The 57,304-nt window shown below is 39.1% G+C and carries 55 protein-coding genes and 1 pseudogene (2 of these 56 only partly in view); 32 read left to right on the top strand and 24 right to left on the bottom strand.

The genetic code is table 11. The features are described from left to right. On the bottom strand, positions 1–259 hold the start of the coding sequence (locus EHQ52_RS17410; protein WP_135616445.1) for a tetratricopeptide repeat protein. The gene continues 290 nt to the left of window position 1, outside the view; the window shows 259 of its 549 coding nt (coding positions 1–259); it begins with the start codon at positions 257–259; its stop codon lies off the left edge, out of view. Positions 260–431: 172 nt separating this feature from the next. Here EHQ52_RS17410 and xerD point away from each other — a divergent pair, with 172 nt between their 5' ends. The 3 genes from xerD to EHQ52_RS17425 are packed head-to-tail and all read left to right on the top strand — an operon-like array spanning position 432 to position 2,235. After that, positions 432–1,328 (top strand): site-specific tyrosine recombinase XerD, encoded by an 897-nt coding sequence (gene xerD, locus EHQ52_RS17415; RefSeq protein ID WP_135616446.1) that lies wholly within the window; start codon positions 432–434, stop codon positions 1,326–1,328. Positions 1,329–1,345: 17 nt separating this feature from the next. Further along, entirely contained in the window at positions 1,346–1,771 is a 426-nt protein-coding gene (locus EHQ52_RS17420) for an ATP-binding protein (protein ID WP_135616447.1), read from the top strand. A gap of 59 nt (positions 1,772–1,830) precedes the next feature. Then, positions 1,831–2,235, top strand: coding sequence for an LA_2478/LA_2722/LA_4182 family protein (locus EHQ52_RS17425; protein WP_135616448.1), 405 nt, complete (start codon positions 1,831–1,833; stop codon positions 2,233–2,235). A gap of 69 nt (positions 2,236–2,304) precedes the next feature. Here EHQ52_RS17425 and EHQ52_RS17430 read toward each other — a convergent pair whose 3' ends face one another. Next, positions 2,305–4,026, bottom strand: a complete 1,722-nt coding sequence (locus tag EHQ52_RS17430) for a DUF342 domain-containing protein (protein ID WP_135616449.1) — start codon at positions 4,024–4,026, stop codon at positions 2,305–2,307. Positions 4,027–4,248: 222 nt separating this feature from the next. Here EHQ52_RS17430 and EHQ52_RS17435 point away from each other — a divergent pair, with 222 nt between their 5' ends. After that, positions 4,249–4,854: an LIC_11485 family protein gene (locus EHQ52_RS17435; RefSeq protein WP_135616450.1), complete on the top strand. Its 606-nt coding sequence runs from the start codon at positions 4,249–4,251 to the stop codon at positions 4,852–4,854. Position 4,855: 1 nt separating this feature from the next. Further along, positions 4,856–5,833, top strand: a complete 978-nt coding sequence (locus tag EHQ52_RS17440) for a tetratricopeptide repeat protein (RefSeq protein ID WP_135616451.1) — start codon at positions 4,856–4,858, stop codon at positions 5,831–5,833. On the opposite strand, the gene EHQ52_RS17445 is transcribed toward EHQ52_RS17440, so the two are convergent. Together EHQ52_RS17445 and EHQ52_RS17450 are read right to left on the bottom strand one after the other, a co-directional pair. Then, the gene (locus EHQ52_RS17445) at positions 5,830–6,294 is read right to left on the bottom strand and encodes a chemotaxis protein CheX (RefSeq protein WP_135616452.1); all 465 of its coding nucleotides are present in this window, start codon (positions 6,292–6,294) and stop codon (positions 5,830–5,832) included. The genes EHQ52_RS17440 and EHQ52_RS17445 overlap by 4 nt on opposite strands. Further along, the gene (locus EHQ52_RS17450; protein WP_167492233.1) at positions 6,294–7,511 is read right to left on the bottom strand and encodes a hypothetical protein; all 1,218 of its coding nucleotides are present in this window, start codon (positions 7,509–7,511) and stop codon (positions 6,294–6,296) included. The genes EHQ52_RS17445 and EHQ52_RS17450 overlap by 1 nt, the downstream gene beginning before the upstream one ends. 104 nt (positions 7,512–7,615) lie before the next feature. On the opposite strand from EHQ52_RS17450, the gene EHQ52_RS17455 reads away from it, so the two are divergent. Beyond that, positions 7,616–8,332 (top strand): LIC_11490 family protein, encoded by a 717-nt coding sequence (locus EHQ52_RS17455; RefSeq protein WP_135616453.1) that lies wholly within the window; start codon positions 7,616–7,618, stop codon positions 8,330–8,332. 21 nt (positions 8,333–8,353) lie between these two features. Here EHQ52_RS17455 and lmtA read toward each other — a convergent pair whose 3' ends face one another. The 7 genes from lmtA to EHQ52_RS17490 form a co-directional block, all read right to left on the bottom strand. Further along, positions 8,354–9,112 carry a lipid A Kdo2 1-phosphate O-methyltransferase gene (lmtA, locus tag EHQ52_RS17460; RefSeq protein WP_135616454.1) on the bottom strand — a complete coding sequence of 253 codons (759 nt, stop codon included), beginning with the start codon at positions 9,110–9,112 and terminating at the stop codon, positions 8,354–8,356. A gap of 78 nt (positions 9,113–9,190) precedes the next feature. Then, a complete protein-coding gene (locus tag EHQ52_RS17465; protein ID WP_135616455.1) occupies positions 9,191–10,192 on the bottom strand; it encodes a DUF4340 domain-containing protein in 1,002 nt (333 codons plus the stop codon). Continuing rightward, positions 10,192–11,862: a GldG family protein gene (locus tag EHQ52_RS17470; protein ID WP_135616456.1), complete on the bottom strand. Its 1,671-nt coding sequence runs from the start codon at positions 11,860–11,862 to the stop codon at positions 10,192–10,194. The genes EHQ52_RS17465 and EHQ52_RS17470 overlap by 1 nt, the downstream gene beginning before the upstream one ends. Next, entirely contained in the window at positions 11,859–12,605 is a 747-nt protein-coding gene (locus tag EHQ52_RS17475) for an ABC transporter permease subunit (RefSeq protein ID WP_135616457.1), read from the bottom strand. Before EHQ52_RS17475 ends, EHQ52_RS17470 begins: the two co-directional genes overlap by 4 nt. Positions 12,606–12,608: 3 nt before the next feature. Next, a complete protein-coding gene (locus tag EHQ52_RS17480; RefSeq protein ID WP_135616458.1) occupies positions 12,609–13,520 on the bottom strand; it encodes an ABC transporter ATP-binding protein in 912 nt (303 codons plus the stop codon). A 51-nt stretch (positions 13,521–13,571) separates the two neighbouring features. Then, positions 13,572–13,874 carry an STAS domain-containing protein gene (locus EHQ52_RS17485; RefSeq protein ID WP_100707228.1) on the bottom strand — a complete coding sequence of 101 codons (303 nt, stop codon included), beginning with the start codon at positions 13,872–13,874 and terminating at the stop codon, positions 13,572–13,574. Positions 13,875–13,970: 96 nt separating this feature from the next. Then, a complete protein-coding gene (locus tag EHQ52_RS17490) occupies positions 13,971–14,768 on the bottom strand; it encodes a class I SAM-dependent DNA methyltransferase (protein WP_244244944.1) in 798 nt (265 codons plus the stop codon). A 47-nt stretch (positions 14,769–14,815) separates the two neighbouring features. On the opposite strand from EHQ52_RS17490, the pseudogene EHQ52_RS20405 reads away from it, so the two are divergent. From EHQ52_RS20405 to EHQ52_RS17510, 5 genes and pseudogenes are all read left to right on the top strand, one after another. Continuing rightward, positions 14,816–16,054, top strand: a pseudogene (locus tag EHQ52_RS20405) (SpiroCoCo family coiled-coil protein); the annotation flags it as partial. Beyond that, a complete protein-coding gene (locus EHQ52_RS17495; RefSeq protein WP_425269408.1) occupies positions 16,031–18,397 on the top strand; it encodes a SpiroCoCo family coiled-coil protein in 2,367 nt (788 codons plus the stop codon). The pseudogene EHQ52_RS20405 and the gene EHQ52_RS17495, both read left to right, overlap by 24 nt. Positions 18,398–18,635: 238 nt before the next feature. Beyond that, a complete protein-coding gene (locus tag EHQ52_RS17500; protein ID WP_010515511.1) occupies positions 18,636–18,869 on the top strand; it encodes a hypothetical protein in 234 nt (77 codons plus the stop codon). 7 nt (positions 18,870–18,876) lie between these two features. Further along, positions 18,877–19,632 carry a type I methionyl aminopeptidase gene (map, locus tag EHQ52_RS17505; RefSeq protein ID WP_100709689.1) on the top strand — a complete coding sequence of 252 codons (756 nt, stop codon included), beginning with the start codon at positions 18,877–18,879 and terminating at the stop codon, positions 19,630–19,632. A 13-nt stretch (positions 19,633–19,645) separates the two neighbouring features. Next, positions 19,646–20,569: a DUF350 domain-containing protein gene (locus EHQ52_RS17510; protein WP_135616460.1), complete on the top strand. Its 924-nt coding sequence runs from the start codon at positions 19,646–19,648 to the stop codon at positions 20,567–20,569. Position 20,570: 1 nt separating this feature from the next. On the opposite strand, the gene EHQ52_RS17515 is transcribed toward EHQ52_RS17510, so the two are convergent. Next, the gene (locus EHQ52_RS17515) at positions 20,571–20,933 is read right to left on the bottom strand and encodes an LIC_11502 family protein (protein ID WP_135616461.1); all 363 of its coding nucleotides are present in this window, start codon (positions 20,931–20,933) and stop codon (positions 20,571–20,573) included. A 16-nt stretch (positions 20,934–20,949) separates the two neighbouring features. Here EHQ52_RS17515 and queG point away from each other — a divergent pair, with 16 nt between their 5' ends. Continuing rightward, the gene (gene queG, locus EHQ52_RS17520; protein WP_135616462.1) at positions 20,950–21,888 is read left to right on the top strand and encodes a tRNA epoxyqueuosine(34) reductase QueG; all 939 of its coding nucleotides are present in this window, start codon (positions 20,950–20,952) and stop codon (positions 21,886–21,888) included. Here the strand turns inward: queG and EHQ52_RS17525 are convergent. Together EHQ52_RS17525 and EHQ52_RS17530 are read right to left on the bottom strand one after the other, a co-directional pair. After that, on the bottom strand, positions 21,853–22,548 hold the full coding sequence (locus EHQ52_RS17525) for a Pr6Pr family membrane protein (RefSeq protein ID WP_135616463.1): 696 nt from the start codon (positions 22,546–22,548) through the stop codon (positions 21,853–21,855). The genes queG and EHQ52_RS17525 overlap by 36 nt on opposite strands. 51 nt (positions 22,549–22,599) lie before the next feature. After that, the gene (locus EHQ52_RS17530; RefSeq protein WP_135616464.1) at positions 22,600–23,487 is read right to left on the bottom strand and encodes an AraC family transcriptional regulator; all 888 of its coding nucleotides are present in this window, start codon (positions 23,485–23,487) and stop codon (positions 22,600–22,602) included. A 156-nt stretch (positions 23,488–23,643) separates the two neighbouring features. Here EHQ52_RS17530 and EHQ52_RS17535 point away from each other — a divergent pair, with 156 nt between their 5' ends. The 4 genes from EHQ52_RS17535 (at position 23,644) to rfaD (ending at position 28,669) form a co-directional block, all read left to right on the top strand. Then, the gene (locus EHQ52_RS17535) at positions 23,644–24,396 is read left to right on the top strand and encodes an SDR family NAD(P)-dependent oxidoreductase (RefSeq protein WP_135616465.1); all 753 of its coding nucleotides are present in this window, start codon (positions 23,644–23,646) and stop codon (positions 24,394–24,396) included. A gap of 386 nt (positions 24,397–24,782) precedes the next feature. Beyond that, positions 24,783–25,913 carry an A/G-specific adenine glycosylase gene (locus tag EHQ52_RS17540; RefSeq protein ID WP_135616466.1) on the top strand — a complete coding sequence of 377 codons (1,131 nt, stop codon included), beginning with the start codon at positions 24,783–24,785 and terminating at the stop codon, positions 25,911–25,913. Positions 25,914–25,933: 20 nt separating this feature from the next. Continuing rightward, positions 25,934–27,691 carry a UbiD family decarboxylase gene (locus tag EHQ52_RS17545; protein ID WP_135616467.1) on the top strand — a complete coding sequence of 586 codons (1,758 nt, stop codon included), beginning with the start codon at positions 25,934–25,936 and terminating at the stop codon, positions 27,689–27,691. 12 nt (positions 27,692–27,703) lie between these two features. Then, positions 27,704–28,669 carry an ADP-glyceromanno-heptose 6-epimerase gene (rfaD, locus tag EHQ52_RS17550; RefSeq protein WP_167492234.1) on the top strand — a complete coding sequence of 322 codons (966 nt, stop codon included), beginning with the start codon at positions 27,704–27,706 and terminating at the stop codon, positions 28,667–28,669. Between the two features lie 35 nt (positions 28,670–28,704). On the opposite strand, the gene EHQ52_RS17555 is transcribed toward rfaD, so the two are convergent. From EHQ52_RS17555 to EHQ52_RS17565, 3 genes are all read right to left on the bottom strand, one after another. After that, a complete protein-coding gene (locus tag EHQ52_RS17555; RefSeq protein ID WP_008592190.1) occupies positions 28,705–29,007 on the bottom strand; it encodes an ArsR/SmtB family transcription factor in 303 nt (100 codons plus the stop codon). Positions 29,008–29,461: 454 nt separating this feature from the next. Beyond that, positions 29,462–30,232: an SDR family NAD(P)-dependent oxidoreductase gene (locus EHQ52_RS17560; RefSeq protein WP_135616469.1), complete on the bottom strand. Its 771-nt coding sequence runs from the start codon at positions 30,230–30,232 to the stop codon at positions 29,462–29,464. Further along, entirely contained in the window at positions 30,216–30,920 is a 705-nt protein-coding gene (locus tag EHQ52_RS17565; RefSeq protein WP_135616470.1) for a histidine kinase, read from the bottom strand. The genes EHQ52_RS17560 and EHQ52_RS17565 overlap by 17 nt, the downstream gene beginning before the upstream one ends. Positions 30,921–31,639: 719 nt before the next feature. Between EHQ52_RS17565 and recN the strand changes: the two genes are divergently transcribed. The 8 genes from recN to EHQ52_RS17605 all read left to right on the top strand — a co-directional run bounded on the left by recN (position 31,640) and on the right by EHQ52_RS17605 (position 42,276). Beyond that, positions 31,640–33,346, top strand: a complete 1,707-nt coding sequence (gene recN, locus EHQ52_RS17570) for a DNA repair protein RecN (RefSeq protein WP_135616471.1) — start codon at positions 31,640–31,642, stop codon at positions 33,344–33,346. Between the two features lie 131 nt (positions 33,347–33,477). After that, positions 33,478–34,083 carry a MotA/TolQ/ExbB proton channel family protein gene (locus tag EHQ52_RS17575; RefSeq protein ID WP_135616473.1) on the top strand — a complete coding sequence of 202 codons (606 nt, stop codon included), beginning with the start codon at positions 33,478–33,480 and terminating at the stop codon, positions 34,081–34,083. A 1-nt stretch (position 34,084) separates the two neighbouring features. Beyond that, complete coding sequence (locus tag EHQ52_RS17580) at positions 34,085–34,552, top strand: ExbD/TolR family protein (protein WP_135616475.1); 468 nt, start codon at positions 34,085–34,087, stop codon at positions 34,550–34,552. 88 nt (positions 34,553–34,640) lie between these two features. Next, positions 34,641–37,538, top strand: coding sequence for a BamA/OMP85 family outer membrane protein (locus tag EHQ52_RS17585; RefSeq protein WP_135616477.1), 2,898 nt, complete (start codon positions 34,641–34,643; stop codon positions 37,536–37,538). Between the two features lie 12 nt (positions 37,539–37,550). After that, complete coding sequence (locus tag EHQ52_RS17590; RefSeq protein ID WP_135616479.1) at positions 37,551–39,752, top strand: ATP-dependent helicase; 2,202 nt, start codon at positions 37,551–37,553, stop codon at positions 39,750–39,752. A 60-nt stretch (positions 39,753–39,812) separates the two neighbouring features. Continuing rightward, a complete protein-coding gene (locus EHQ52_RS17595; protein WP_135616481.1) occupies positions 39,813–40,250 on the top strand; it encodes an LIC11625 family surface-exposed protein in 438 nt (145 codons plus the stop codon). A 9-nt stretch (positions 40,251–40,259) separates the two neighbouring features. Further along, on the top strand, positions 40,260–41,111 hold the full coding sequence (locus EHQ52_RS17600) for a 3'(2'),5'-bisphosphate nucleotidase CysQ (protein WP_135616483.1): 852 nt from the start codon (positions 40,260–40,262) through the stop codon (positions 41,109–41,111). 28 nt (positions 41,112–41,139) lie between these two features. Further along, on the top strand, positions 41,140–42,276 hold the full coding sequence (locus EHQ52_RS17605; RefSeq protein ID WP_135616484.1) for a glycosyltransferase family 4 protein: 1,137 nt from the start codon (positions 41,140–41,142) through the stop codon (positions 42,274–42,276). Here the strand turns inward: EHQ52_RS17605 and EHQ52_RS17610 are convergent. Further along, positions 42,253–42,672 (bottom strand): hypothetical protein, encoded by a 420-nt coding sequence (locus EHQ52_RS17610; RefSeq protein WP_135616486.1) that lies wholly within the window; start codon positions 42,670–42,672, stop codon positions 42,253–42,255. The two genes, EHQ52_RS17605 and EHQ52_RS17610, sit on opposite strands and share 24 nt — an antisense overlap. Positions 42,673–42,774: 102 nt before the next feature. Between EHQ52_RS17610 and EHQ52_RS17615 the strand changes: the two genes are divergently transcribed. From EHQ52_RS17615 to EHQ52_RS17625, 3 genes are all read left to right on the top strand, one after another. Beyond that, the gene (locus EHQ52_RS17615) at positions 42,775–43,281 is read left to right on the top strand and encodes a TlpA family protein disulfide reductase (RefSeq protein ID WP_135616488.1); all 507 of its coding nucleotides are present in this window, start codon (positions 42,775–42,777) and stop codon (positions 43,279–43,281) included. Positions 43,282–43,448: 167 nt separating this feature from the next. Next, positions 43,449–45,488 (top strand): AMP-dependent synthetase/ligase, encoded by a 2,040-nt coding sequence (locus EHQ52_RS17620; RefSeq protein WP_135616490.1) that lies wholly within the window; start codon positions 43,449–43,451, stop codon positions 45,486–45,488. A gap of 113 nt (positions 45,489–45,601) precedes the next feature. Next, positions 45,602–46,273 (top strand): LIC11631 family protein, encoded by a 672-nt coding sequence (locus tag EHQ52_RS17625; protein ID WP_135616492.1) that lies wholly within the window; start codon positions 45,602–45,604, stop codon positions 46,271–46,273. A gap of 65 nt (positions 46,274–46,338) precedes the next feature. Here EHQ52_RS17625 and ptsP read toward each other — a convergent pair whose 3' ends face one another. The 3 genes from ptsP to EHQ52_RS17640 all read right to left on the bottom strand — a co-directional run bounded on the left by ptsP (position 46,339) and on the right by EHQ52_RS17640 (position 50,017). Continuing rightward, complete coding sequence (gene ptsP, locus EHQ52_RS17630) at positions 46,339–48,081, bottom strand: phosphoenolpyruvate--protein phosphotransferase (RefSeq protein ID WP_135616494.1); 1,743 nt, start codon at positions 48,079–48,081, stop codon at positions 46,339–46,341. A 101-nt stretch (positions 48,082–48,182) separates the two neighbouring features. After that, on the bottom strand, positions 48,183–49,088 hold the full coding sequence (lpxC, locus tag EHQ52_RS17635) for a UDP-3-O-acyl-N-acetylglucosamine deacetylase (protein WP_135616597.1): 906 nt from the start codon (positions 49,086–49,088) through the stop codon (positions 48,183–48,185). 263 nt (positions 49,089–49,351) lie between these two features. Further along, positions 49,352–50,017 carry an SDR family oxidoreductase gene (locus EHQ52_RS17640; protein WP_208653533.1) on the bottom strand — a complete coding sequence of 222 codons (666 nt, stop codon included), beginning with the start codon at positions 50,015–50,017 and terminating at the stop codon, positions 49,352–49,354. Between the two features lie 88 nt (positions 50,018–50,105). Here EHQ52_RS17640 and EHQ52_RS17645 point away from each other — a divergent pair, with 88 nt between their 5' ends. Genes EHQ52_RS17645 through EHQ52_RS17655 form a run of 3 tightly spaced genes read left to right on the top strand, consistent with a single transcriptional unit; the run spans position 50,106 to position 52,151 of the window. Then, a complete protein-coding gene (locus EHQ52_RS17645; protein WP_135616599.1) occupies positions 50,106–50,771 on the top strand; it encodes a TIGR00266 family protein in 666 nt (221 codons plus the stop codon). 18 nt (positions 50,772–50,789) lie between these two features. Next, entirely contained in the window at positions 50,790–51,461 is a 672-nt protein-coding gene (locus EHQ52_RS17650; protein WP_135616498.1) for a TIGR00266 family protein, read from the top strand. A 3-nt stretch (positions 51,462–51,464) separates the two neighbouring features. Continuing rightward, positions 51,465–52,151, top strand: coding sequence for a TIGR00266 family protein (locus EHQ52_RS17655; RefSeq protein ID WP_135616500.1), 687 nt, complete (start codon positions 51,465–51,467; stop codon positions 52,149–52,151). Here EHQ52_RS17655 and EHQ52_RS17660 read toward each other — a convergent pair. Continuing rightward, the gene (locus EHQ52_RS17660) at positions 52,148–53,479 is read right to left on the bottom strand and encodes a radical SAM protein (RefSeq protein WP_135616502.1); all 1,332 of its coding nucleotides are present in this window, start codon (positions 53,477–53,479) and stop codon (positions 52,148–52,150) included. The genes EHQ52_RS17655 and EHQ52_RS17660 overlap by 4 nt on opposite strands. Positions 53,480–53,576: 97 nt before the next feature. Here EHQ52_RS17660 and EHQ52_RS17665 point away from each other — a divergent pair, with 97 nt between their 5' ends. Together EHQ52_RS17665 and EHQ52_RS17670 are read left to right on the top strand one after the other, a co-directional pair. Beyond that, positions 53,577–54,773, top strand: coding sequence for a PQQ-dependent sugar dehydrogenase (locus EHQ52_RS17665; protein ID WP_135616504.1), 1,197 nt, complete (start codon positions 53,577–53,579; stop codon positions 54,771–54,773). A 100-nt stretch (positions 54,774–54,873) separates the two neighbouring features. Next, complete coding sequence (locus EHQ52_RS17670; protein WP_135616506.1) at positions 54,874–56,055, top strand: lipoprotein LipL45; 1,182 nt, start codon at positions 54,874–54,876, stop codon at positions 56,053–56,055. 224 nt (positions 56,056–56,279) lie between these two features. Here the strand turns inward: EHQ52_RS17670 and EHQ52_RS17675 are convergent, their stop codons facing one another. Continuing rightward, on the bottom strand, positions 56,280–56,615 hold the full coding sequence (locus EHQ52_RS17675; protein ID WP_135616508.1) for a hypothetical protein: 336 nt from the start codon (positions 56,613–56,615) through the stop codon (positions 56,280–56,282). Then, positions 56,600–57,304, bottom strand: the 3' portion of a protein-coding gene (lipA, locus tag EHQ52_RS17680) for a lipoyl synthase (RefSeq protein ID WP_135616509.1). Its footprint extends 201 nt past the window's final position; the window shows 705 of its 906 coding nt (coding positions 202–906); its start codon lies off the right edge, out of view; its stop codon occupies positions 56,600–56,602. Before lipA ends, EHQ52_RS17675 begins: the two co-directional genes overlap by 16 nt.

Consider the following 57,304-nt stretch of genomic DNA (forward strand, 5'->3'; position numbering starts at 1 on the left):
GAGCTTTTTCTAGATAAAGGGCGGCGGATCCGGGTGCTTCTCCGCTTTCTGCTAGAAGAATTCCTAAATTTTTATTCGCTGTAAAATTTTCAGGATTTTCTCTAAGTGCTAAATCGTAATAATATAAAGCCTCTGCAGTGTTGCCTTGTGTTTCTTTTTCTCTAGCTCTGCTTGCTAACTCACCCGAGGAATCGCAATTCAAAGCGAATTGGGACATAAGCAAAATTATGGCGTATCGGATCTTCTGTCTCATTTCCATAGTTTTTTTTCCCTTAGGGGATAAGAAAAGGGCGGTTTTTTGTTATGTCAGCCCGTCGAATTTGTACAATTTACGGGCCTCCTCGTGTCGCAATCTTAAAAAAGTTTCAATCTCGAGGGAGAATTTGTCCGAAGGATTTAGTACTGTAATAATCGGAAGCGGGACTAAGAAAGTGACATCTTCTCATAAGAATCTACTCCAAAATTTTCAAGAATACCTCTCGGTTGAGAAGGGTCTGAGCGACAATTCCATTTACTCGTATGGGTACGACCTTAACAAGTTTAAGAACTTCCTCGAAAAAGAACATCTCGACTTCTTAGAAGTCCAAGCGAACGACATAGTTCGTTTCTTGAACGAAGAAAGGAATCGAAAAATTTCTGCAAAGACGATCGCTCGTGAAGTGGTTGCCATTCGCCAATTTTATAAATTTCTAAAAGACGAAAAGAAGCTGGATTCAAATCCAACGGAGAAGATTGAAACTCCTGAAGTGATGAGGTCCATCCCCGATTATCTAACTCAAGAAGAAATCGAGGAATTGTTCAATGTGATCAAAGAGGATAATCTCTACGAACTCAGAGACAAATGTATTTTTGAACTTTTATATTCTTCCGGACTTAGGATCTCTGAAGCATGTAATCTAAGACTGACTGATATGGATATGTCTGGAATGACCCTAACTGTAGAAGGAAAGGGTGGACGCCAAAGACTAGTTCCATTCGGTGAGAAGTCTTTGGACATTCTGAATCGTTACTTAAAACAAAGCAGACCTTATATTCTGAAAAACAGAAATTGTGATTATCTTTTTGTTTCTAAAAAAGGATCATTCATCAATAGAAAATCTGTTTGGAGACTTTTGAACCATTATATCAAAAGAACAAACATTAAGAAAAAAGTGACTCCACATACTCTGAGACACTCTTTCGCGACCCACTTGTTGGAAAACCACGCAGACCTAAAATCGGTCCAGGAACTTTTGGGGCATATCGATATTTCGACTACTCAAATCTACACTCATATGGCGAATAAAACTCTGAAGGAAGTTCATAAGAAATTCCATCCTAGAGGATAATTTCACCGGACCTAATTTTGGCCGAGATTAAAAAAACCGATTATTCGAATCAATTTCGGATACAAGTTCCTTCCCATCCGCGTTACGTAACTGTAGCGCGGAACTTCGTTTATAACCTAGCAAGAGAATCTGGATTTTCCCTTTATGATGCTGCCGATCTGAAATTGGCGGTGGGGGAATGTCTTCTGAACGTGATCAAACACGCTTATCTCGGAAAAACGAATTATCCAATTTTTATAGAAGTTACTCTACTTGAAAATCGTATGGAAGTCCGTATCAGAGATTTCGGAGTTCAAAAAAATATTTCCGAGATCAGAGGATACGATCCAGGAGATTATCGGGAAGAAGGGATCGGACTTTACTTGGTCCGAAAACTAACGGACCATTTTTATATAGACCAGTCCGGAAAAGGGAATCGTCTGATTCTCACAAAAATGAAATAATTAAAAAGAACGGCTTGCAGAATAAGGGAATTGTCCGTCTATTCTCTATAATCGAATTAATGTTTTTGATAAACCAAATGAAATTTATCTCCATACTAGTATTTTCCATACTTATCCTTTCTTGTAGAAAAGGACCTTCCTTATCCAAAGATGAAGTGAAGGATCTCAGCCAAAACTATATTAAAGAGTTATGTAAAAAGAATTTAGAATGTTCTGCTCAGTATTTGGAATCACTTCCTTCTGGCGAGCAGAGTGCAGCTAAGTCTGGATTTTCATCACTCGACCAATGTATGGCAGAACAGAGTAACCAGTCCATTCTTCCTGATGACTACGAAAAAGTAACAGATCAGCAGATCGGAAAAGTAAAACGTTGTATGGACGATCTTCTTAAAACTCCTTGTTCCGAAATGGAGCAGGCGGGTGGAATTCCATCTTGCAGGGAATTATTCCCAGACGGGACCTGAAAGAGATCTGGTTAAAAAACCGCGGAATTCGGAGTGTCAGCGAAGAGCCGCTTAAACAGTTAAATTTTTCTAATCCGCTGAAGATTCAGATTCTGAAGAAGATTCTTCCTGCAAAAGTCCAAGTCGTTTAGGTTTTACCTTAGAATGAGCGATCTGCCCATCTCCACCTAAATATAGGAAAGAAGGACCTGGGATTTCTTTTAGTTTTACGCTGAATTTTTTATTTCTTCCCAAGTTTGCTTCTACACCTGGAAAAATTTCTCTCTCTATTTCTATAAATGAATTTTTATCAGGATCGAAGGATAGTATTGCAGATTGTTCCTGAGCAAATAAGTTTTCCAGGATAGAACTGTACTTTTGACGGATTGCTTGTAGTTTAGGTAGGCTGTCTTTTTCTTCAGGACTTAAACTTCTTCTTTGGGAATCGTCGCTTAGTTTTTGGATACTCGTATCTACTTTTTTTAATATATCCTGATTTTTACGGATCTCTGATTTCAGATCTTCTAATTCGGAAAGAAGTTCAGGTGGCATTCCGCAACTAAGCACGGTTCGTGTCTCTACGATTGCACCGAGTTTAGTACAGGTAATCATTTTTCCTGCAACACATTGGCCTCCGATAATTTCTCCTCTTCCACCTCTGACTACCACGGATTCTCCTGCAATCAGTTCGGAATGCATCGCAGCTTCTTCGATGAAGATCGAATTTTTAGCGATCATCTTTCCTTGTTCTATAAATTTTGCATAGATATCGGAACCTGATTCTATCATTCCACCGTTTCTTCCCATAAATCCTCCGGAAAGAACGATATCTCCTTTTGCTTTTAGAAAAACTTTACCTACCGATTTTTTAACTATAATAGATCCATCTGTCTCAAGAGTAAAACCATCTGCGATCGATTCTTCTACAATGATTGTTCCTGGAAAGTTTATGTTTCCGGTAGAGAAGTCTACATTCTCCAGTAAACAAACCTCATCCACTCGAATGACTCCGAAACGATCTACCAAAGGTCGACCGTCTATAAGAGACTGCACTACATTTCCATCTTCTGAAATTTTAACGTTAGGACCTAATTTCCATTCCGCTAATTTACCTTCTTCGAATGCGAGAACTTCTCCTTTTACATTTTTACCTGGCTTGCCGGGAGAAGGAGAAACTTTTTCAGCAAGTTTCTGATTCTTTTTCACACTTTGGATGATCTGAATATTTTTGAAGTCTACTCTTCCGAATTCGTCTTCTTCTAAAGTTGGTGTGCCTGGATGTTGGAATAAGATTCTGATATCTCCGTCTTTTCCGGGAATAGGGGATTCACCTTGGGCGACTAGAGTTCTTTTTCCGTAATCTTCTGCCTGAGAAAGTTTGAGGATTGATTCTTCTATAATTCCAAAAACGATTCCATTAGACTGAAGTTGAGAAAGTACCTCATCCCTAGTTAATAATTTTCCGCCGAATTTTGGTGGATGAAGAATTCCATAGACTGTCATTTTATCTTCTGAAATTTTCAGATCGAGGCTGGAAGCTTCCGGTTTGCCTGGCCACTTTCCAATCAGATGTGGTTCGGAGTCTTTGGTCTTTAAGATACGTTTAACTTCTTCTTCAGAAATTCCTGAAATTTTAAATACTTCTAAACGTTTTAAAATTTCGCGATATTCTACTTCTTTTCCCTTTTTTCCTGCGGGGAAGAGAGTGAGGTATGCGAGGCCGTCCAGATTTTCTACCTTGAAAAATCCGTTTTCGTTCTCTTCTAGATCTTTTAATAGTGATTCTGTAAAATTGCGGATCGAGTCGCTCATCCTGGGGGGCCGTTGTTGGAGAGTAAGTCCCGTCCTATTTTTTACAATCGAAAACCTGCAAAAAGACTTAATGGGATGAGGAAGAAAAATCTCCGAAATCTGCTGATTTTCAGACTGGATTTAATCTGTCGAAGTTACTACAAGTCAGGATTTCCCTTCCTTTTTTCAAAAATTATGTCCTTGAAAAACCGGGGAAACGGCCGATGATCCTAGGGTAAACCTATGGCATTCAATCCATTCTCCATCCTAACCAATATCAGGGTATCGATAGACCAGGTTCTGGGAAATCTCCCTCCCAAAGTGGTAAAAACGATCGGTTCTGCAGCTCTTAGCTTAGCAGTCTTGGTTGCGGTTGTCCTAGGGTGGTTTAGCTTCCAAAAAGGTCTGGCTCTCGCGGGAGAAGAAGACCAGGCCAAAGAGCTGGATCGTAAGGCTCTATTTTTAGAAGATATCGAAAGAGAGTATAACCGGAAAAGAAAGGACGTTAGATGGAGCGATCCTTCTTATTCGAATTCCGGAAATTCTTCCTTGGATATTGAAAGATATTCTTTGGAAAAACCGAAGATGGCCCCTTCTTCTCCTAAACCAGAACTGGAAGAGTCGGACACAATTCGTAATTCTAAAATGAAGGACGGAGATTCCAGAGTTTTCTTTCCTACAGAAAATGAAAGACCTCCTCGCGAAGATTTAGTTCCGAGTGATAAGGGATCTGATTCTCCTCGTTTGCAACCTAGCACTAAGCAGCCCAATAGAGAACTTCCAGCAGAAAAGGAAGAATCCAGGTTGAGCCGTCCTCCTAGAAAAGAACAAAGACCTAGGGGAGAATGAGATGAAATATATTCTAATTTCTTTAAGTATTCTTCTTTTTTCGAATCAGATTGCGGCGGATTTTCCTCTGCCTATCCCGGAGCCAGGCGAGGGTAGTATTTCCTCCAGGGGAATATTTCCTGATGAACCTCTTCCTCCGATTGATGCGAGTTCAGTAGTCGTAGAACAAAAACCGGAACAAGCAGCAACAGAAACAACTTCTGAAAATGCAACCGGGACTGGCGAAGAACCAAAGATCTCAGAAACAAAACAAACTGTTTCAGAGCCTATAAAAGAGAAAAAAACAAAACTTCCAAATCTTGCAGAAAGAAAAGATAAAAAAGGCGGCAAGAAGAAAGAAGCAGCCGCAGATCCGAGTCGCGCGGCGTATGAAAGAGGACTTTTACGTCTTAGAAACGGACAAAAAGATGCAGCTAAAGAAGAATTTGGTAAAGCTGCTTCCACAGAAGGAGCTGCAAGTTCTCAGGCAAAATTAGAATTATCTAAATTAGAAAATGCAAAGGCTCCAGATTCAAGCGCAGAAGCTCCAGCAGAAGATGATTCCAGATGGAAAACTTCTTTGGAAACTGCAAGATCTCTTAGGGCCCAGGGCAAAAATTCAGAAGCAGAGTCCATTCTTCTTAGAACAGCAACTGAGGGAGAAGGAGAATATAAATCCAGAGCTTTATTACAATTAGGTGATATGCTTTTCAGAATGGGAAGATATTCTGACGCTCGAGGTTATCTAATGGATTTTTGGAATCGATTCGGTAAAACTTTTCCGAACGCAGATGATGCGAGTTCCAGAGAATTCAAAAGACAAAGAGAAGAAAAAGAACTAGGAGCTTATTTACTTTTTAAATCCAGCTATAAGGCAGGAGAAGGGGAATGGGCAAAAAGGTTCTTGAAAAAATATTTGGATAAATCTGTTTCCGAATCCCAAGGAGTGTATTCCCCCTTGAGAACGGAAATGGAATCTTTCGCGAAAAGCGATCTTTAAGTTAAGGCTACGTTTACTTCTAATTTTCCGAATTTGGAAAATAGACTGATCCCAAGAGCTTGTTTTTTAGGGATCTTGATTGTTTCGTTTTTTGCATCCACGATATTTGGAGCAGTGATCTCAATCGACTGACCTGCAGTTGCGAATATATTCATCGCGTTACCTGTAGTCATGTTTGCGATTTCACCTAAGATATCTTTATATTCATTCTTGATATCATCGTCGTTCATACCAGGCATCAGCTTTTTGGAAATTTTATAAGCCGCGTCGTAGTTCAAACCGTAGATCACTTCTCCATTAAACGTTCCCAGAACCCCGATGATAATCGCAAGTTCCAAAGTGGTTTCAGGAGTGTCTTTGATACCGATCTTTCCACGGATCAGGTCGGTCTGTAATATATCCCGGAATACAATTGTAGCTGCTTCCAGGAATGGGTTTACTAACTCGGCGCGGATTTGCATTATTCCTCCGAAACGGATCTAACGGATGCTCGTTCGACTTTGATACTTTCCTCTAGGGATTGTGGAATTTCCATGAGTATTGCAGTGAGTAAGGAGCCATTATCTCTGGTTCTCAAGAATGAAGGATCAGGATTTCCTAATTTGACTCCGGAGAAAGAAACAATCGCGTATTTTTCTCCTTCTCTATATGGTCCGATATTTTTCTTTTGGGTCAAACCTGGAAGGCTTAAATCCTGTAAGAACTTTTTGTCGGAGCTTAGAGAGAATACATCTTTACCTACACTGATCTTTTTCAGGTCGGAAAGAGATTTGCCTTTAAGAGAAACAGTTTGTCTTCCTAAAAGTGTAGCGATCTTTTGCAAACCATCTGGCTCATTTTGAAGAGCGACTAATTTTGCCTTTAAAGATTCTAAAGAGTTTTTACGTGCTTCTAATAAGAACTTACTTCTGAGGACAGTTTTTCTTTCTTCGAATGGAATTGCCTTACCGTCTTTACCTTTTAAGGTATTTGGATCTAAGGATTCTTTTTCGTACAATTCTTTTAATTGAGCGTCTGTCGGCTCCAGATTTCTTTCTGAGGCTTTGACTAGATCTTCTTCCGTATATAAAACTGCGTCCAGATCCACTCTTGCACCGGAAGCTTCGGAGAGTATATTTAGCTCTCCATCCGTGCGACGGATCTCAGTTGGAAGGAAGTTTTGGAAAAGGGCCTGGGACACTTTATAATCAATCCTAAAGCGAAGAGGTGCTTGCTGAAGGAATTGACGATAAATTTCTATAGGTTTTTTCAGATCTTCCTCAGAATATCCCGCTCCCTGGAGAGAATTTTTTGAAACTCTCTCAGCTTCCTGCATAAGAGCCTGTTTTTCTGATTCTTCGGTGATAGTAAAACCTACCGCATTTCCGATCTTGCGGAAGATATATTGGCCTTTTAAAGATTGGAATGCACAATCAGCCCAAAGTGCCTCGGAACCCTGTCCTTGGTACATCTGGATACAAAATCTTTTAGCAGCGTGAAAGGAATCGATCGGAACACTTTGGTCGTCGATGCTTCCCATGGTAATATTTCCTTTGCCGAAGAGCATATCTATACCAGCTTGCTCCACATCCGACTTTAGAAGCATAAATGCTAACATAACTACTAGGATTGTAAGAAAAGTCGCCGATCCGACTTTGAATAAAATATCTTTAACTGAAATTCCGTCTGGATTTGTCATAAAACTACGTTCACAAGGAAGACTGGCCCGCGCCTGGAATCTGTAAAGGAGAAAAACCGCCCGAAAAATGCTTCAGAAACGGCGAATTTGGATAGATACATATAATGATGCTCTATATTGCTTTAGCACTCATTTTAGTAGGAATCCTCTGCTTTATTTATGTTTCCTTCCAGCCAAATTCTAAAAAAGAATTTAGCGCCGGCTCATTTCCTAAAGGAAACCTTCCTAGTGCAAGAGAGAAAAAAATTTCTGACGGATCATTAGCTTCTCTTAAAAAACAGGGACGTTCAGAAACCTATTCTCATATGGATCAGGTATTTGCAGAAGAGAGAAAGATCCGTCCTCTTTCCGAAAGACAGAGAATGGAAACGAGGGAGGCGGAGCCTGAGGTTTCAGAGGAAGAATTTGGAACTGAGATTTGGGATGAAACAAAAAGGGGAGAAGTTTTAGAAATGGTAACAGAGCCCGAACGCACCCAACCTAGAATCCCTAAAGAAGAAGAATGGTCCATGGAAGGAGTATTATTCCTAGATCTTTCCGGAAGATTACCTTACGAGGCTCTTCAAGAAAAGATCCGTCCTGAAACTTTAAAAGGTTTTAGAAGAATGGGAAAGGGAAGTATTAGAGAGATCCCAGGTGGATTTACTTTCCAAGCAAGAAATTCAGAATTTAGTTATAAATTGAATGAAGTAGAGAAGATCGTTTTTTACGACCAAGGTTTTGCGCTTCTTCCATTAAAAAGAGAATACCCGACCCCGATCTTTTTGACCAAGGACGGGGAGAAGTTTAAATCTTATCTGGAATATACAGCAAGCGCTTAAAGATAAGAAGAAGGCAGTAAATTATCTGCCTTCTACCACTAACCACTTGGTGGTTTTTACTATAACTCTAACGATTGTATAGAACGCAGCTCCAATGCCAAAGGCCCAGATTTGCGGCTCAGTGATTACTGCCCAAGGTTCCATCCAATCTCCGAATCCTACCTTGAAACTTGCTGCATAATCAAATACTACAAAGATCACTAAGATCCCGAATAAGCTTGGATATTCTCTTTTTAGAATATTTCTGAAGGAGAAACCAAGTTTAGGTTTTACATAACCAGAAAATTTAGGAATGAATGCAGGGATCTTATCTGCCCAATTTAGATAGTCTTGACCGAACTTATCTCTTAGGAATTTTTCTTCTGCGAACATTATTCTTTCGTAATAGAATCCGAAAAATAAGGAAAATACTATAAGTAAAGGAACATCTCTGAAATAAAGAACTGGTCCTAAATACATTAGGAAATTTCCTAAATAAAGAGGGTGTCTCACAAGTGAATAAATCCCCTCTTGGTTGACCACATCAGCTACTTGTTCTTTTGTATTTCTACCAGAGGTGCGGGCAGGAGCATAACCGATTACAAAACAACGAACAGCTAAACCAAGTAAGCTAACTACAAAACAAGCAGCTGCATAGTATAAGTTGATCTCGTAAGAATCTTCTAAAAATTCGAACTTGCTTAAGGAGTATAGACAAAGAAGAAGAATAAATCCTGGTATATAAGATCTCCAGCGAAATAGAAAATTCCCCTGCTGATCCAATTCTTCAATTAACGCCATACGAATTCCTTGTAGGTTATAGTATTAAGGAAGGAAACTTTTATCCCCTCGGAGTGTCAACCATTGATTCTAAGCCGTTTAAGGAGAAAGAAACCTACTAGAAAAGTCTGCAAGATCCTTTTGTACAATCCTTTCCAAATTCCAAGGATCCAAGACCAATCTGTAATTTAAACCTTCTCTCTGAAAAACATAACTTCCGAGCTTAGTCATTCCAATTGGAGAAACTATATAATGATCCGTAATGGTAACGATCTCGATCTTAAAATTTCTGTCTTTCGGAACTGGAGTAAGCTCTTCTGATTTTCCTAAAAGAACTTCGTCTGCACTTAGTTTTTTGATCTCTTCTAAATAATTTTCTACTTCTTCAGAAGAGGCAACTATCTGACCGCCGGAAGTTTCTAAGATCCAATTTTCATTTTGTTTGCTTAAACTAAAATTTATGGAAGAAAGTCCTGAAATTGTTATCTTCGAAACTTTTTCTCTCACAGGGAAGGGCGGAACTAGAGATCTGCTTAGGAAAAAATCTAATTTTCCGCTGCCTGTAACTGATTTTAGATTTTCTTTAACTAACCAAATTTGGTTCTTTTCATCCAATATATAGGTTCCGGAACCTTTTCTAACGGGAGCTCCTATTAGAATTTTTCCTAGAGAATTTCCAGAAACATCTTTTAGTTCTAACAGAGGTTCATCTCCTCCTAATCCGAATTCTTCCTTAGAAATTGAATTTGATTCCGAGAGAAGAGTGAATTTACGTAAATGTAAACACGTTTGGATCAATTCTTCGATCCTCGCAGAATCCCCTGGCAATACTAATCCTGAAGGTAACTGGACTGTCCATCCATCTAACTCTCGATTTAAGATGCTTTCTTGTCCTTTGCGGCCACTGATAATTGTTTGTATTTCTTCTGATTTAATCTTGTAGAAGGCTTCTGAGTTTTGGTAATTCTTTTTGAACCAATCCCAAGGATCTTTCGCGATTAAAAGTAAAATAGCTAGTATTATATTCCCGAAAAATAATAGGATTTGCGGATTTTCTTTATAAGTGTGGCGGAGAAGGCTTGAATATTTGGAAAGGTCCATTATCCGTTCCTTCTCTTGAGTCTACGAAAAGCATAAAGAGCTAATAATCCAGGAACCAAAAATAAATGAAATATACTGATCGCAGTTTCTAAGTAGAATGGTAAAGGTTTCAGTTTTAAAACTGCAGATTGTTTGGAACGAACCTCTAAAAGATCTGTTTCTCCTTTGAGTATATCGATCGCATTTAATAAAAATGGAATATTAGAATTTTTCAGGATTTCTGAAAATTCTGGAAATGCTAAAAGATCAGAAACTATATAAGGAGAACCGAATGCTAAAATTCGTCCCGTTTTTGTGCGTTTATTTTCTATTTCCGCGTTGGAGGATTTAGGATTTTGTTTCAGATCCGGGAAATAAGAAGTAAATTTACCTTCTGCATAAACTCCTAAAAGAAAAGGTCCACCATTTGCTTGGATTGGAGTAGAAAGAATTTGTTTTTCTCCTAAGGAAATCGGTTCTGTTCTGGATTCAGCATCTGTTCCACTTTTTGCTAAAGAAGTAAATCGAACTTCTTTCTGTTTTTCAGGAAGAATGTTTAGGCTAGAAGACCAAGGAATCAAAAGACTTTCTTGGTTTTTAGTAAATGCGCTGTTTGCATCTAAGGTTTTTGATTTTTGATCCGGAACAATCCAAGGTGGGTAAGGATATTTCCCTAAAACTCCTGGTTCTATTTCAATCACGGAACCCATTGGTAAAGAATGATCTGGCTCTATAATGATATCGTAGTTAATTCGAATTCCATAATGTTCTAAAAATCGGACCATTTCTTCAGAGTCTGGATTTTTCCCCGCAAGTCCTGCCCCTAGATCGCCTGAAAGAAGACCAAAACTTCCTCTTTCGGAATTTGTTTTGAACTCCATTGTTTTGGCGAGGAGGATAAAATTTCCTCCTTCTATAATGAACTTATCTAATTTACGTTCTGTATTTTTAGAAAGAGGTCCTCCACCAATCCAAAGCACAATATCTGTTTCAGGAGGAAGATCCTCTGTTTCCAGATCCAATTCTAAAATCGGACCATATTCTCCTTTAAGAACTCTTCTTGCGAAAATTTCTATTCTGTCTTTGGGAGGACCTTGTTCTTGCAGGGACAAGGTTCCTGGAGATTTTAAGAGAACAATACCTGAGTCCTTGTCCTGTCTCTGCATTTTGCGAATAGAATTTAAGATCAAATATTCCAAATCTTCTGTAAAAAATGCAAAAGATAAAACTTCTGTTTTATGCCCTAAGGTTAGAACGATTCCCATAAACGCTTGTTTGACCGAAGCAGAATCTCTGGAAGTTTGTTGTAGGATTTGAGGTTCCAATCCGACTTCCATTGCTTTTCTTGCGTCTTCTTCCGAAGAAGAAGGATCATAAAAACGTAAGGAAACATTTTCTTTTCCGATCTTAGAGATCTCTTTTAAGAGTTCTTTGCTAAGCTCTGCTCTTGCTTTGTATTCTCCAGGGATCTCAGAAGAATAAAAAGCATCTATATAAAGAGGATCATCTAATTCCTTTAATACTTTTACAGTGCTTGTAGTGATCTGGAATCTTCCTGATCTGGAAAGATCTGCTTTGCAAGGGATTGCGGAGAAGATCCCATTCAGCAGAACAAAGAGTAAAATCCCGTTTGCGAGGCCAAACCAAGGAGATTTGGAAATTTCTAAAAGAGGACGGAATAATTCTCTCATGGATAATTTCTCCTGAGAAAGAAAACATTCCCTGCTAAGTTAGCAGAGATAAAACTAAAAAAGTAAAGTGTATCAGAAAGATCTAATATTCCTAAACGAAAAGATTCAAAATGAGAAGATAGGGCGAACAAATACGCAAATGCAGATGGCCCGCCTCCGAAAAATTTTAGAACAGGCTGAGTCCCTAGTAGAAAAAAGAAAAGGCAGACGAGAACTGTTAGAATATAAGAACTGATCTGGTCTCTTCCAAAAGAAGAAAGAAAGATCCCAATGCTGATATAAGCCCCACCGAGTAAAAAACAACCTAGGTATCCTGCAAATACGATCCCTAAATCCAAATCGCCAAAGGCCCAGATAAAAAATGGGATACTAAGACTTAAACAAACAGTGAATCCTAAAAATGCCCAGGCCGCCAGAAACTTTGCATTAACGATTTCCCATTTAGAAATTGGCAAAGTAAATAAGATCTCTAAGCTCCCTGATCTTTTTTCTTCTGACCAAAGCCTCATTGTGATCGCAGGAACAAATATAACAAATAAAAGGGGAGTCCAAACGAAGTATTCTTCCATACCAGCAACTTTTCTGTCCCAGAAGGAACCTTGTCCTAGACCATAAAAGAATAAGAAGGAAGATAAGAATAAGTAAAGGATAGAGAAAACATATCCAATCGGTGTATTAAAATAGCCTGCCCATTCTTTTTTAAAAACTGCAACAAGTCCTGGAGGTAAGGTGAGAAGTTTCATCGCTTAATCACCAACAAGATCCTGAAAGACTGATTCTAGAGACTTTTGAGACACCTTATATTCTAAAATTGCAAAAGATTCCTTCCGGACGATCTCGAAAATTTCCTCAGGTTTGAGAGAGGAAGATTCCAATCTAAATTTAGTATATTCTCTTTCTTTTTCTGCAGAAAGGATTTGTACATTCGTACCCTCTATAATTTTTCCCAAGGTTTCTTTATCTGTTTTGGCTATAAGAAGAACGGAATCTGATCTTTTGAATTCTGATACAGGAAGATCTGCAACTAAGTTCCCTTTATGTAAAACTAAGGCATGATCGCAGGTTTCCTCTACTTCTGAGAGTATATGAGTGGATAATAATACTATTTTATCTTTTCCTAAATTTCGGAGCACATCTCTGAAATGAGAAATTTGGATAGGATCCAAACCGGAACTTGGCTCATCTAAAACGATCCAATCTGGATCATGAAGTAATGCTCCTGCCAATGCCAATCTTTGTCTTGTACCTTTAGACAAAATTCCTGCTAAAGAAAATATTTGGGACCTTAGATCACAAAGTTCTAATACTTCTTTTTTTCTTTTTTTGAAAAAGGAAGTTTCCATTCCTCTTGCATTCCCAATAAAATCTAAATATTCTCCCACAGTCATATCCGGATAGATCGCGGAAGATTCTGGAAGATAACCTAATCTTTGTTTTATCTTTTGTGGATCTTTCTCTAAAGAGATGCCGTCGAGAGAAACGGAACCTTTATCCGGTTGTACAAAACCTGTAAGTATTCTGAGAGCAGTTGTTTTTCCTGCACCATTCGGTCCAAGTAAACCTGTGATCCTGTTTTTTGGAATGGAGAAATTTAGATTCGAAATCGCGACCTTCCCGAAATAGGATTTAGAAAGATCGGATACCTGGAGAGAGGCCACGAAAGTTATTCTTTCGGGCCTTAAAGCCTATGCAACTTTTTTTCCCGGGATTTATGCCTTGATGCGCAGCATTGTATCCACTTTGAATTTACGGAGTACATCCATTAAAGTAGGTTGAAGATTCACCACCTCTAATTTTACTCCGAAATGATCCAAAAGATTTCTGAGAGTCAGTAGTTTTGCAACACCGCTAGAAGTAATTTTTTTGGTCGGGGTCATATCTAAGGTTAGGTTTTGGATATGTGCCCTGGAAGCCTGTTCCGAAATCTCATCAAAGACTTTTTCGTATCCGTCCAGGAGTTGATTTTCGAACCGAACGATTCCGTGTTTATTTTGTATCGTTAATTTGGCCATAGGTAACAGCTTGTTTACTGAAATAGACTCCTAAAACTAGAGCATCCCAACAATAAAACGGCGAAGGACTCTAGTTCTACTAACCAAACAAACGGCTCAAATTTTTCGGCACATAAAATTCCAATAATTTGCCTTGGGAAAAATTTCCCAAGCCTCATAATCGGAGCCTATTCCTAGAATTTCAAGGCCTGAATTTTGTAGTATCTTCGACCAAGTTTCTATCGGATAAGCCCTGTGAAAATGTTCTTCTAACTCCGAAATCCCAGCTTCTGAAAATTCCAAACTGGTCTTCAAAACGGAAGTTTCCGGATCAAATTCATTCTTCCAGACCAGTTTTGTCTTCCCATGGGTCTCTTTCAGGACCTTGCCTTTAAAATTTTTTCGAAAATTTTCGGAGGTGCTTACATCGAAAAAGAAGACCCCATTCTTCTCCAAGACCCTTGAAACTTGGGCAAATACTCGGATGAGTTCTTCTTCCTTTTGGAAATAATTTAAAGTGTCATGAACTGAAAAAACCAGATCAAATGACCGACCCAATTTAGGGAAGGATAGAAGGTCCCCTAATTTTCGAACCCCTCTAATTGCTTGAGAATCGGCGATTTGAAGCATTTCAGGAGAATTATCGATTCCCCAAAGTTCTGTGGAAGGAGGTAGAAATTTCCAAATTTTGCAGGTTCCACAACCTAAATCTAATGCGATTTTTGGATGGATTTTTTGGGTTCCGATCTGGTAAGATTCCAAAATCATCTTAGCCCAGTCATGATAAGGTGCCCGTTTCATGACCCCGTCGTAAATGCCCGCAAATGCCGTATAAGGCCTTTTTTTGGGGATTGGAGAAATAATTCTTGATTTATTCCCCTGCTTGCGAGTATTCCTATCCATTTGATGAGACATAATTCTCAGGAGGGTTTCCTTCGGAGAATTTCTTTGAAACTCTAAGTATGGGCCTAGAACTTCTTTTACCCTTTTTAGCCAGTGTAGGCATTACTATCCTTCTTCGCAGGATGGACAAGTCGAATTATAAGCTCAGCCAGATCAAAAGATATACTGGCAAGCTCCAGGAAGAATTGCAAGAGATCGCCCTGGAAAAAATCCAATCTGTAAAAGATTCTGGAATTGAACTGGAGATCAGTTTAAAACAAACCCGAAAACTTGCGGAAGAGGTAAGAGGCCTTAATGAAGAATCTAGACAATTATTGGATACAATTCGTTCCAATAGAGATTTTTTAAACGCAGTTACATTAGATCTAAAGGAAGTAGTTCATCTTTCTTCTGATATTCGCCAGGAATCTCAGTCCATCCAAGACGGATTACAAAGACTAGAGATTGGCAAAAAAGAAGTACATGGGATTGGAAATCGTATCCAAGAACTTCGTTCCGAGGCAGAAGTTCTTCTGGAAGCATTCCAAGAAAAACTCAATTTCCGTTCAGATGATATTCTACAATCGCTCGCTTCTAAAATTGTAGAGTTAGAAGGATTATTAGAAGTTAAAGCGGATCGAATCGAATCCGGTTTAGAAGAATTGGGAGAAGCTTTCCGCCAAAGATTAGAAGCCCAAACAAAGTCATTATATCATGAAACCGTTGGCAAAGTAGATAATGCTCGTGAAGAAGTTCAGTCTCTTCTTGAATCAGTAAAAGTAAAAGAAGAAGATCTAGATGCCAGAACAGATCGTATGCAGACAGCTTTCTTATCTGTATCAGAAAAAATTGATCGTTTAGAAACCAGAGTAGATGAGAAGGCAGAACTTGCTGATCGTAAGTTAGAGGAAACCTTCTCCCGGAATGAATCGGTCATTCGCCAAAAATACGATCAAGTATTAGAACAAGTAGTTCATTCTAAAGAAGCATTCCTAAACGGAGTTCGTATAGAGATCGAGGCGATTCGTAAAGAAATAGAAGGAATGAGCCTCGAAACCTTAACTAGACGCGACGAGATCTTAAACGAGACTAGACGCCAAGCAGAAGGGATCAACGACTCTATCAATATCTTCCAAGAAAAATATCTGGAAGCAGAGAACAAATTACTCAAACAAGCAGATTCTCGCAAAGCGGATCTGATGCGCCAAATAGATTCTTTTGAAGACGAATTCAATCGTATTTCCAGCAGTTTAAGAATAGAAGCAGAAGATTTGCGAAAGGAAATCCTTTCCGGATTGAAAGAATTCCATTCTGCTTTAGAATCTTCTCGTTCAGAAGAAGAAAGAAAATCTAAAGTTAAACTAGACCAAATTAGAGAATCTTTAGAAGAAGAACTAAAAGTCCTTCAATCTTCTCAGGCGGAAAAATTCCGTGCGGACTGGGAAACTATTAAAGAAAACGTTAAGGACTATTCTTCTCAAATTTCTACTCGAATGAAAGAGATAGAAGGTTCTATGAAAGACCTGAAAGTTTCTTTAGAAGAAGAAGTTGGTGCATTACATGCTTCTCACTCTGATCGTTTCCGTTCTGAATGGGATTCTATCAGAGAAAATGTGAAAATTTTCGACGTCCAGGTTTCTACCCGGATGAAAGAAATGGATTCTTATGTAAAGGATATCCGAGAAGCCTTAGAAGGAACTGCTGGAGATATTCTTGCAGAAGCAGAATCTAAGGTAAGCGAGATAGGTCTTTCTATCGAAGACGAGTTCCGGAAAATGGACAGAAGATTCGAACACTTCTCTCGTTCCTGGGAAGAAGATGTACAATCCCAGAAAAACCATACCATGGATGCAATTCGTGGATTGGAAGAAAGACTGGGACAGATCCATTTCAAAGGCGCAGAATATTTGGAAGAATTCTCCAAATCTTATGCGGAACAAAAAGATAAGATCGAAGAATTTGTATCTAAATATAAGACTAACTTCCATAAAGAGGGAGACGAAGTCAGAGAGGATCTTGTATCTCGTTTCAAAGATCTAAAAGCAGAAGCAATTACGAGTGTAGAAAGCGTAAAAGTTGAATATTCTGCTGCGGGAGAAAGATTTGAAAATCTTCTGCGTAAGAATGAAAAACTTTTAGAAATGCAGGCGGAGAAGATCCGCACTTCTACCGAATCCCAACTGGAAAAGGCAGGAGAACAAGCAAGAGTTGTTCTAGACAAACTGAAAGAATCCGGCCAAGATTTCTTCGAAAGACAGGAAGAAAAAATAGATCGTCTGAACGATACTATCGATTCTAAGATCAACAGACAATTGTCTGCACTACTAGACAAAGGACAGATCCAATTAAGCCAATTGGAAGAAAGGATCGCAAAACATTTAGCGGATGTAAAACGACATCTGGAAGAAGCTTTAGATTCAGGGATCAAAGAAAGCGAAGGCCAGATGAAGGAATTCCAAAATCAGGTAAAATATTTGCTGAAAGAAACCGAAGAATCTTCGGAAGAATTCCTAAAAACTGGAAGAGAAGAATTCCAGAAGGCACAAAAAGAATATCGTGTTCTTCAAATCGATCTTCGCAAAGATCTATCAGAGATCCAAGATGCAAAACGTTCTCTATTCTCCGAACTGGAAGAAGAAGCAGAAAAGTTACGTTCTTCTGTGGATGATATCTCTGAAAGGATCCAAGATGCAGAAAAACGTTCTGCACTCTTCTTAGATGTAAAAGAAATTATAGAACGTTCCGAAGAGTTTGTCTCCGAGATGAAAGAAGCTCTGGAAGATGCAAATCATTCGGAAAAAACATACGAAGACCTGGACCAAAACTTAGTTCGTATCAAAAAAGTACAGGAAGATCTGGAGACTCGTATCTCTCAGGCAGAAGAAAGAAGTTCAGAAATTCTTTCTATAGAAGAGAAAGCAGAAGTTTTAAAAGAAGAATTCGAAAGGATCATGGAAGAATCTTCTCAGTGGAATGATACTCATCGCAAACTTGTAGAGGCAGGCGAGAGGGCATTCGAAATGGAATCTCGTTTCTTGGATCTGGAAGATCGCCTGGGTAGAGTTGTATCCGTTAGAGAAGAGATTAAATCATTAGACCAAGATAGCCAGGGTCATAAAGAGAATTCATTTAAGTTAGCTCAAAAAATACGTGAGATGGAAAAAGAGATCTCTGTAATCGAAGCAAGAGAAAGAGAAGTTGCGGAAACTCTTAAGAAAACCGACGACAGACTTGAGACTCTCGCAGGCAGAAAAGAAGAAATACTTTCTGTAGAAGCTAAGTTCGATAAGATAGAAGACCTAATGTCTGAGTTAGGAGAGCGCCATAAACAGATCAGCACTCTTCAACAAAGATTAGATGATATGAAAGTAGGTGCTTTATCTGTTAAGGATGACTTAGAAGGTCTACTTTCCGAAGCAGAAGATACCTTCGAAAAACTTTCTACATTCATGGATGTGGTGCAAACCAATATGTCTAAGACCGGAGGGGCAAAATCCGGTAAGACTCAAGGGCAAGATCCCTTAGTAGCTAGAAAGAAAGCAACAGTGTTGAATTTATTTCATAATTTCCATTGGCAACCAGAGACGATCGCTGAAAAATTAGGGCTCGAAACTTCTTTGGTCCAAACTATCATTCAAAATGAGACGGTGAAAAAGGGATGATTTTTTTCTTGACCCCAATCTTTTCACCCAATATGTCTCGTTCCCACTTGTATTATACGACATGCAAAAAATTTCATGGGGGAAACCTTTCGTTTTTAATAAAAAACTGAAATTGTATGGAAGCATTCCGAAAATGATTCCTTTTTTCGAGGCATCTGGAAACGTATCACAGTATATTTGACACGTTCCGGAAAAGTCTCGGGATGGAATAAGGAGATGCTCCCAAAAGCTCGTTCGTATGGTACAAAAAAAGAAAACTACTGTTAAGAGGAAGAATTCCATGGCTCAAAGCGCTGAAAAGGATACCCTCATCGTCGCAAGCAAGGTAAAAGCTTATATCAAATCTAAAGGCTTTATGACTTCCGGAGACGCGGTCGATGGCTTGAATGAAAAGTTATACGGACTGATCGACGATGCTTTAAAACGTACCGAGGCGAACAAACGCACTACGGTTAGACCAACCGACTTCTAATCCATTCTTGATCTACATCAAGAACAAGACTGAAATCGAGAAAATGAGGGCGGCGGGCAAATTAGCCGCCGCGCTTCTTGACTATATATCCGGATTCATTCAACCCGGTATAAGTACCCTTGCGATCAATGATCTCTGCGAAGAGTTCACTAAGAAGAATGGAGGCAAGTCGGCTCCGTTAGGTTATAAGGGTTTCCCGAAATCAGTGTGTACTTCTATCAATGAAGTTGTTTGCCATGGGATTCCCAAAGCAATCGATGTTTTGAAAGAAGGAGATATAGTCAACGTAGACGTAACTCCTATCGTTGATGGATATCATGGAGATAGTTCTCGTACTTTTATTGTAGGTGGTAAAACTTCTCCGGAAGTGGAACGACTTGTAAAAGATGCAGAACGTGCCATGTGGATTGGAATAGAACAGGTCAAACCTGGAAATCGTGTAAGCGATATTGCAAATGCAATTGATGATTACCTGACTCCTAAAGGATATGGAATCGTTAAAGATCTAATGGGCCACGGGATAGGCAGAGGTTTCCACGAAGAGCCTCAAATTCCTCATTACCGTTCCGGCCGTAAACTAGCCAAACTAGAACCTGGAATGACATTCACTATAGAACCAATGGTGAATCTAGGAACCTGGGAAGTGATCTTTTCTAAAAAGGATGGATGGACTGTAACCACCAGGGACGGAAAATGGTCCGCTCAGTTCGAACATACCATTCTAGTCACCGAAAAAGGCTATGAAATTTTAACCCAAGCATAATAATCTGCCGTGCATGGATTTCGTTTGGAAATATATTTCTTTACTCGGTAAGGATCTCGCCTTTTTCGTTTTAGGCTTTTTAGTCTTCTACATAGGTAAAAAACTAAAGGACTGGACGGAACCTCGTAAGTTAGACGAGGAATTAGTAAAATCCGATAATAGCGCGCTCGCACTGAGCTTATCCGGCTATTATATCGGGGTCATTATATTATTTATCACTATAGTTTCTCACCCTGGAGAAAATGGAGACTTGATTGGAGATCTTTTCCAAGTGTCTTCCTTTTCTATCTTAGGAGTTATACTCCTTCTTCTTTCCCAAAAGATCAACGATGGATTGATACTTGGTGGGATAGATGCAATTGAAGAAATATACGAAAAAAGAAATTTAGCCGTCGCCTCCGTTTTATTTGGAGGAACTATCGCGAGTTCCTTTTTTATAGCGGCTGCATTGAATGGAGATATAGGAGAGAAGGTTTTTCCTCAAGGATTGGGTCTTGCAGTTTCCCCACTTGTAGAAAAGACAATCATTGGATCTATTATCTCTGTAATCTTTTTTTCCGTGGGACAGATTGGAATGATCTTATTCTCAGTTTATTATAAACTTTGGATCCCTTATAAACTCAGATTAGAGTTAGAGGAAAAACAGAATCTTGCAGCAGGAACTGCGTTTGCTGGGGCATTACTTGCGATCGGGATCTTACTCACAAGAGCATTGTTTAGAGAATTTGAATCCTTATTTCAAACAGGGATCTTATTATTATTAGATCTTGGGCTTGCATTTATAATCATTCCTATTTTACATTTTTTCGCGGACTGGGTGGTATTACCTGGCTCCACATTAAAGGAAGAAATAGAAAGAGATCAAAATTTCGGAGCAGGTCTTTTGGAAGCAGTAGTGCTTGTGTCCTTCTCTGCTATTATATTTTTTGCAGTTTGAATTAGAATAAATCTTTAGAAGAGTATAATTTCCATTCAAGATGGTAAACTTTTTTGATCCCAAAGTCGCAAGCTGCTTGTAAAATCATTTTTTCATCCGATTCTTGGGATAGGATAGAATAAGCATCAGTAAGATCAGAAACGATCTCAGCAAAAATATATTTATGAGTAGGTAAGAAGGGGGAAAGTCCTCTCTCTTCGAAACCTCGCAGCGCTCCTAAAAGTCCTGCGAGTAAAATTCTACCGAGTGGTCTTGCTCTTTCTTTTGGAAGATCTAAGCCTGCTTCTTTTGCCGCGACTAAAAGTTCCTGGAGAGGAATTCCTCCCGATAAAGAATTTAAGGATGTTTCTTCTCCTTCCTGCATAAAGAAAGAATAAGATATGCTTCTCGAAAGTAAAGAACTTCTGGATATGCTAAAAGATATCGCGGAGACGAATGGATTCCAATTATTCGGAGCAGGCCCGGCTTCTGTTCCGACTCCAGACAAGGAGAATATTCTTCATTGGGTGGGAGAAGGTCGTCATGGAAATATGGATTGGTATCCTAAAAACATGAATCTTCGATTGGAACTGGAAGGACTTGGATTCAAACCTGAATCAGTGATCGCATTAGGTGCATTATACAACGATCCAGATTATGAAAGCTTGGATCTACCTTATAGATTTTCTAGATACGCGATGGGAGAAGATTATCATTCTGTTCTTCGCAAAAAAGCTTCTGGTTTAATGGAATTTTTAAAGAAGAAGTTTCCGAACCAAAAATTCAGACAAGGAGTGGACTCTCTTCCTGTTCCTGAAAAAATTTTAGCGAGAGAAGCAGGCCTTGGTTGGATTGGAAAAAATACAAATTTGATCCATGAAGAATATGGATCCTTCTTTTTTATCAGTTTAATTTTTACGGATCTTCCTCTCAGTTTTGTTTCCGTCCAAGCGAAGGACAGATGTGGAACTTGCAAAGCTTGTATAGATTCATGTCCTACAGGCGCCTTGGAACCTTACAAAATTGATGCTCGAAAATGTATTTCTTATAAAACGATAGAAGATAGATCTGAGGATGTGGACTCATTACATGGTTGGGTATATGGCTGTGATATTTGTCAAGAGATCTGTCCTTGGAATCAGGTCAAAGCTCGTAAGAAAGGTTGGAAAACGGAAATTGGTGAATTTAAGATCCGAGATCTATTCAAAAAAGAAAGTCTCTCGGATCTGGATGAGAAAGAATTCAAAACGTATTTCCAAGATTCAGCGGTAAGTAGGATATCCTACAAACAGATGAGGAGAAATTTAACTGTTTGGGAAAGAGATTCTTCCAAATCTTGAAGACAAAAGTTTATCCACTAATGCCAAAAATCCTGCGATTAATAAAAACAAAACAAAGATACCTACAATATTTACCATAACTCCTGAATAGCCTAACCGAGGGACATCCATAATATTATAAGGATACCATTCCATGATGGCACCTCTTACCAAAGTGAATATTGCATAAGCTATCGGAAGAATTGCCGCTATAAGAATTCGACGAAGAGTTACAACTTTTGCTGGTCCAAAAATGATCCAACCAACCACTGCAATTATAGGTGCGATATCGTGTTCTAATCTACTCGCTGTATCTGCAATGATATCATTCTTAGGAACAGTCTGGAGAACGAAGTTAAAAACAATTCCTGTGATCGTAATATCTATGATCCCAATCAAACGCCAAATATGAAAATTAGAAGAAGTCCGTTCCAAATTTAACGCGAGAAGGAGTGTAGTGATCCCTAATATTAAATTGGACTGTGTTGTAAAAAATACGAATTGATTAAGTAAATTATCAAATCCAGGACCGAATGTTCGAGTAAAACCTGCGTTTGGTGGAAGAGAGGATTGATGATGATAGGCATACCAAAGTTCTAATAGAACACCTACAAAACAAACAAGAGCAGTGGAAGCGAATACTAAGCGAGCCAGAGTTAGATTCAGTTTAGAAGTTTGCATTTAATACTTCTCCATATAGAAAACCCGATCGCTGGATTTTTATTAGTTTTATTAGCTCGTCAATGCTATTTTTTCTCGTACATTAGAAGCATCTCTCACTGGAGAGTCGCCGAAAAATCTTGAATATTCTCGATTGAACTGAGTTACACTTTCATATCCAACTTCAAATGCAGCGCGTGAGGCGGAATAGGCACTATAGACTAAAAGTTTTCTTGCTTCCAGTAATCTAAGTTGTTTTTGGAATTGAATAGGGCTTAAGCCGGTGATCAGTTTGAATTGTCTATGAAATGTAGTAACACCTAATCTTGATTTTGCTGCTAAACGTTTTATTTCCATAGAAGCAGTATAATTTTCACGGATCCATCGAATCGCAGGATAGATATTTGGCCCTTTACCTTGGGTTTGGCAGAATTTTCTCAGACGCCATCCTTGAGGCCCTAAAAGCACCCTATATAATATTTCTCTTTCGTAGATAGGCGCAAGCGCTGGAATATGTTCAGGAGTTTTTAGAAGACGGAGCATTCTGACCCAAGCTTCTAAAAGTTCGGTAGAGGCTTCACATGCTAGGAATTCGTTATTTGCATTTTCTTCTGAAGGATCTTTAGAAAGATCATTTAATAAATTTAAAATGGTATCTTGGTCCAATTCAAGTCCTAAAGAAATATACGGACCAGTTTTTCCTTGTTGTACTTTTCCGGTAGCAGGGATATCAGCTGATATCACGAAGTAAGAAGGCGCCTTTAGTTGAATAGTTTGTTCTCCTATAGAGATTGTCTTACCACCTTGGACAACTAATCCGATCATGGGCTCATAGACGGCTGCAAGTTGGTGTTCGGATACTTCTCCCTTTATCAATAATACTTTTGGGAGTTCCGTCTTAGTTGGCTTTGTGGTTGCTTGAATTGTTAGTTCAGCGATCTCTTTTAAGATTTCTTTCATTCTATAACATAATAAAATAGAACTGTATTTACAAAAGCAAAATCCAGGAATATTTAAATTTAATAATAGTCCGGTAGGATTAGGCAATTATTCGGCATGATCGTATCTTTACGAAATCTATAAAATCCTCTACGATCTATAATAATGGAGGACGTTATGAAAATTGCAATCGTCACAGGAGCAAGTAACGGGATCGGAAAAAATACAGCGATCGAATTAGGAAAAAGAGGAATTGGTGTAATCCTGACTTATCATTCAGATAAGAAAGGTGCAGAAGAAGTAGTAAAAGAAATAGAGAAGAATGGCTCCAAGGCAGTCAGCCTTAAATTGGATCTAAGCCAAAAGTCTTCTTTCGAAAGTTTTACTGAACTTGTAAAAAAGAATCTAGAAGAAATTTGGAAAAGAAAAACTTTTGATTACTTGGTAAATAATGGAGGAGTTGGTGGAGGAATGCCGTTCACTGAGATCACAGAAGAATATTTCGATCAGATTTTAAATACGAATTTCAAAGGACCATTCTTCATAACTCAGTCTCTTGTTAAATTTATAGAAGATAATGGAAGAATTGTGAATACTTCCAGCTCTTCCAGTCATGGATCCTTTGTCGGATATTCTGCGTATGGAGCTTCGAAAGCAGCATTGACTTCTTGGACAAAATATCTGGCAAAAGAACTTTCTCCCCGAAAGATAAGAGTGAATGCGGTCTCTCCAGGTCCTACTCACACAAATCTTGGAGGAGGAGCATTCGATAAATATCCGGAATATATCCAGCCGTTAGCAGACCAAACTGCTTTAGGAAGAATAGGAAGTCCGGATGATATCGCGAAGGTAATTGTGAATCTGTTATCTGATGAATTTTCTTGGGTAACAGCTCAGGATTTAGAAGTGTCTGGAGGATTTTTGTTATAGGTGAGGGAACTTTACTCTGAAAGTGCGTGTAGGAGCTCCCACATGATTTTGCGGAAAGAATGTGGTTGCTTGTTTGGGCATTTTGTGATACGGGAGGCATATCAGTAAATTAGCGGGTACCACCGACCAGCCCCCTTCGCAGCGACTGTAGGAGCGAGAAGACGACCGTCTATGACGAGTCGGTGACCGAAAGAATTGAGGTCAATCGAGTATAAAGATTGAATAGCGGGTCGAAATTGGATCGAAGTTTTGCAATTTGGTACCACCGACCAGCCCCCGCCCCAGTAAGGGCGGGGAGACTCACATACAAATTTGTAGGAATTCCAACAAATCCACTTCGAAAACTCCTTTTCTCCCTGGAATAGAAGGCTTGGATAGTCAGATACATGCCCGCCGGTCTGAAACAAAAGGAAACTAATCTTCCAGCCTACGAATTCGATCCTAAAACGAATTTGAAGCTTAGAAATTGGTTCTTAAAAGAAAAAAGAGATCTGGCATTTCGAAAAAACAGAACTCCTTATTCAACTTGGGTAAGCGAGATTATGTTGCAACAGACAAGAGTTGCAGCAATGCTTCCACTTTACGAAAAGTTTATACATAGATTTCCTAAACCTGAAGTTCTCGCGATCGCGGAAGAAGAGGAAGTATTCCGTTATTGGCAAGGACTTGGTTATTATTCCAGAGCTAAAAATCTTTTAGCTGGTGTCCAAAAACTGGTGAATGAGTTTGGCGGAAAATTTCCCAAAACCTTGGAGGATGCTCTTTCTCTTCCAGGGGTCGGGCCTTATACTGCTCGAGCAATTCTTTCCATTTCTTATAATTTACCTTTTGCTGTTTTAGATGGGAATGCGAAAAGAGTCCTCTCTCGTTTAGCATTGTTCAGAGAGTCTGGCCCTAAGGCAGATACTGCTTTACAAAAGATTGCAGATTCATTTTTGAATTTGGAATTTCCTGGAGATCATAATGAAGCAGTGATGGAACTAGGCGCTCGCATTTGCATTCCAAAACCATTATGTAAAGAATGCCCTCTTCAAAACGATTGCTTGGCCTACCAAAATGGTGTCCAAGAAAGTATTCCAGAAATGGAAAAGAAAAAGAAAGAAATCCCTTTAAATATCCGTTTTTATATTCTAAAAACAAAACAGGGAATACTACTTATTCGTTATCCAGAGAGAAGATTTTTTAAAACGATCTATTCTTTACCATTTTCCTTCGAAGGTAAGAATCCTTATGAAGCGGATCCTGTTTTGGATTGGAATTTAAAACCTTCTGATCTTGGGATCAAATTTAGACATACAATCACTCATCATAAGATCCAAGGTTTTGTTTCTGAAACAGAATTAGATCAAAAATCAGAGAAGAAAATTCTCGAGAATTTTCGGAAAATTCGTCCATCTATAGAGATCAAATATTGCAATTGGAAAAATTTGGAGACTGAGTTTCCTTCTTCCATAGCAAAAAAGATCAAACAAACCTTGGCTAAAGACGGAGCAATTCTGCCAGGTTTAGAAAATTAAACTTATATAAAAGGAAAACTATGAACATTCGATCCACTTCTGAATTTGTAAAAGAACTTTCTAAAAAAGGAGAACTTTTGGAGATTAAAGAAGAAGTGGACCCTATTTTGGAGATTGCAGAGATCCAAAGAAGAGTAGTCGCTAAACGAGGCCCCGCACTTCTATTCTCGAATGTAAAAGGATCCAAATTTTCCGTAGCTACTAATTTATACGGTTCTGAAAATAGGATCAAGATTGCATTTGGAGAAGATCCAGTAAAGTTCATTCAGAAAATCGCATATACTGCGAAACATCTAATGCCTCCCACTCCTAAAAAAGTCTGGGAAGCAAGATCTCTTGCTTGGACTGCTTTGAAAGTTGGTCTTAAGAAAGTAAGTAAGGCTCCAATTCTGGATTCAGAATTACAGAGTATAGAAGAATTACCTGCTCTAAAATCTTGGCCCAAGGATGCAGGAAGATTTATCACATTACCTTTGGTATATACAGAAAGTCCCAAAACCGGAAAAGGAAATTTGGGAATGTATCGGATCCAATTCCACGAACCTAAACTTACAGGGATGCATATTCAGATCCATAGAGGTGGAGGATTTCATTATTCTGAGGCAGAAGCAGAAGGTAATTCACTTCCAGCGCATATCTATGTAGGAGGTCCGCCTGCACTTACAATTTCTGCAGTGGCACCTTTGCCAGAAGAGATCAGCGAATTTCTTCTCGCCTCACTTTTATTAGGTGAAAGGTTAAAATTACTAAAAAATAAAAAGATAAGCCCTCTTCCAATCGTTGCAGATGCTGATTTTGCATTGATCGGAAAAATTCCTCCGAGAATCAGAAGACCAGAAGGTCCATTCGGAGATCATTACGGATATTATGCTTTAAAACATGATTATCCAGTATTCGAGGTAGATAAAATTTACGCTCGTAAAGATGCGATCTGGCCTGCAACAGTTGTGGGACGTCCTCCTCAAGAAGATCATTGGATCGCAGAATATCTACAACATCTATTATCTCCAATGTTCCCAATCGTAATGCCTCAGGTAAAAGGAATTTGGGCTTATGAAGAATCCGGAGTACATTCTTTAGCGGCTGCAATTGTAAAGGAAAGATACAAAAAAGAAGCATTCATGGGCGCTCTTAGAATTTTGGGAGAAGGACAATTATCTCTCACTAAATTCCTGATCGTGACAGACCAAGATGTTCCTTTGATGGATTTTAAAACTACTTTCCTTGCAGCACTTGAAAGATTTCAACCGGAGACTGATCTGCATATATTCTCTAATATTTCTCAAGACACTTTGGATTATACAGGACCAAAAGTAAATGAAGGCAGTAAGGCTGTTCTACTTGGAGTCGGACATAAAACTCAAAAACTAAAACCTAAGATCACTTCTAATATTAAAAATACTAAATTCAAAAATCCGAAAGTATATTGTCCAGGAGTCTTAGTAGTTTCCGGACCAAAATATAAAAAAGGAGATGGAGTTTTAGAAACACTTCGCAAAGAAGCAATCACCCAAGGATTTTTATTCGTATTCTTAGTTGATAGTTCTGAAGAAGCAACAAAATCGGATCATGATTTTATTTGGAATGTATTCACAAGGTTCGAACCAGCTGCAGATATATATGGAGATTCTAAAGTGATCCGTAACCATATTTCTTTCCAAGGTCCAATCCTTGTGGATGCACGATTAAAAACTTGGTATCCACCTGTACTTGAGGAAGATCCTAAAATCACCAAACAAGTAGAGAATAGATTTGGTAGACTTTTGGATTCAATTTAATCAAATGGAAGAATGGGAATGAAACGAGTAATCGTTACCGGCGGTGCCGGACTGATCGGAAGCAATATAGTTAGACTTCTAAACGAGCAAGGGATTTCAGATATCCTAGTCGTAGACCATTTGGGGCTGACTAATAAATGGAAAAACCTTAGAGGTTTGGAATATTCCGATTATTTAGAAAAAGAAAAATTTTTAGAAAAAGTACAAACCACAGATATCTTAAAAGATTATTCTCATATTTTTCATTTGGGGGCTTGCTCTTCTACAACGGAAATAGATGCATCTTATCTGATCCGAAATAATTACGAATACACTAAGATCTTAGCAGAAGAATCTCTTCGTAGAAAAATTCAATTTTTATATGCTTCTTCCGCAGCCACATATGGAGAAGGGCAATTCGGTTATGACGATAAGGCTCCTATCCATCCTCTCAAACCTTTGAATATGTATGGTTACTCCAAACATATGTTTGATCTATACGCCTTAAAAAAAGGATTCTTGGACCAAATCACAGGAGTGAAATACTTCAATATATTCGGATTTGGAGAGGCTCACAAGGAAGACATGAGATCAGTAGTATTAAAAGGATACGAACAGATCTCTTCCGAAGGAAAATTGAAATTATTCAAATCGTACCGTCCGGATTATAAGGATGGAGAGCAAAAAAGGGACTTCTTGTACGTAAAAGACGCTGCGAAGATCAGTCTATTTCTCCTAGAAAATCGTAAATTCGGTTTATATAATGTGGGAAGAGGGCAAGCTGAGACCTGGAATTCACTCGCTTCCGCACTGTTCAAGGCGATGGGAAAACCTGAAAATATTGAATATATGGAAATGCCTGAAAGTTTAAAGGCAAAATACCAATATTATACAAAGGCTGAGACCCAAAAGTTGATCTCAAGTGGTTACAAAGAAGGATTTACTGATTTGGAAACTGCGATTGCGGATTACGTGGATCTGTTACGGAAAGAAGAATAATAAAGGGGTCCCTTAGAACCCCCCACAGCTATTAATTACTTAGAAAAGATCTGAAGTAAAGATTTTGCGAATGCTTTGAATTTTGCATCTTTGATAGAGTAGAATACTTGGTTAGAAACTTTTTTGCTTCCTAAGTATCCTGCTTCTTTCATTTTGCTTAAGTGTTGGGAAGCAGCTGATTGGCTGATACCAAGTGCGTCTACAAGTTCTCCCACGCTGTGTTCTTTTCTAGAAAGATGGAGAAGAATTTTTAATCTGTCAGGATGAGCTACTGCTTTAAGTCCGCGGATGGTAGAATCCAGATGAGTTTTTTTAATTTCTAACTTTTGGGCTGCCATAATCTGCCTTCTGTTGTATTTGAATCCACTCTAACATAACCTTTGAAATTTACAAGGATTTCCGAAAAGTATCTCTATTTTTTGTAAAATTAGAAATCATGTAAATTATGATATAATTATGTAAATAAAATGGAAAATAATTTATTACCAAGTGTAGAGATAATAACCTCAAAGCTTAGATAAATTGAATATTATAACTTTCAATCCTTCGAATATTAGAACCCTCTTACGTTTAGAAGATCCCAAAAACTCAATATTCTAATTTAACAATAAACTAAATATGTACTATTATAAAGTTCGAATTTGCCAAAATTCTAATTCAAGAAAACGTTTTGAAGAGTGAACAAGCTTTCAGCCTAACCAAGATAGGCGAAACGAAATTATTAAAGGCAAAAGTGTGGAAGAATTAAGGAAAACTAATGGACTGAAGAAGGGAATAAAAGAAACAAAGGGGTCAAATTTTGACCCCTCCGGAAATTTCCAAAACGACTCCGTCTACCAGATCGTTTTGAGCGATGAATACCGCTGTGTTTGCGATTTCATCCGGTCTACCCAATCTACCAATCGGGATAAGAGCTTCCCATTTTTTGAGAGCTTCCGGGTTCATGTCTTTCATTACCATTTCAGTAGCGATGAATCCAGGTGCGATACCTGCGACTCTGATACCGTAACGGCTGAGTTCCTTCGCCCATAACTTTGTCATTGCGGCGACACCCGCTTTTGCTGCGGAATAATTGGTTTGGCCTGGGTTACCATGCATAGAAACGGACGCGATAGGGATGATCACTCCTTTGGTACCGTTATTTACCATTTGAACCGCTGCTTCTCTACCTGTTAAGAATACTCCAGTCAGGTTTACATCGATTACTGCCTGCCATTCTGCCAAAGACATTTTAGATGCAACCTTTCCAGTTTGTTTATCCGCTTTTATTAAGAGACCATCTCTTAATATCCCAGCATTCAAAACTGCAATGTCCACGGAACCGAAAGCGGAAACCGCTTTTTCCATGAGTTCAACGGCATCTTTTTCCTTAGAAACATCTGTCGGAACTGCGATTACCTTAGCGCCAAGCGCTTCGATCTCTTTTTTGGCTCCTGCAAGTTTTTCCTCGGAGATATCCGATAGAACGATATTGGCTCCCAATTTTGCAAAATGAAGGGCCATCTCTTTGCCTAAGCCTCCGGCGGAACCGGTGACTACGGCAGTCTTATTTGTGATTTCCAACTTGGTTGATTTCCTTACTTCTAATGGTTACATAATTGTCAGTGAAAGGGATTTCTACCCTGGCTACAGTTTCTGCAGGGCTCGTTTGGATCCTGAACAGGTTCGGATCGATATTCTCACTTTTTAGAAGGATCATGATAAGAGCGATACCTAGACCGGCTCCCTCAGTATTATCCATATTATCCATATAGAACTCGGCGATATCATTATACTCCATCGCCTTTCTCATCTTCTCCCTCATACGAGATTCTTCGATCTCGATTACAGGAGTATTATTAACTACTTCGACCACCAAACCTTCTGCTGCATAGGTTACCGAAATTTTGACAAAAACGCCTCTGGCAAGACAACGTTTACCGTATTCGTCAGCCATTTTTTCGGAGAAGTTCTGTTTGAATTGGGCCAGACCCTGGTCGTAATGTTCATGATTTCGGATATCCAAACCAAGATCTTCGAAGAAAACCCTTTTTTGGTTGGCCTTCACTCCGTTGATCGCCATTTCTTTGGTGATCGTATACAACATCTCTATGTATCTTGTTTGGCCTAATTTTTCCAGAACTTCTGTTAGAATACGCAAAACGTATTTTTCCAATTTGGAATTCATTCTGGAAGACTGAACTGAGATGCGGGAGCGGCTGAGGATGTAGTCTGAGAGCTGGGCGTCTAAATCTTTGAAACTTTTTGCCATGCTCGTTCAGTCCTCTGTGGGAGTAAAATCGATACCCAGTGTTTCCCCCAGGACGATTCATGCAATCAAAAATCAGCGGTTCCCAGATCTCAAAAAGGATACAAACTCCAAGGGTTGGCCGCGTCCGATCCGGGGGATCGGACCAAGCTCTCGCCTCCGGTCAAAAAATCGCATTCACGATTTTTTGACCCCGACTCGATCTTTCGCGGATGGTAAATCAATGTCTCTTTGTGCTTCCGTGAAATTTGTGCGAGACTTTATAATTTTTGTGTCTCACGCAGAGGCGCAAAGACGCGAAGATATAGATTGTTATCTCTGTGTGTTCAGTGAACTCTGTGCGATAATTTTGAGTTTTTAGGTTCACATGGAGTTCACGGAGGATAGTATTCTGGATTAAAGTATAATACCTGCTCCAACCTTGCCTATGTATTCTTGCAGGCTCCAAGCCTAACAGTGTGCGTAAGGATATTACACTATTTGTCTTACTGCTTTACATAATATTAATACTGCGACAGCGATGCGCAGGGGAAGTCGCTGGAAGCGACCGGAGCGACGCGTAGCCCGTAGCAGCGCGGTCCGAGCGAGAGCGAGCGAGTCGCCCCCAAATCTTTTAATAACTTCTTTTTCCGATTTTCACTTTTTTAAAATACTATACAAAAAAATAGTTTACAAAAGTATATAATCATACGAATAGTATGCTGTAGCTAAGAGGAAAAACCATGCTTCAGACAATTAGTATTCGAGATTTTGCATTGATTGAATCAGCCCAAATCGACTTAAGAGCGGGCTTGACTGCGATTACGGGAGAGACCGGTTCTGGAAAATCTCTCTTACTAGATGCTCTTTCTTCCTTACTCGGGGGAAAGAGTAGTACTATGGATATCCGAACAGGCTCGGACAAGTATTGTCTTGAAGCTGAATTCGATATTTCCCAAAATCCAGGCGCCATAACTTGGATGAGGGAACATGGATTTCCTCTAAGCGGTTCAGCTATAGTGATCAGAAAAGAATTCACTCGAGACGGAAAAACGAAAATTCAAATCAACCATTCACTTTCTTCTGCTCAGGTGCTTCGCGGTTTAGGAGAGATCCTATCCGAAGTACATAACCAAAATGATCAAATTCTACTTTTGGATAAAGCTCAGCAATTGGACATCTTGGATGGTTTTGCAGGTTTGCATACACTCCGAGGAGAAGTGAAAGAAGGATTTTTAACCTATAAAAGTCTCAAGAAGAGACTAGAGGAATTAGAATTATCTCATGCAGACAGAAACCGTAAAAAAGAGATACTTCAATACCAGATAGAAGAGATCCATACTGCTAATTTTAAATTGGGAGAAGAGGAGGAACTCAGTAAAGAAGAGAACCTACTCGTTCACGGAGAAAAACTCGCAGAGAACCTGGATATAATCACTAGTTACTTACATGAAAGTGAATCTTCTGTTTTAGGTATTTTTCCTAAGGTGCTTGCTGCGTCCGATAAGATTAAAGTTTTGAACGAATCATTAAACGAAATGGATTCCGCACTTAAGGAAGCATATGTTACGATTCGTGAGATAAATACCACTGCCCAAGACCAAAAGGAAGAGGTATTTTTCTCTCCCGAAAGGTTATCTCATGTTCAATCTAGGCTAGACCTGATCCAAAAGCTTAAGAAGAAATACGGAAATTCAATTTCTGAAATTTTAGAAACAAAGAAAAAAGCAGAAGATGAACTTTCTGCCTTAGAACAGAACTTAGATTCTAAAACTTCTCTGGAAAAAGAAAAGAAAAGGGCAGCAGATAAATTGACCCAAGCTTGTTTGCAGCTTTCCAAATCTAGACGTGAAGTATTAAACAAATTCGAATCCAAACTCAAATCAGAATTAGAAGTTCTGGGAATGAAGGGTGCCGGACTACAGGTAGTACTTCGTTGGGAAACAAGCCCAGAGGGAGAAGTAGAAGCCCAAGGAAAATCTTATTTGGTAAACGAATTCGGATTGGATCAGGCGGAATTCTATTTCAGCCCAAACCCTGGAGAAAAACCAAGACCTCTTCGTAAAATTGCTTCTGGTGGAGAGATTTCCAGAGTAATGTTGGCCATCAAAAGTGTGCTTGGTTCCAATTTTGATGGAAAAGTTTTAGTTTTTGATGAGATTGACTCTGGTCTGGGTGGAGAGATTGCTTCTGACGTAGCAAAAAAACTCAGAACCCTTTCTAAAACTCACCAAATCATATTGGTTACACATTTACAGCAGATTGCAGCTGCTGCAGATCATCATCTTCTAGTAAGTAAACGACTCCAAGAGGGAAGAACCGTCTCTGAAACGGAATTCTTAGGAATGGAGGAGAGAACCATGGAACTTGCGAGAATGATCGCGGGTCAAAATATCTCCAAAGGCGCTCTACATCACGCAAAGGAATTGCTCAAAAAGAAGGCGGTATAATTCGTCTTCTCAATTTCGCTTTTTACCGGGGCAGAATCTGCTTTCGGTAAAAAGGAAAACTTCCTTTTAAAAATCGTTTGGCAGGGACAGCCGAGTTGGAAACCCTACTCCTTGGAGAACCTCAAGCCGATATGATTCTTGCAAAAACAGATTCTTTGGTTTCCATTATTCCACCGGAAACCGTACCTATTCTGATCCTTCTAGTTTCTATAGTAGGATTTACAATCATCATCGAAAGGCTGATCTTCTTCTCTCGTTGGAAATCCATTACTCCGGACGATTGGAGAAGGGTAAAAGATCTACTCAGAGATAAAAACTATGACTCTGCTTCCGACTTGATGAGAAGCCTGAGCCAAGGCCCGGTCTCTCAGGTTTTACAAGCTGGTATTACCCAGTTTAAGAAAAATGCATCTTCTGTAGATGATGAGATTATAACCCAAGGATTAAACCAGATCCAAAGAATGGAAAAATTCCTTTCTCCGTTAGCAACAATCGCTACCATCTCTCCACTTTTGGGAGTATTGGGAACTGTTCTCGGGATCATTCGTTCCTTCGCAGAAGGTTCCGGAACAAGAGGAGCAGAAGTAGGGATCAGTGAGGCATTGATCACTACAGCTATGGGGCTTGCGGTTGCGATCCCTGCATATATTTTCCATAACTTCTTCCAAAAGAAAAAGGAAGATGCGATTTCCGAGATGGAAAGTCTTTCTGAGCAGGCTCTTAGGTTTTTAAAATAAGATGAAATTTAGAAAGTGGAGTCGGGGAGAAAGCGGAAGTTTTAGGGCAGGTCAAATTGAACTTGCGCCTATGATCGACGTTATCTGCTTCATCGTAATTTATTTTTTGATGAATGCGACTTTGGAAAAATCCACTGTCGTAAAAATAGAACTCCCTAGATCTTCTAGTACCGCTCAGGAAAAGAAAAAGGACGAATTGGTTATCACTGTCAATAAAGACGGAAAAATTTTCCTAGATAAAGACACTGAACCTGTTCCTTTGGAAAAACTGACTGAAAAAATAAAATTGTTCAATGGCCAAAACCAAGGCGACGACAAAGATAAAAAAGAACAGAGTAAAAATCGGGTGATTATCAGAGGGGATGGTGGAGCAAATTATCAAACCATCGTTAAGGTAATCGATAAAGTGAACGAAGCCGGAGTAACAAGATTTAATCTTGCGATGGTTCGTCAACCGGGAGGTCAGTGATCCGCTCAGGTGGATCTAAAGACTTATTTCGAGAAGGGAAGAACCTTCTCGATTTTAAATAAAGCCTTAAGGCGATTTCAAAAGACTCTTGAAACGAAAAGTATCTATATATAAATCCTTTGCCGTTATTTTTGTAAGCGGATTCTTTTTTTACTCCGGCGAGATCTCTCAACTTTTCTCCAAGAAAAGCGATTATTTCGGAAAGATCGTAAAAGAAATAAAATTTAACGGAAACAAGAACACATCCGACTCGGATATCAGTGGTCTTTTGGAACTCCGAACAGGTAAACTTCTTACCAAAGGGATCATTGACCGAGACTTAAAGGCATTATTTGCTTCTGGATTCTTCTACTTTATAGATATTAAAGCGGAAGAAATGGAGGGTGGTGTTCGGGTCATTTTCGAACTCAGAGAAAGACCGAGAGTCAAGGACATAGAATTTATTGGGGCAGACGAGGTTTTTCCTGCTGATCTCCGAGACAAAATGCCTTTAAAGGACAATGAGGTAATCACTCCTCAAAAAGTTACCAAGTCCAGAGATATTATATTACAAAAATATAAAGACGAAGGATTCTTCCTTGCTTATGTAAAAGTAGAGCTTGGAAAACCTGATCCAAAAACTAACTTAGTAAAAGTCCGCTTCATCATCGACGAGGGAGAAGAAATCCCAGTCGCAAAGATCAATATTTACGGCAACGAAACCATCGAAACTTCTGAGATCTTAGGTCTTATGGAGTTAAAAGAAGAAGGTTTATTCGAAGGTGGTAACTTCAAAGAAAGTTCCTTCGAAAAAGATAAAGAAGTTATCCAAGCTTATTTGAGAAGTAAAGGATACTTGGATTCAGAATTGATCCGAGAAGGTACAAACTGGGAGATCCATTGGGAAAACCCCGAAAAGAAAAATAGAAGGGTAATCATAGTCAATATCAAACTCTACGAAGGGCAGGTGTATTATTTTAACGGATATACCGTTGCTCATGATATGACTACTGACGGTGACGGCAGACCCATCTTCTTGAACAAAGAGAATAACCCGCCTGAAACTCCGAAAGATAAACTAAAACCTTTATTCACGGTCCCAGAGATCGAAAAATCCCTGGATTATAGTTCCAAAGACGCGGGCGAAATTTTCGACGAGACTGTATTCTCCAGAGATAGAGCTACTGTAAACGAACTCTATGGATCCAAAGGCCATATTTTTGCTCAGGTAATTCCAAGAAGAAAGATCGTTTCTTTAGATTCAGAAAGTTTAGAATATTATGAAAATTGCGCCTCCAGAAGAACTGAGGTGGAAAAAAAGTCCTGCGAAGAAGAATATAAACAATTAAATATTCGTAAATTAAGGGAAATTTACAGAGATAACCCAGAGCTAAGGGGACGTAAATTTGTTCACGTAGACTTTACTGTTCGCGAGAACAACTTGGCTCAGATCGAAAACGTAATCATCAAAGGGAATAAAAAAACTCAGGACAAAGTAATTCGTAGGGAGTTACTTTTCAAACCTGGGGATTTATTCGATTCAAGTTTAGTAAACCGTTCCAGGGAAAGGATCTTCAACCTTGGTTACTTCAAAGAAGTAAACTTTAATATGAGACCCGGATCAGATGATACTAAGATGAACCTGGTCATCGAAGTATTGGAACAACCTACCGGAACAGTTTCCATGGGTGGTGGTTACGGAACTATCACTGGATTTACTATCTTTACGGAAATTGGGGAGAATAACCTAAACGGAACTGGACAAAAAGTTTCTGGTCGTTTGGAGTTTGGACCTTATCGAAGATCATTCCAGATCTCTTGGACTGAGCCTTGGATGTATGATACTCCTTGGTCTCTATCACTTTCCTTGTTCTATTTTTCTCGAACCATATTCTTAGGTTCTACTTCTACGATCTCTATTTCGGATAGTACAACTTCTCCAACTGTAGAGAATGCAACCTATGATAATAATGGTTTGGGGGTCACCATGGGAGTGGCTCACAGGCTTGGAACAAACTGGACCCACTTTCATAGATATACTCCTGCATTTTATTCATATTCTAACCCGACTGCACTTGTGTCAGATGCGGTTTTGGCTAACGTAAGAAGAGGATGGCAGTTCCGTTCACAGGTAACGAATGGTCTTGCTTATGATATCCGAGATAACGTATTTGCTCCTACTCGTGGTTACGATCTTCTCTTCCAAGTAGATAACGTAGGACAATATTTGGGCGGGTCTTCTCACTTCGACCAATATAGGATCTTAGCGGAATATTATCATACATGGTTTGATTTTACTTTCGGTGGTTTGATCCGGAACAATGCTCTTCGTAGATGGAGAGTGGTCCAAGAGTTCAGGACTTCTGATACTTTTATTTTCCAAAGGTCTCCTGCAGGAGGATCTCATAACCAAGATCCTGTCCAGGATCCTTATATCCGTCCTCAGGATTTACTCATCATTGGTGGTTACGAATCCTTGAGAGGTTGGTATTATAACGACCAAAAGTATCCTGTAGAGTGGAGAGATGGCGCCCAACATCGTCTACTTTTTGATACAGAGATCCGTATTCCTATAGAACCAAGCTTACTCTGGCTTGTGGTGTTCTTGGATGGTGGAGCACTTTACGAACAGGTGAATCGCGCGACAGGAACTAAAAAAGATTATTTCGAATCTTACGATAAGAATAAGGAAGATCAGATTGCTGCAAACCCGATCGGTTGGTACATCCAAAACAATTTCAATTTGCAGAATGGACGTAAGGCTGACGTAACCTACGATGAATTGAATAACCCAGGAAGATTGATCTTATCGTCAGATAACGTTGCAATGGATAGAATGAGATATTCTTGGGGTGTGGGTTTAAGGGTACAGATCCCAGTTCTTCCTTTACGTATTTACTTCGCTCAAAAATTAAAACCTACCGGAAATTTCTGGGCACCTTTCGAAAGATATGAATCGGATAATGCATTCCAGTTCGTATTCGGTATCGGTGATTACCGATTCTAAGGAGTTTTTGCTTTGTCAGTTGATCTAGTACAAGGCCTGAATGATCCTCAGAAAGCCGCAGTCGAAAGACTGGAAGGTCCTGTTTTAATATTAGCAGGTGCAGGTTCCGGAAAAACCAGAGTAATCACTCATAGGATCGCAAACCTGATCCTGAATAAAAGAACAGATTCTATTTGCGCTCTTACTTTTACTAATAAGGCCGCTGCAGAAATGTTAGAAAGAGTGGCTAAACTTGTACCTTCCATTCCTTGGAATGTGCAGATCAAAACATTTCACTCTTTATGTTTGTATATTTTAAGAAGGGAAACTTCTTATTTGGGGATGCCTTCCGGATTTACTGTTTATGATTCTGTATTACAGGAATCTTTAATTAAACAAGTGATCAAAGATCTGCATGAAGATCCTAAACAATACAAACCTTCTTCTTTGACCGGGATATTTTCTTCTTGGAAGGATGGACTTTCTGATTCAGATTCTTATATCCGAAAAGAGAATTTTTCCCATAGATCGCAGATGATATCAAACATCTATGAAGAATACGAAAAACGTAAAAAGAAAAACCAAGCTTTAGATTTCGGGGACCTGATCCAAAAGACTGTGGAATTATTCAGAAATAACCCCTCTGTTCTACAATCCTACCAAGATAGATGGAATTATATCATGGTGGATGAGTATCAGGATACAAACAAGGCACAATACACATTGGTGCGTCTACTTTCTGGAGACAGAGGGAATCTTTGTGTGGTCGGAGACGACGACCAGTCCATCTATTCTTGGAGAGGAGCAGATATTTCGAATATTCTAAATTTCGAAAGTGATTTTCCGAATGCTTATGTAGTAAAGCTTGAGGAAAACTATCGCTCAACTTCCAGGATTATTCGTGCAGCTTCCAAGGTGATCGCAAATAATAGCGGAAGAAAAGAGAAAGAATTATTTACAAATAATGAATTGGGAGAACCTATCTCTGTTTCCCAATTCGAGAATGAAACGGAAGAAGCTTACGATATAGTCAAAAAAATCAGAGCAGGATCTGCAAGAGGTGCGGACTACAAGGATTTTGCGATCTTCTACCGGACAAATGCTCAGTCCAGATACTTTGAAGAAGGACTTAGATCTTCCGGTATTCCGTATAAAATTTTTGGCGGATTCCGATTCTTTGATAGAGCAGAGATCAAGGACATGATCGCTTATCTAAACGTGGTAGCAAATCCTATGGATTCCAATTCTTTATTAAGAATTGTGAATACTCCTCCTAGAGGAATTGGCGAAGCAAGTATAGAGAAGATCAGGACATTCTCCTTAGATAAAGGGATTTCATTCTTAGAAGCAATTGGACATCCCGATCTTCCCTTAAAAAAAGCAAGTTTAGGAAAAGCTAAAGAACTTTATCATCTATTCGAAGATTTGATCGATAGAAAAGAAAAAGGTGAGCTACCTTCTAAAATCGCTTTGGAGATTGTGGGAAGATCCGGTTGGATCGATTATATGGAAAGAGATGCACATGATGAGGAAGCTGTCTCTAAAGTAGAGAACGTGAGAGAATTCGTGAATTCAATCGAAGAATACGAATCTCGTGAAGATTCTCCAAATTTAGAAGAATATCTGAACCAGATCAGCCTTCTTACCTCCGAAGAGGATTCTGCACAACTCACTGACTATGTTCATCTTATGACTGTCCATAACGCTAAAGGACTGGAATTCCCTACAGTGTTTCAGACAGGTTTGGAAGAAGGGACCTTTCCCCATTCCATGAGTTTGGAAGAACCGAATGGAAAGGAAGAAGAAAGAAGGCTTTTTTACGTAGCATTGACCCGTGCCAGAGTGAAATTATATCTCAGCTATTCCAGGACCTCTCGAAAATTTGGAAAAGTAGAGGACCGGATCCCGTCCAGTTTCCTTCCTGAAATTCCCGCTGAATGTTTCGGAGAAGAAGGTATCCTCGCCCAAAAAGGAGTTCGCAGGCCTTCCGGGCCTCCGTCGGCTTCTTCAGGAGCTTACAAAATCCCTGAAACTCCAAGGGAAAGGGAAGATTCTTCCAGACCTTTGGGAGAAGAGGCGGATATCCAAGAAGGAGATAAGGTCAAACATGCCCAATTTGGCCTCGGACTGGTAGTTTCTGTGCAGGGAACTGGTAAAAACCGAAAAGTAAAAATTAAGTTTGGGGGTCTGGAGAAGAACTTTTTCCTTGCCTATACCCCCTTAGAGAAATTATAACAAGGGGGAAAGTTCACCCCTTAAAATACCGATATTATTCACAAGAACATAGGAGAAACAATGAAACGGATCGTGATACTATCCTTGGCTATCTGCCTCGGGACCCCATTGTTTGCTGGAAAAGTCAGCGGTTTAGTAGAAGAATTTAATAAAGTAGAAGAATTTAATAAGAATCGAAAAGTTTCTGAATCCGCTAAAAAAGCGTTACTGGAAAAAAATCTTCTCTCCGCTTTAAAATACAGCCTTCATCGTAAATACTTGGATTATAAGGAATACACTAAGGATCTAAAGGCAGATTCTATTTCTTATGAGCCTCAAAAAGGAACTTTTGGAGTGTATGTAAAATATAAAACGTATATCGTATTTTACAGTTATCTAATGGATCCAGAAATTTATCTGCAAACTCCTATCAACGAGGTCTTCTACGTTCGTCCAGACAATTTGGACGAAGAGCCTCATAAGGAAGATAAACAACCTGCTCAGCCAGCAGGAAAATAATCTCTTTTCATGCGATTTCCGGAAGAAGCGGAATTAGTTTCTAAACTTGTTCTGGAAGCCGCAGATAGGATCTTTTCTATCTATGGAACAAATTTCCATGTGATGGAAAAATCCAAAGGTGATCCTCTCACCGAAGCTGACCTGCAAGCGAACGAGATCATAGCAGGCGGCATCCGCAAAATTTTAAAAGATAAAGTTTATTCCGAAGAAGATTCAGATTTTTCTCATTCTTCTCTACAAGGAGAAAGAGTTTGGATCTTAGACCCAATTGATGGCACTAGAGAATTTGTAGCTAAAAATCCAGAATTTGCAATAAGCCTTGGACTTCTGGAAGAAGGTAGGCCTGTTTTTGGGATCGTTATGAACCCAGCGACTGGAGAATTTTTTTGGGGATTAGAAGGTAAGGGAGCATATTATACAATCTTAAAATCTCCTTATATCGAAAATAAGATCGATTGGGAAAATACTTTTTATCTTCCAAAATTAGACTCTTCTGAACTTCCTAAAATTTTAGTCTCCATTTCTGAAACAAAGGCAGGGCTTTTCAAAAAGTTAAATTACGGAAATGATTTCATATTAGAGCCAAAAGGTTCCATTGCTTATAAACTCGCACTCGTTGCAGTTGGAAAATATCCTTTAACACTTTCTCTTAGGCCGAAAAATGATTGGGACGTAGCAGGTGGAATTGCAATACTCAGAGCTTCTTTAGGAAAAGATATAGAAATCCGTTCTGGTAAAGATTATCCATTCTTAACTTCTAAATTAGGTATAGGTTTACTTGCTGGAGAGTCAGAGCTTGTGACTCAGTTTTGGGAAAAGTTTAAAACTTCCCTCCAAGGTTCTGTTAGAGATCGTTGGTAAATCAATTTTAGAAAAGGCCATTCCTAGCTTGTCCAATCTAAACAGAAAAAAATACAAAATAGCCTTGGATGCAAGGCCACTATCCACACCAGTTTCAGGAGTTGGCAGGTTGATTGAATCTGTCCTCAAAGGTTTCGAAAAAGACCCTGATTTTGAATTTTATCTTTTTTCTCATAGGCCGATTCATGAGGGTTATGGCGATCTATTCAAAAATCCGAATATAAAACCTGTAATTGGAGAGGGCTTATTCTCTAAAAAAGGAGGGATTTATTTTGCATTATATCTTCCTTTCCAACTCAGAAAATATGAGATAGATTTGTTTTGGGGAACTCAACAGGTATTTCCATTATTCTTATCTAAGAGTATTCCTGGAGTTTTGACTTACCATGATTTTGTGGCGTACCGTTTTCCGGAAACAATGAGGCCCATTGCAAGATTCCAGCAGCTTTTTTACTTAAGAAGAAGTATCCAAAGAGCTGATTTTATATTAGCAAACTCTGAATTCACTTCTTCTGAGATCTTAAAGTATTCTTCCTTTCCTAAGGATAAGATAGATGTAATCTATCCGGGATATGATCCTAAAGAGATCCAAAAGATCAAAACTCCCCCTACAAAACGGATCTCTAAATTGCCTAAAAAATTTTTCTTAACAGTTTCTACATTAGAACCTCGTAAAAATTTCGGAACACTTCTAAAGGCTTATCAAGAATTCAGAAAAGAAAGATCGGATCTAATTTGGGTTCATGCTGGGAAGGAAGGTTGGGAATCTCCAGAGTTCTTGGAAAAATTCAAAACATCTTCCGCATCTGGTGAACTTTACTGGTTTGATTTTGTAAGTGAAGAAGAGTTAAAATATTTATATTCTCAGGCGAGTCTATTCGTGTTTCCTTCTATTTACGAAGGATTTGGGATCCCACTTTTGGAAGCCCTTGCTTATTCTCTTCCTTGTATCGTTTCCGATCTAGAGGTATTTAAAGAAATAGGTAAAAAATCCTGCATATATATTCCTCCAGAATCAGTGGAAGAATGGAAGAATGCGATCATTGGTTTTCAAAAGAAGAAGTTCAAATTTCCAAAGGTCGATCTGAAAAGATTTGAAAGGAAAAAATCTGCGGCACTCGTGAAAAAGATTTTCAGAGATTTAGTTTTTTCCAAAAAGTCCTAAAATTTTTTGGAAAAAAGATTTTGTCCCGACTTCTATCGTTCCTGAAAAAATAATATCAGTAGATGATTTCCAATGGATATGGATTCGATTTCTATCCAAGGCTTGGAAATAAATTTGTTCGGTTGGACTAACATTCCAAACGAATAGATCTTCTTTTCTTTCCCAAAAATTATCCGTCCAGTCAGTGCAGATCTTTTCTATAGTTTTGCTGGATCTTAATTGCAGTATAAATCCTTTTTTAGGATCTAAAAATGCGGAGAGGATGGGTGGTTTGGCAGAATCTTGTGGGGATCCTGAATCAAAATGGATACCTTCTCCTTTGAATCTTCTTCCTTCCAAATAATATTGGAATTCTGAAAATTGGAAAAAATAATTATAGATCCTGGTTTCTTCCAAGGCTGAAAACCTTGTACAAGTTTTTGACCTCCGCTCTTTAAAGCAAGGTGGAATTGGAAGTAAATGACTTGTAGCTTTGATTCTTATTTGTAATCTGGAAGTATGGTTTTTAGAAAAGCCTGGCCTGTTTTCCTCCTTCTTCTTTCTATTTTATTCTTAAACGATTGCAAATCGGACGAACAACCTCTGCTATACCAGGTGACACTTCAGGATTGGGATGGGAATTCCCACAAGTTTTCAGAAGACAAAGGCAAGTTAGTGGTCTTGGATTTCTGGGCAAGCTGGTGTGAACCTTGCAAAAAAGCTGTTCCTGTAGTGGAAAAACTGAGAGGAAAATTGAAAGATTCTCCTGCGGTCGTGTTAGGTGTGAATACAGAAGACGACCTAAGTTTGGAAGAAATCAGAAAAGCTGCTTCCGAATTCGGAATGTTATACCCAAGTCTTTTGGACCCGAAATGGGAACTTGTAACCCCTCTTAAGATAGAAGGTCAGCCTGCATTATTCGTATTTAGCAAATCCGGAAAGAAACTTCATTCCCAATACGGAATTTCAGAGAAAGATCTACCAATATTGACCGGAAGACTAAAAAACTGGCTCGAATCTCCTTAGAATTGAGCTTTATCCATAACGATCGTGCAATAAAAAACCAAACTCGGACTGGTTTTTAAAAAAAGGATTTATCTTTAAACATTTAGTTTGAATCTGGAATCAGATTCCCGGTAGGTGTTGCCGGACATCATCCATCTTTCCATTTCATTTCAGGAGAATTTCCATTCATGGCTGAGAATCTCGCCCAATTATTTCGTGAGTCTGCAGAAAAATTTAAAAATAAGCCTGCTTTCTTATACAAAGATGCGCAAAAGAATTATTTGCCGATCAACTATTCGGAGTTATACGAAGCAGGTGTAAATCTTGCCGAGGCTTTGATCGAACTAGGTATCCAATCTAGAGATCATGTCGCGTTACTCGCTGATAACCGTGTAGAGTGGATCATTGCAGATTACGGTATTATTATGACCGGTGCGGCTGACGTTCCAAGGGGAACAGATATCACTGACTCAGAGATCGTTTATATCGTTAGTCACTCCGAATCCGAAGTGGTATTCATAGAAAACGATAAAATGTTGGAGAAATTCAACAGAAACAAATCCCAGCTCGGAAAAGTGAAAACTGTTATCCTAATGGATAAAGAATCCGAAGCTCCAGGCGTTCTGAAAATGTACGACCTGATCGAAAAAGGAAAAAGTTTAAGAGCTTCCGGTTCTCGCAAGGTAGAAGATAGAGTTGCTGCGATCAAACCTGAGGATCTTTTCACTTTGATCTATACTTCGGGAACTACAGGTCTTCCTAAAGGTGTTCAATTAAGACATTCTAATATGATGCACCAAGTACTGAACGTAACTCCTATGTTAAAGATCAGTGCGGAAGCAAAACTACTTTCCATTCTTCCTGTATGGCACGTATTCGAAAGAGTTGTGGAATATGTTTGTATCAGCATTGGTGCTGCGACTTATTACACTAACGTTAGGGACCTTCGCCAAGACTTAGCGACTGTAAAACCTACATTCATGGGTTCTGCTCCTCGTCTTTGGGAAAATATCTATAACGGTATTTATACAAGAATTAATGATCCAAGCCAAACTCCTGCTCTTCGACGTGGACTATTCAAGCTGGCTTATTTCTTCTCTGATAAGAAAAACGCAGCAGTTCGTTTTCTTACAGGTAAAGAAGTGGATTATACCGGAAGAAATCCGATCGTTTCCTTATTTTACGGGATCTTAATGTTGATCCAACTGGTATTAACCGGACCTTTCACTTTGACAGTGGCTTCTTCAATAGCTGCTTATCTATTAGCTCCAACTGAATTCTCTTTTTTAAGCCTGCCTCTATATATTTTAGCAGGACTTGGAGTATTCTTAAACAGTGCAACTCTTGATAAGATTGTTCTTTCCAAGATCAGAACAGCTACTGGTGGAAGATTGAAAGCTTCTATCTCCGGAGGAGGAGCTCTTCCTCGTCACGTTGATGAGTTTTTCAATAATATTGGGATCAATGTATTGGAAGGTTACGGTATGACTGAAACTTCTCCTGTACTTTCTGTAAGAACTTTCCAAAAACTGATTATCGGTTCTGTTGGTTCTATCGTTCCTAAAACTCATCTTCAGATCAGAAATGATAATAACGAAGTTTTAACTGAGATCGATGCAAACGGAAAAGTGATCAAAGGTAAACTTGGTCGCAAAGGTGTTGTGTTCGTAAACGGTCCGCAAGTTATGAAAGGTTACTTCAAGAATGAAGAAGCTACTTCTAAGGCTCTTGTAGACGGATGGATGAATACCGGTGATATGGGGATGATCAACTTCAAACATACCCTAACACTTACCGGAAGAGCGAAAGACACCGTGGTTCTATTAGGCGGAGAAAACGTTGAGCCGGTTCCAATCGAGAACAAACTCCAAGAGTCTGTTTATATCAGCCAATGTATGATCATAGGGCAAGACCAGAAGAATTTAGGAGCCATCATTGTTCCTGACTTCGAAAAATTGGAAGAATGGGCAAAAGAGAACGGAGTGGATACTTCTAACAAAGAAGCATTGATCGAGAACGCGAAAGTTGTAGATTTGTTCAGAAAAGAGATCAAAGCTCTTAACAACTCTAAGAACGGATTTAAATCTTTCGAACAAGTTACTCCATTCTTCATAGTTTCCAAACCTTTCGAGGTTGGAGAAGAGTTGAATAATATGTTGAAGATGAAACGCCACGTAATCGCTGAGAAATACGCGGATAAGATTAAGAAAGTCTATACAGACAAATAATCCTTTGAAAGGGCTCTAACGACCTTTAGATAAGGAAAGAAGGAGCCTCGGTGCAAGCCGGGGCTTTTTTTTACCCTCCGGGGAATTTTACAAGTCGCCGATATTTAACCTGTATGGCGAAAACGATTCTCTCTAAACCAAGTATTTTCGAACCTTATGGTCATTCGGACCTTTACGCATTAGATAATCTTTATTTTTCAGCGTTAAGAGAAAGAGAAGTCTGGGACTTTTCCCGAGTAAGAGAATTTTCTGCCTTAAATTTAGGATTTATATTCGCCAGAGCAGAACTTACTTGGAAGAAGTTCCAATCAGAATTAGAGATCAAAAATTTGAGCCCAAGTTTTAAAAAAGGGATCTGTCTAAGTGCAGGCTGGGAAGAAGTTCCAGGTCTTAAAATTGATTCATTCTTGCCAAAGGTTTTGGGTACAGAAGAAGTTTTTCAATATTCCAGATTGGAAGATGTTTCGGAAGAAATCCCTTTTAGAGAATTTTTCTCCCAAGAAGGATTTGTTTTCCAAGGTATATGGAAAGATAAAAATTATCTGATCTTATTTTCAAATACCGATTCAGAAAATAGAAATCTTCCTTCCATTATTCAAAAAATTTCCCATTTTAATTCGGATAAAAAATTAGAAGGAAATTTTTTCCTTAGAACTGAAAAACAATCTTATTTGAATTTTCTAAAACCAAAAGAATCTTTTGGACCTTTATTCCTGCAAGAAAAGAAGATAGACCAAGATGAATTCTTATTTTTAAGCTTAGAATATTCCGAAAGTATAAAGTAAATCTTTATTTGTAGAAATTCCTTCGCTGTCTTGCGGCTTCGCGTGAAAATTGCAGCTTTTTTATCTTACTCCAAATGTTTACTGAATAAGAAAGCCTCGATCGCTTCGTAGTCTTCATTTTCAGAAAGTTCTAATATTTTTTTCAAAAGAAAGTTTGCCTGTTTTAGGCTGACCGATCCTAAAATTTTACGGATTGGTCCTACAAACGGAATGGAGATAGAAAGTTCTCTGAATCCCATACCTAAAAGTAAAATTGTAAAATTAGTATCGGAAGCAAGTTCTCCGCAGATACTTAATGGCCTTTCGTATTTCCAGGCAGTCTCTACAATTTGGACCAAAGCTCTTAAAAAGGAAATATGGAATGGATTGTATAAGGAAGATACATTCACATTATTTCGATCCACTGCCATTAAATATTGTAATAGATCGTTTGTTCCGACCGAGAAAAAGTCTACTTCTCTTGCAAGAACATCCATGGAAGAAACTGCAGATGGAGTTTCTACCATCACTCCCAGTTTGATCTTTCTGTTGAACTTTTCTTTCTTGGCAGTAAGTTCTCTTTTGCATTCTTCTAATATTTCTTTTGTTTTTTTGATCTCTCCTAGGTTAGTTACCATAGGAAGCATAATGCTCAAGTTTCCGTAGGCAGAAGCTCTTAGAATTGCGATCAATTGTTCTTTGAACCATTCAGGATTTTGAAGACTGTACCGAATTCCTCTATTTCCTAAAAAAGGATTCTCTTCAAATTCTCCTGTAGAAAATTTATCGGCTCCTATATCGAAGGTCCGGATATATACAGGATTTGGATCCATTCCTTCTGCGATACGTTTATAAGCTAAAAATTGTTCTTCGCCGGATACGTTTTTGTCCTGGTATTTTAAAAATAATGATTCTGAACGAAAAAGCCCGACTCCGTCTACATCTGCTTTTTTAGCAAGATCGCAGTCTGTATCAGATTCTAAATTACATTTTAGCCGGATCTTTACTCCGTCTTTTGTAACCGCTTTTTTAGGTTTTATTACCTTTGTTTCAAAACTTAAAGGAGAAGAAGCTCCATAATATTTGACTTCTTCTATTGTTGGATTTCTTACTATTTGGCCTGTATCTGCGTCTAAGAAAACATATTCAAAATCATTAATATTTCTATAAAATTCTTTTAGACCAACTATGGTAGGGATCCCGTAGTTTCTGGCAAGAATAGCCATGTGACCTGTTTTTCCGCCCAGATCCGTTGCAATTCCTCTAATTCTACTCTTATCCATCAGGATCATTTGAGAAGGAGTTAATTGTCTTGCGACAAGGATCACATCCTCTGATTGATCTGCTAAAAAGGAGACTTCTTCTTTTTTATCTAAAAGGTTTTCTAAGATACGATTTGAGATATCCTGAAAATGATCTGATCTTTCTCTGAAGAATGGATTATCTAAACGAGTGAACTTATCTGTGAGTTCATTGATCGTATTTTGTACTGCTAAAAATGCGTTTTCGTTGTATTCTTTGATCCGATTTCTGAATGAATCTTGTAGTCCAGGATCTTCCGTGATAGTGACCTGGGTTTCTAAAATTTCTTTTAGTTCTCTATCTTGTTCTCTTGTTTTGAGACTCGCGATAATTGATTTTAATTCAATTTTAGAAGAATCAAGTGCTGTGGAGAGTTTTTTAAGCTCTTCTGGTTTTTGGCTCTCATGGATATAGGCGCCGTGAGCTAGATGTCTTCTCTTTGTTCCGACTTTTACGCAACGACCGTAAAATCTGCCGGGAAAAGCGACTATCCCCATATATGTACTTCTTTTCCCACCGCCATTCATAAATGAATCCGCTGGTAGAAATACAGTAGTTTAGTGAATCGACAAGTCTTTTATAAACTCTGAGTTCCCGCCTGAATTCGAGGCGGGAGTTTTGTAAAAATTTAGACCGCCGCCGCTTTTCTGTTGAAAAGTGGAATACGACGGCTTTTGTATTTGCCCAATTCGTTTCCAGTAACTGAACTCATGACTAACTTAGCCATGGAAACGTCCAGTGCATGGCCCGCCTTGGAAGCCAAATAATGTCCGATGATAGGTCTTCCTGCGATGGAAAGATCACCTACCAGGTCCAAAATTTTATGGCGAACACATTCATTCTCATATCGAAGGGATTCGTTTAGGTATCCGTCCTGGGTAAGAACGATTGCGTTATCTAAGGAACCTCCCATTGCAAGTCCTCTTGCTTGTAGAGCTTCTACGTCTTTTAGGAATCCGAAGGTTCTGGCTGGTAAAATTTCGTTTTTGAGGATGTCGCGGTCCAGATCGATTGTGATATTCTGGCCTTTAAGAAGAGGGTGAGGGAAGTCGATTGTGTAGGTTACTTTCCAGGTTTCGCTTGGAAGGATCACAAGGTATTTGTCCCCGTCTACCACCCACATTGGGTTTTTTACATAAATAGGTTCGATTCTTTCTTCGAACTCAGTATAACCTGTGCTTTCGAATGCCTCTAGGAAAGGAAGGGAAGATCCGTCCATGATCGGAACTTCTACGGAGTCGATTTCCAGGATCATATCCGTAATTCCTAGGGAGAATACCGCTGCCATCAGGTGCTCTACGGTTTGGACTCTATGAAGTCCATCTCCAAGTGTAGTAGCGTTACTCGTATCTACCACGTTGCTTAATTCTACAGGGATGGATGCCTTATCTTCTCCCTTTCTGTATTCAAAAACTATACCTGTTCCAGCAGGAGCAGGGTGCCCGATCAGATTTACTTCTTTGCCGGAATGTAATCCGATCCCCTTAATTCTAACTGTTTCTTTAAGAGTTTTTCTATGTTCTGTGAAATTCATCATTTCCTACCCCGGAAACTTTCGATTCCGGAATCCATTCGCTTTGCACTTGGGCTCTTACTCTATTGGACGTTGGAAAAATCCAAGTCCAAATTAACCCTTTAGGACTATAGAAGCAATATCCATGCCAGGTGCAGTGCAAAAAGATGATTTTAGACGGGCATTATAGCTCGGTACAGAGACAACTAGACATAATTTGAAAGAAATTTCTGTACTTCTGTCTCTTTTTTACAACAGTGTTGTTTTAGGGAGACAGAATCCAATTACCATGGTAACTCTTCCCCGTTTTGATGAAAGAATCTTCCTGACCTTTCCGGGCCTAGTTTTTCCACTAAATTGGCTAGTCCTTCGGCCGCTTCTCTGGGTGGAATTCCTTGCCTTCCTGTCATTTCGGTGGCTACCATTCCGGGGTGGAAAATGCCTACAGAGATCTTTTTAGGGGTAAGGTCGCGAGCGAGGCTAACTGCACCGGCATTCAAAGCAGCTTTGGACATTCTATATCCGTAATAGGCGCCAGAAGTATTGTCTGAAATAGACCCCATTCTGCTTGTGATAAATATCAGTTTGGAGTTAGGGCCAAGTTTAGGAAGAAGTAGGCGACTCAATCGGAGCGGACCGATTGCATTTACCAGGATCTGGGTTTCAAGTTCAGTAAAGTCCACACTTTCTAAATTATCAGGGATCAGGATACCCGCGTTATTGATGAATATATCCAGTTTGATCCCGGTCAAAAAGCCGGAAAGAGTTTCGAAACTTTGGCTCTGGGTCAGATCCAATCCTTCGAAAATTTTAACGCCCAACCTGCGAAGAGGTTCTGAACTTTTCCTGCAAGCGGCGTAAACTGTGTAACCTTTTTCGGAATATAAATTTGCGAGCTCTAAACCGATTCCTCGATTCGCTCCAGTGATTAAAATATGTTTCATTCTGATTTTATTTGGAAAAGAAGAGGTCTAGAAAAGAAATATTGGACACCGGGAATCGATTGACGTTTTGGAAAATATTTTCCAAAGTTTCCCGATGCAATTCCAGATCTCTCATAAACCTTCCTTCTCCTTATTGAAACTTAGATTAGGCCCTGGTCAATCGATTAAATCGGAAGCCGGAGCCATGGTGTACATGAGTTCTAAAATGGGTGTAGAAACTAAAATGGGAAGCGGGTTTCTTTCTGCTCTTTCCAGAAAAATTTTTGGAGGAGAGTCATTCTTCTTCAATACTTATACTGCTCCTGATTCAGGTGGAGAAATTGGACTCGCTCCAGATCTTCCTGGAGATATTATTGATTTGGATCTTGGAGGAAAAAGTATTTTTGTCCAATCCGGATCTTACCTTGCTTCTGACCCAGGCATCCAAGTAGTTTCTAAATTTGGAGGTCTTCGTTCTTTATTAGGGGGAGAAGGTCTGTTCTTATTAGAAATTTCCGGAACTGGAAAAGTATTCTTAAGTTCTTATGGAGCAATTATCCCAATCAAGGTAGAGGGGAATTATACTGTAGATACAGGTCATATAGTCGCCTTCGAAAATTCTCTACAATTCAAAGTAGGAAAGGCTGGAGGAAATTGGAAATCCACTTTGCTCGGTGGCGAAGGTTTAGTCGCAAATTTTTCAGGCAATGGAACTCTTTGGATCCAATCCAGAGTACCTTCTGGATTTATCAGTTGGCTTACTAAACTTCTTCCAGTTTAACAAACATTAGGAATTAAAATGAATATCCAAGTTTTATACAAACCATCTTATTCCGTAGCGAAAGTTAATTTAAGTTCCGGAGAATCTATCAAGGCGGAAGCAGGGGCTCTCATGAGTATGAGCTCTCATATCCAAATGCAAACGAGCAAAGCACAGCAAGGAGGGATTTTAAAATCCTTAAAGGCTGCTTTTTTAGGAGGAGAATCTTTCTGGATGAATACATTCTCTGCATCACAACCTGGAGAAGTTTTACTTGCTCCCACTCTTCCTGGCGATATCGAAAAACTAGATTTGAATGGTACAATTTTTATCCAGTCCAGTTCCTTTCTAGCATCAAAACCAGATATCGATATAGATACTAAGTTCCAAGGTCTGAAAGGTTTTTTCAGTGGAGAGTCTTTATTCTTCTTAAAACTTTCTGGATCTGGCACAGTTCTTATCTCAAGTTACGGCGGGATAGAAGTATTAGATGTAGAAGGCGAATTTATAGTAGATACTGGCCATATAGTTGCATTCGAAGAAGGTCTGCAATACGAGATCACTAAGTTCGGAGGTTGGAAATCTTTCTTCTTGGGTGGAGAAGGTCTAGTCGCCAGATTCAAAGGAAAAGGAAGACTTTGGCTCCAATCCAGAAATGTGCCTACACTCGGCGCTTGGTTCAGATCAGAATTACCACCAAAAAAGGAATAGTATATGAAATTTGAAATATTAGCAAAACCTGATTTTCCTATCTTAAAACTTAATATGACTTCCGGAGAATCCATTCGTGCTGAATCCGGGGCTATGGTTGCAATGTCTCCTGAAGTCAAAATGGAAACCAAGGCACAAGGTGGAATATTCGCATCCGCTAAAAGAGCTTTATTCAGTGGTGAATCATTCTTCCAAAACACTTTCACTGTCGAGGGTGGAAATGGAGAATTATTTCTGACCTCTGCCACACAAGGAGACTTGGAACATAGAACTCTCAAAAACGAAGAATTGATCTTAAGTAGAGGAGCCTATGTTGCTGGCGGAACAGACCTTGTAATAGACAGTAAATGGGGAGGCTTCAAAGGATTTTTTGCAGGAGAAGGTTTATTCTTCCTGAAAGTTTCCGGAACAGGGGACCTTTTCTTTTCTAGCTTTGGAGCAATTCACCAAGTAGATGTAGACGGAATGTACATAGTCGACACAGGACATATAGTAGCATTCGAACCTAGTTTAGATTATCATATAGATAAGGTGGGAGGATTAAAATCGCTCTTCTTATCAGGTGAGGGACTAGTAGCAAAGTTTTCCGGAAAAGGAAAACTTTATCTACAAACTAGGAACCAAAACTCTTTTGCTTCTTGGGCAAATACCTGGAGAAGAGTGCAACGATCTACAAGTGGAGGGGACTAAACCCTTCCAGGATAACCGATCACATCCATAAAGGCGGAAACAGAGAATACCGCCTTTCCCGGTCCCGGTTCTCCATAACCTGGAGGTACTGGAAGATTATATTTTTCGAATGTAGACTTCCAGACAGTGAGTAATTCACAGAAATATTCCAATGGAGGGCCAGCCTGTGTTCCTAAAGTTGTATAAGGTTCAGGACACCAAGCAGTAAATCTAGGCATGATCCCCTTAGACATGAAGAAGTCTAAACCTTCTCCTGTAGACTTGATTGCTTCTGCAACTGTTGCAAATCCCCAAGGCTGAGAAAGTTCTACTCCACCTACAAAGTTTGGGATTACATAAGAAGGTCCAAAAATTTCTGCAGAGTCAACGATCCGTCTGATCCAAGTATCTCTGCCGATATAAGCTTCTTTTCCTGGGCAGATTTTTTTGAATAATTCAGGTTCCCAAACTTCGTAGTTGGGATGATATACTTGGATGCCTGCGTCTTTGAATTTTTTGCAGTCATCATTCTCCCAGGCTTGGGAAACGATCTTACCCATCCATCTTCCCGGGAATTTCTGTTCGATTGCTTGTGCGTATTCTAAATAAAAATCTATTTCATTTTTCTTTTTGAGAGAAGTAATTACGGATCCGCCGGTGATCGTATAAACTTTTGCGATATCGTCTTCTGCATCTATCCAAGACAGAACTTCTAAAATATCTTCGATATCTTTAACGCCAGTATAAGGTCTGCCTGCATTCTTCTGTTGTCTATAGTTATGATTGATATCACAGTATGCACATTCTTCGTCTTTACCAAAGTATTGGCAGTTACGGAATACAGTTAAGTAGATCAGATATCCCCATTCAATAACAGGTGCGATCTCTCCCGGAATTTTTCCTGACTTGGTTTTGTGTCTGTACCAAGCGGGCTTAGGTGGATATTCCAGTTTTCCTAAAAATGTTTCGTTTAAATAAAGACCAGGTCTTCCTTCGTCTTTTTCTCCAGGAGGGATACGTTTTACTTTGTAAGGTGATTCAGGGTTATTACGAGTAGAGACAATAGTAGGTAATAAATTAAAATAACCACCTGAGATCTTGATCTCTTCCGGTGCCTTGGAATCAGTTCCTTCTTTCATATCCGCAAGCGGAATATGGTCGAAGGAGAAGATGAAATAATCCTTGGTCTTATAATCTCCCTCTATCTGAAAAGATTCAGGAAGAAAATGGATCCCTTGCCTCAGAATATCCTGCTTCAAAATTGCTTCGAACGGGATCTGTTTATATTTTCTTTCCATTTCCTCTAATAAGGCTATGGAAGATTCGGGGCGAAGGGTACTCGTGCTCATCTTAGCTCCAGACTGGTTTGCGGGTATGTTTTGGCATCTAGTTTTTGGCTTTTTCATCCTTGACTGAGAGCTTTCAAACTGTATTTTTTCTGCCAGAATGAGACGATTTCGCAACAGGATCTTAACCTTCTCTCTCTTTCTGGGACTCTTCCTTTTTATGGGAGATTGGCTTCTTCTTGCCAAAACCAAAAAACAAAAACCTAAAAAAGAAAGCGGCACAGAATACATTTTCGGTTGGACCCAGGTGGCTTCCGGATTTAAAGAAATTACTGATATACAATTTCATCCTAGCTTACCCGACGAGATGGTCGTATTAGAGAAGAAGGGAAAAATCCTTCTATGGAATTTTACAAAGAAAGAATCAAAGTTAATCGCTGATTTTACAGGAAATGTAGAAACCAAATCAGAAGAAGGTTTACTGGGACTCGCATTTCACCCTAAGTTTTCGGAAAATAAACTCTTCTATATCAATGCGGTTTCTAAAGAAGCAGGCAAAGACCAGACATTCATTTTAGAATTTCACTGGGATGATTCTAAGATCATTCGTTGGCAGGATCGTAAAAGGATCTTACTCAGAGTGGATCAGCCTTATTCCAATCATAATGCGGGTCAGCTTAGTTTTGGCCCGGATGGAAAATTATATATTGGTTTTGGAGATGGAGGCGCAGGTGGAGATCCATTCAAACATGGGCAAAACACTTCTACTTATCTAGGAACTCTTATCCGAATAACACCTAATTTGGATTCAAATGCTCCTCCTTATAAAATCCCGGAAGATAATCCTTACAAAAACTCACCGGGCTTCTTACCAGAAATTTGGGCTTATGGATTTAGAAATCCCTGGAAGTTCTCCTTCGATACAAAAACAGGAGATCTATATCTTGCTGATGTAGGCCAGGATGATTGGGAAGAAGTAGATCTGGTTCTAAAAGGTAAAAACTACGGTTGGAATCTAAAGGAAGGATCTCATTGCTTTTTACCCAAGGATTCTTGCGAAAAACCAGGGTTAATCGATCCAATCTTAGAATATGATCATGATTTAGGTCGTTCTATTACAGGTGGATACGTCTACAGAGGGAAAAATCTTTCCAAATACTATGGATGGTATATATTTGCGGACTTTATCACAGGAAAGCTAGTTGGTTTCTCTACAGAAGGAGAAGCCAAGAGGAAACTAACGGTATTAGGGGATACACACTTCCTAATTAGCACATTTGGCCAAGATTCCGCAGGTGAACTGTATTTTGGTGATTTTAGTTCAGGAAATATCTTCCAAATTGGAAAAAAAAATTGAAATAAATTGAAAATCTCAAATCCATAGATGTTAACCCAATATAGATCGGACTGCCTCCACCGCGGTTTCTGATTAATCTCGATCAAAGAAGGATAGGGGTATGAATAAGATCATTTCCGTTGCATCGGCCGTCCTAGTGGTCGGTCTGTTGACATCCGGAGCTTGTAAAAAGCCTGCGGAGAACGCGGATTCCGCGAACGCAAAACAGAGCCAACCATCGGCAATCGTAGTATTTAGCGTAGGGGAAGCAAAAATCCAACACGCTGACTTAACTGAAGACAAAGCTAGTCTTGGAACTGTCCTAAAAGAAGGGGACAAAGTTGAAACCAAGGCAAAAGCGAAAGTCGATATCCAATTCTCTGATGGATCAGCGGTTCGTTTAGCTGAAAAATCTAGCTTGGAATTCTCCGCTCTCGCTTTGAATACCCAAGGAAACACTGACACTAGATTGTCTTTAGTTTCTGGAAAAGTTTTCGCTAAAGTAAATAAAGCAAGTAAAGACGATCAGTTCTCTGTAGTAACTCCAACCGCAATTGCGGGAGTTAGAGGAACTTCTTTCGTTGTGGATCGTACTAAAAACGACAGATCTGTTGTAAAAGTATTAGAAGGATCCGTTGCAGTATCTCCAAGAGTTCGCGCTCTGGAAGGTGCAACTGCTGAAGAGATTTCTGCGAATGCAGAATTACAAAAGATCAAAGCTTCTTTAGACAAAGCTGAAGTTATCTTAGAAAAAGACGAGTCTTCCATAGTAAAAGCTCCTGATAAAAAATTCGGTGAGAAAGAACTTACTAAGCTAGACGCTACTTTGGAGAAAGACATTCCTAAAGCGGTTACTAAACTAACCGGCGCAGGAGTTTCCAAAACCGAAGAAGAAGAGATCAGAACTATCGTTACTCTGGACAAAGACACTACCGATAAATTAGTAAAACTGAATATCGATCCTAAGTCTGGAAAAATCGATGAAGCTACAAACGCTGCTAACGAAGCTGAGAGAAAGAAAATTGAAGAAGAATTAGCTAAGCGTCAGGCTGATGAGCTAAAAAGATTCAAGAACGTTCTTGTTTCTGCTCCTAAAAACCTGAAAACCAATAAGGATCTTGTAAACTACTACGAGAAACTGGAAAAAATCGTATTGGCTGATGGCAAAACTACCATCATCGGAGCGATCGTAGACCAGCAAGGTAGCACAATGATCGTCCATACCGAAGATGGTATTAAGAAGATCAACCAGGATGATGTAAAAGAAGTTATCTACGACTTCCAAACTAAATCCGAAAACTAATCCACAGGCACAAGCTTAAAGGTGGAAAAATCCCGGGTTACCGCAAGGTGGCTCGGGTTTTTCTATTTAGAGACACGGAGTTTTTGTTGAGACGCAGTGCTTTATTTCCACACAGAGACGCCAAGGCGCAGAGTTTTAGAAAACTTCTATTCCAAAATATCTCTCTGCGGCTCCGCGACTCTGCGTGAGAAAAAACTTAGCGTCTCTAATATGCTCTGCGGCTCTTACCTGGGCTTATGATGAGGATGAGTATCCAGGTAATGATCCCAGAGTTTTAGGATCATATTCGAAATTTCTTCTAGATCTAAAACTAGAAGTTTGTCTTTATAATTCACTAGCAGTTTACTTTTACCAAATTTTTGGATCTCTCCCCATTCCACTCTGAAACCGGGGATCAAACTAATTGAATCAAATAGAATGTCTTTGATCTCCATTTTGGAAACATGACCATTCTGTTTGGAAAGATAAGATAAAATAGAATGGAAGATGATCTTTTTCATCTCTCCAGTATCCGGAATATCCGGCAGTTTATCTTTGACTCTTTTTAATTTTCGAACCACGGCACTTGCTCGTCCGCGTGATAAGAACTTCTGACCAAAGGTCCTGAGAATACAGTTCTGAATCCTAAGGCTTTTCCGAATTCTTTCAGATCTTTAAATACTTCAGGTCGAATATATTCGCTCACAGGAAGATGTGTAGGAGTTGGTTGAAGATATTGTCCTAAGGTAATCATCTGCACTCCGACTGATCTGAGATCTTTTAAAGTTTGATGGACTTCTTCTAATGTTTCGCCTAGTCCTAGGATGAGTCCACTTTTAGTTAAAAGTCCTTTTTCAGACGCATGCTGAAGAACATCCAAGGATCTTTCGTATTTTTTTGCAGGAGCTACAGTAGGAAATAATCTCTCTACGGTTTCTAGGTTATGATTGAATATGTCTGGTTTGGAAGAATAAACGATCTCTAAGTTTTCTTCCTTCATTTTAAAGTCTGGTACTAAAATTTCAATTTTGCATTCAGGCAATCTTTCTCGGATTAACTCTACAGTTTTTTTGTAATGAGCAGCGGCTCCATCTGATAGATCATCTCTGTTAACTGATGTGATTACTACATGCTTAAGGCCTAAAACCTTCGCAGACTCTGCCACTCTTAACGGTTCTTCCGGATCTAAGGCGAGTGGTTTTCCAAAAGCAACATCACAATAGGAACAACGTCTTGTGCAAATATCACCTGCGAGCATATAAGTTGCGGT

Source organism: Leptospira koniambonensis, assembly GCF_004769555.1.
Classification (GTDB): domain Bacteria; phylum Spirochaetota; class Leptospiria; order Leptospirales; family Leptospiraceae; genus Leptospira_B; species Leptospira_B koniambonensis.

Excerpts from the sequence above, each read along its gene's own strand:
- EHQ52_RS17425 (WP_135616448.1), top strand. The coding sequence starts at position 1,831 with ATGTTTTTGATAAACCAAATGAAATTTATCTCCATACTAGTATTTTCC.
- EHQ52_RS17430 (WP_135616449.1), bottom strand. The coding sequence starts at position 4,026 with ATGAGCGACTCGATCCGCAATTTTACAGAATCACTATTAAAAGATCTA.
- EHQ52_RS17435 (WP_135616450.1), top strand. The coding sequence starts at position 4,249 with ATGGCATTCAATCCATTCTCCATCCTAACCAATATCAGGGTATCGATA.
- EHQ52_RS17440 (WP_135616451.1), top strand. The coding sequence starts at position 4,856 with ATGAAATATATTCTAATTTCTTTAAGTATTCTTCTTTTTTCGAATCAG.
- EHQ52_RS17445 (WP_135616452.1), bottom strand. The coding sequence starts at position 6,294 with ATGCAAATCCGCGCCGAGTTAGTAAACCCATTCCTGGAAGCAGCTACA.
- EHQ52_RS17450 (WP_167492233.1), bottom strand. The coding sequence starts at position 7,511 with ATGACAAATCCAGACGGAATTTCAGTTAAAGATATTTTATTCAAAGTC.
- EHQ52_RS17455 (WP_135616453.1), top strand. The coding sequence starts at position 7,616 with ATGATGCTCTATATTGCTTTAGCACTCATTTTAGTAGGAATCCTCTGC.
- lmtA (WP_135616454.1), bottom strand. The coding sequence starts at position 9,112 with ATGGCGTTAATTGAAGAATTGGATCAGCAGGGGAATTTTCTATTTCGC.
- EHQ52_RS17465 (WP_135616455.1), bottom strand. The coding sequence starts at position 10,192 with ATGGACCTTTCCAAATATTCAAGCCTTCTCCGCCACACTTATAAAGAA.
- EHQ52_RS17470 (WP_135616456.1), bottom strand. The coding sequence starts at position 11,862 with ATGAGAGAATTATTCCGTCCTCTTTTAGAAATTTCCAAATCTCCTTGG.
- EHQ52_RS17475 (WP_135616457.1), bottom strand. The coding sequence starts at position 12,605 with ATGAAACTTCTCACCTTACCTCCAGGACTTGTTGCAGTTTTTAAAAAA.
- EHQ52_RS17485 (WP_100707228.1), bottom strand. The coding sequence starts at position 13,874 with ATGGCCAAATTAACGATACAAAATAAACACGGAATCGTTCGGTTCGAA.
- EHQ52_RS17490 (WP_244244944.1), bottom strand. The coding sequence starts at position 14,768 with ATGTCTCATCAAATGGATAGGAATACTCGCAAGCAGGGGAATAAATCA.
- EHQ52_RS17500 (WP_010515511.1), top strand. The coding sequence starts at position 18,636 with ATGGTACAAAAAAAGAAAACTACTGTTAAGAGGAAGAATTCCATGGCT.
- EHQ52_RS17510 (WP_135616460.1), top strand. The coding sequence starts at position 19,646 with ATGGATTTCGTTTGGAAATATATTTCTTTACTCGGTAAGGATCTCGCC.
- EHQ52_RS17515 (WP_135616461.1), bottom strand. The coding sequence starts at position 20,933 with ATGCAGGAAGGAGAAGAAACATCCTTAAATTCTTTATCGGGAGGAATT.
- queG (WP_135616462.1), top strand. The coding sequence starts at position 20,950 with ATGCTTCTCGAAAGTAAAGAACTTCTGGATATGCTAAAAGATATCGCG.
- EHQ52_RS17525 (WP_135616463.1), bottom strand. The coding sequence starts at position 22,548 with ATGCAAACTTCTAAACTGAATCTAACTCTGGCTCGCTTAGTATTCGCT.
- EHQ52_RS17530 (WP_135616464.1), bottom strand. The coding sequence starts at position 23,487 with ATGAAAGAAATCTTAAAAGAGATCGCTGAACTAACAATTCAAGCAACC.
- EHQ52_RS17535 (WP_135616465.1), top strand. The coding sequence starts at position 23,644 with ATGAAAATTGCAATCGTCACAGGAGCAAGTAACGGGATCGGAAAAAAT.
- EHQ52_RS17540 (WP_135616466.1), top strand. The coding sequence starts at position 24,783 with ATGCCCGCCGGTCTGAAACAAAAGGAAACTAATCTTCCAGCCTACGAA.
- EHQ52_RS17545 (WP_135616467.1), top strand. The coding sequence starts at position 25,934 with ATGAACATTCGATCCACTTCTGAATTTGTAAAAGAACTTTCTAAAAAA.
- rfaD (WP_167492234.1), top strand. The coding sequence starts at position 27,704 with ATGGGAATGAAACGAGTAATCGTTACCGGCGGTGCCGGACTGATCGGA.
- EHQ52_RS17555 (WP_008592190.1), bottom strand. The coding sequence starts at position 29,007 with ATGGCAGCCCAAAAGTTAGAAATTAAAAAAACTCATCTGGATTCTACC.
- EHQ52_RS17565 (WP_135616470.1), bottom strand. The coding sequence starts at position 30,920 with ATGGCAAAAAGTTTCAAAGATTTAGACGCCCAGCTCTCAGACTACATC.
- recN (WP_135616471.1), top strand. The coding sequence starts at position 31,640 with ATGCTTCAGACAATTAGTATTCGAGATTTTGCATTGATTGAATCAGCC.
- EHQ52_RS17575 (WP_135616473.1), top strand. The coding sequence starts at position 33,478 with ATGATTCTTGCAAAAACAGATTCTTTGGTTTCCATTATTCCACCGGAA.
- EHQ52_RS17580 (WP_135616475.1), top strand. The coding sequence starts at position 34,085 with ATGAAATTTAGAAAGTGGAGTCGGGGAGAAAGCGGAAGTTTTAGGGCA.
- EHQ52_RS17595 (WP_135616481.1), top strand. The coding sequence starts at position 39,813 with ATGAAACGGATCGTGATACTATCCTTGGCTATCTGCCTCGGGACCCCA.
- EHQ52_RS17600 (WP_135616483.1), top strand. The coding sequence starts at position 40,260 with ATGCGATTTCCGGAAGAAGCGGAATTAGTTTCTAAACTTGTTCTGGAA.
- EHQ52_RS17615 (WP_135616488.1), top strand. The coding sequence starts at position 42,775 with ATGGTTTTTAGAAAAGCCTGGCCTGTTTTCCTCCTTCTTCTTTCTATT.
- EHQ52_RS17620 (WP_135616490.1), top strand. The coding sequence starts at position 43,449 with ATGGCTGAGAATCTCGCCCAATTATTTCGTGAGTCTGCAGAAAAATTT.
- EHQ52_RS17625 (WP_135616492.1), top strand. The coding sequence starts at position 45,602 with ATGGCGAAAACGATTCTCTCTAAACCAAGTATTTTCGAACCTTATGGT.
- ptsP (WP_135616494.1), bottom strand. The coding sequence starts at position 48,081 with ATGAATGGCGGTGGGAAAAGAAGTACATATATGGGGATAGTCGCTTTT.
- lpxC (WP_135616597.1), bottom strand. The coding sequence starts at position 49,088 with ATGAATTTCACAGAACATAGAAAAACTCTTAAAGAAACAGTTAGAATT.
- EHQ52_RS17645 (WP_135616599.1), top strand. The coding sequence starts at position 50,106 with ATGCAATTCCAGATCTCTCATAAACCTTCCTTCTCCTTATTGAAACTT.
- EHQ52_RS17650 (WP_135616498.1), top strand. The coding sequence starts at position 50,790 with ATGAATATCCAAGTTTTATACAAACCATCTTATTCCGTAGCGAAAGTT.
- EHQ52_RS17655 (WP_135616500.1), top strand. The coding sequence starts at position 51,465 with ATGAAATTTGAAATATTAGCAAAACCTGATTTTCCTATCTTAAAACTT.
- EHQ52_RS17660 (WP_135616502.1), bottom strand. The coding sequence starts at position 53,479 with ATGAGCACGAGTACCCTTCGCCCCGAATCTTCCATAGCCTTATTAGAG.
- EHQ52_RS17665 (WP_135616504.1), top strand. The coding sequence starts at position 53,577 with ATGAGACGATTTCGCAACAGGATCTTAACCTTCTCTCTCTTTCTGGGA.
- EHQ52_RS17670 (WP_135616506.1), top strand. The coding sequence starts at position 54,874 with ATGAATAAGATCATTTCCGTTGCATCGGCCGTCCTAGTGGTCGGTCTG.